Here is a 57671-nt window from a genome sequence, read left to right as displayed (position 1 = left end):
GGAACAGAAACAAATGGCGTCCCTAGGGATGCAGTTGCGTTTTGTTTCAAGCCTTGAGCAGCGCCAAGAGAAACCGTAAGAAGTAAAAAGTGGCATGCTAAACAAGCATCGCCAGTGAATAAAAGCATTTCATCCCTCAGAGACATTGAGTGCTCTAAGGGATGAGCTGATAAACGCCTTATGCTATTTATCCCCCTTCCCTTGGGGTATCTCGAGCTTATCAAGCTCACAACCACAGCGATTACAGTAGGTTGCATCTAAATCATGACCCATTTTATGGCATTGATTACAAGTACGCAGATCCCTATGCCGTCCCGCTTCTTGGGAAATTTCAGCGGTTAAAATACCCGTAGGGATCGCAATAATGGAGTAACCCAGCAACATGGTAAATGCGGCAATCGCTTGGCCTAGTTCGGTTTTCGGCGTGATATCTCCGTATCCTACCGTCGTGATGGTCACAATAGTCCAATATACTGACTTAGGAATAGAGCTAAAGCCATTCTCAGGCCCCTCAACGACATACATCACGGCACTTAATACCATGATGATTAAACTCACCGAAAAGAAAAATAGGAACACTTTACGGCTAGATTGCATCATCGCCTTAAGCAGCAAATTACCCTCGCTTAAGTAGCGTAGTAATTTAAGCACCCTAAAAATCCGAAAAAGTCGCAGCACACGAATCACTAAGGTGAAATTAGCTCCAGGAATAAAGAGCGCGAGATAACTAGGCAGTACCGATAATAAATCCACTAACCCATAAAAACTGCGGGCATAAAGTACAGGATGGGTCGCGCAATAAAGCCTCAAACCGTATTCAACGGTAAAAATCAGCGTAAACATCCACTCTAACACCCGAATAATGTGTCCATAATCCCGATGAAACGCTTCAACTGTGTCAAGAAACACCAACGCCACACTCAGTACAATACAAATGATCAGACCAAGATCAAAATAACGGCCTGCGGGTGTATCGGTACCAAAAATAATGATGCGTAATTTACGTTTAAATGGGCTTTCAGTGTCCAGTTTTTCAAGCGAATGGTTTGACATAGGGGAAAACATCCTTGCGGTAAATAGCGTTATCTGCTCCTAATTGCCAAAGTCTGCCATGCAATTGCTACTCGCTCAAAATTATCTACTCACATTGGCAAAAATTTGCGGTATGATGCGCAAAAAAAGCGTTAACAGCGTCATTTTAGAGGAAGACATGCGCGTACCACTACTTTCCAAATCCATTACTGTGGCAATAACTCTCGCCGCACTGATTTCTCCCCAAGTGCTCGCCTCATCGAGTATTGGCAAAGTCGATTTAGTGGTAATCACTAAGTCTGAATCCAATATGGCCTTATTAAGGGATGGCAAAGTCCTGAAACAATATCGCATTGCTATGGGTGACTTGCCGACAGGCCATAAGTTGACTGAAGGCGACCAACGTACACCACAGGGCCGTTATATTCTGGACTATAAAAAGTCCGATAGCGCCTATTATAAGTCCATCCATATTTCTTATCCGAATGAAGAAGATAAGCTAAGAGCCAAGGCGCTAGGGATCAGACCCGGTGGCATGATCATGATCCATGGCCAGAACCCACGCTCGCCTCTCCCTCCTGAGCAAGCACAGCAATACAACTGGACCGATGGTTGTATCGCCATTACTAACGCCGAGATGGACGAAGTGTGGAAAGCCGTTGATGAAGGTACACCCATCGAGATTTGGCCCTAAGCCATCACAGAATACGCCCAGTTAAATGGGCGTTTTTATTTGTGTTACCTGCTTTAAGGATTTTTGATGTCAACAGCAAACACAGAAGCTACTGTATTGAGCTTCGAAGCATTAGAACAGACATGGCCTGAATTTGAGGCGAAGATATTGGCGTTTCTAGACCAATTGGGCTTAGCAGATAAAGCATTGCATTGCGATCATGTCGCCCTGAGGGTGAACAGTATCGCCGCTGCCGATGCACTCAAGCAAGCCTTAAGTGCCCGCGGGCAGATCATCTCGGATAATCAAATTAATGGTCGCATAATCCTGATCATTGAACTGGATAAACCCTTAAGACTCGGCAACTTTAGCATCGACTGTGTCGAACTCCCCTATCCTGGCGATACCGTTTATCATCAAGAAGGCTGGGAGCATATCGAGCTGGTATTGCCATCCACTGCACAGGACTGCGACAGTCTAAGCCAAGAACTGACTCATTTGAGCCCCTCACTTGTGCCATTACTCCAAGGGCATTCGGCATCCTTAACCGAAGCGCCAATAAAAGTGAAATTTAGCTCGCCTAAGGGCGATAAAGAACGCTTAGCTAACCCCACCATCGCCTTTAAACAAGCCGATGTCTGTATCAAAATCCACCCGCACAGCATTAAAGCGGTTATCGCCAGCGAACAGGCGGAGATATAAGATCAATCGAGGCGCAAACCGTTGACATTAGGAATGTGACAGCAATTCCAATGACTTATAATGGATTGCATTAAACAGGCAGTTTGCGAAAAAATCAGCAGCAATAACGGTTGAAATAGCCTAGATTCAAACTATTAACACTTTGGTTAGTCATTAGGTTTTCTCGATTTTGTGTTATCGACCACGGGAGTCGCCGATGCGCATTGCCGTGATACCCATAAGGATGCAGCACATGAAGCCACATAAGCACGAGGCACAGCTACTCAAACTCGCCCTCGAAATTGGGATCGGCTACGCCAAAAAACGCGGTTTTGATGACTTTGACAAGGGTGTGTCGCCCAAGGATAAAGTGGAATGTATTTATCGACTTTTAGTGACCGATAATCTGATCCAACCTTTAGCAAAAGATAAAGAAGACGGCCCGAATATGAAACACAAACTGGTACTGTGGATCATCCGCCATCTGCCGACAGATCATCCTTTATTGCAATAAGCGCTCAAACACAAAAACAGGGCGCCAATGATTGGGTGCCCTGTGTGGAAATAAGAAATAGACGCGGGAGTTACTTCGCGACTTTTTGCACTTTCTGTGCTTTTTCCGCCGCCAACACAGTGGCCATCGGTGGCACTATGGTTGTCGGATCGAGGCGCATTTGGAACCAATTCAATCGCCAATCTAAATGCGGACCATTCGCTCGTCCTGTCGCCCCAACTTCAGCCACAGCTTGCCCTTGCTTAACGGTTTCGCCCGCATTCAAATAGAGTTTGCTTAAGTGTAAAAAACTTGAACTCACGCCATAACCATGGTCGATAACCATAGTCCCGCCTGAATAAAACATATCGGGAACCGACAGGCTAATCACCCCATCGGCGGGCGCGATCACCACAGTGCCGGTTTTAGCCGCCACATCCACACCAAAATGTGGGTTGCCGGGCACATCGTTATAGATGCGCTGACTGCCATAAACACCGGAGATCCTGCCGGTTAATGGCCAAATAAACGATTGTAAAAACGCGGTTTGTTCACTAAAAGTCCCGCGTGCCGCTTTGACCTGCGCCGTATCCTTTGCTGCCCGCTCCTGCGCCACGGGATCGGGCTTCATAATCTTATTGCTGATCCCTTTTACATTCTGAATATTGTACTCTCGCTTCTTGATATTTAACGGTTTAACTTCAGTTAAGCCATCGGGATACACTAAGGTAAGCTGTTGAATAAGCTCTGCGTCCCTATCAAAACCAAAGGCAAAATGACCATCAGGCGTCACTTTAACGGCCTCGCCATTAAGACTTACCTGCGTACCCGCTGGGGCTTTACCACGAATTAACGCACCCTGTTCAAATTTACCGTCAAAACTCACTTGTGCTTGAGTCGATAAGCTAAACAGGGTCAAAAGTGGCAATAACGCCACCTTACAAGTGCGCGATAGCATGTTCGGCAACGTTTTTAACAACTTAGGTAGAGCATTAGGTACAGCGTTTAGCATATTTTCAAAAATCCTTATTCAAACAATAACGCCCTAAAGATTAGGGCGTTAAAAAATCGACAGGGTTAATTCCCTTTGGTCACTATGGCGCCTTTACCCACACCTTCGTAGGCAATCACAGTAAACTGGCTTGAAGGCACTTTCGTGGCTAAAGTGGTTGCCATATAGTCTGCCAGCAATTCGACCGTGGTATCGTGCGGGATCAAATCACAACATTCCTTGGGCATCGCCAGTTGGAAATCCCCCTGAGGCGCTTGATAATGGAAACCATAATGGCTGTCATCGCTGATCCGCGTTTGTGGCGATAGGTTTAACGTCTTCACCGAGACTAAATCCTCTTCGCTACCGAGGTAGATATCATGCCAACGCTTGGCCCAATACTCATCCCATTTCGGCGCGGACACTCCATTCTCAAACACTTGAACTGGGCTTCGATGACCATGGGCAATCCGCTGGCAATTACCATCGTGTTTACGCAAACCATGGCTGTAGTGATAGTAAGGCGCGTTCAGGATCTCATGCCTTAAAGTGAGGCTAATCCCTTCAACATTATCGGGCAGAGTTTCCCGTAAGGCTTTTTGTAAAAAGGCGTTAACGCTTGGAATATCAATCTGTTCCGATGGAACGAGTGCAAAGGCTTGCGAAGGACAGGCTAAGTGGATCTCACCGAGCGCGCTATCGAAATCCATCCACACCCGATCGCCCTGCTGCTGCCAACGCACGCCACTATAGGCGGTCGGCACCAATAAACGATGATCGGCCACCGCATCAATCGTGTGCTTAATCGCACGTTTGACCTTGGCAAAATCGAGCACCATATTTTGCTCGTCTAGACCGCCTTCTAATACTACATCGACAATCCAGCTTTCCCCCACCATGCCACGCTTTGGGCACAGGTAAGAAAAATCGATCACGGTTAAATCTTTTACAAACAGTTGCATTGACTCTCCTCGGCAGAAAAACAGTCCGCCTTAATAGGGATTGCGCCACTTAGCGATGGCCGAGCACGCTCACTTGGACAGACACCAAGCTTACCCAAATAATAAGGATTCTAATCAATTCTGCTTCGCCCCGCGACAAATGAATCCTTTCTTAGATACTTTTTATCTTAAGACATTTGTAAACGAACTTGAGCCCACCATAGTTTGCTATCGCAATGAGTAACAAACACGAAATAACGCAAACCGTTTAATCGGCCATATCGTGACCGACAGATAGTTTCAGCCGCACACTAATAGACACTACAGATTAGCAAGCAAAACCCTAAACGAAACACCGCAAACCCTACAGAGTTAATCCAGTAAAAACAGCGAATTAGCTCACAAAAATCTAATCCACAACAGCGATAGACCCAATCGAAACAAGGCGTTATCCCTAAGCCATTTTAGTCGTTACTATCGCTCTATAAACCATACAGTTAACAAGGTTAATAAGGGAGAAAACCAGATGACAAAACTTACCGCTATCGCGATAACCCTCACAGCTATAGTAGCGAGTAGCTATGCCGTCGCCGCCGAACCGATTGAAGTCATTTCCCCAGCAAAAATCACTGAACCCGAAAAGGTGGAGCTGGGTAAAATGCTGTTTTTTGAACCAAGGCTGTCTAAATCAGGTTTTATTTCCTGTAACTCTTGCCACAACCTCTCCACCGGCGGCGTGGATGCCCTGCCCACATCGATTGGTCACCATTGGCAAGAAGGCCCAATAAACTCTCCGACCGTGCTAAATGCTGACTTTATGCTGGCGCAATTCTGGGATGGCCGCGCCAGCGACTTAAAAGAACAAGCCGCGGGCCCAATTGCCAACCCCAAAGAAATGGGCTTTACCCATGAACTCGCCACCGAAACCATTGCCTCAATGCCCGCTTACCGTGCCCGCTTTGCCAAGGTTTACGGCGATGAAAAAGTCGATATTGACCGCTTAACCGATGCCATTGCCGCCTTCGAAAAAACCTTAGTCACGCCAAATAGCCCATTCGATCAATATCTATTAGGTAAAAAGGATGCGATAAGCAGCGAAGCCAAAGCGGGTTACCAACTGTTTAAGGACAAAGGCTGTGTCAGCTGCCACAACGGCCCTGCGGTCGGTGGCACTATGTTTATGAAGATGGGCTTAATCAAACCGTTCCATACCAATAACCCCGCCGAAGGTCGTAAAGGCGTAACGGGTAAAGATGCAGATAAATATGTGTTTAAAGTACCAACGCTGCGTAATATCGAGCTCACCTACCCCTACTTCCACGATGGCAGTGTATGGACGCTCGAAGAAGCGGTAAATACCATGGCGGATATTCAGTTAGGGCAAAAGCTTACCGACAAGGAAACCAAGGAAATGGTGGCGTTCTTAAATTCACTGACAGGTGAACAGCCACAGATCACCCTGCCGATCCTACCGCCATCGAATAAAGAAACTCCGCGCCCAGTACCTTTTGCGACAGGAGCAAAATAAGGGTTAAATCTAAGAAGCATTTAGCATAAAACAAAGGCCGAGGATAAACTCCTCGGCCTTTCTTGTTTAATGCTTGGTGCTTAAAAAGCTGACGCTTAAAGCTTAAGCGATATTATCCCAAGCGGCTTATTCGCCCTTAAGACGTCTATCTAGCTGATCTTTTAAGTTTGCTGGCACGCCTTTAATCAAAATTGTGTCGGAAATCGGATCGTAAATCACCCGTTGACCTAAATGGCCACCATCGAAGCTAATGGTGACACCGCCCCCGGTACCCGAAAACTTCTTCAATTGTCTTAAGGTCGATTTATCGGCAGGGAATTCTTCATCCAGCTCATAACTGCCACCACGGGCAAAGTCATAGAAAGACTCCATACCTTGATCGGCAAGCTCATCCGCTAAATCTTTGATCTCAATATCGGCGCCTTCGTCGAACCGCTCGGAGCAATATTCAAACACTTTATTACGACATTGCTGACGTTCTTCTTTGGTCAGGTCACTACTGGCGACAAAGTCTTCCACCGCGTTCATCAAGGTTTTGTTTTGCGCCTTGGTATTCACCCCTTCGACACAGCCCATAAAGTCGAGGAAAAAGTCAGCGACTTTACGGCCCGCACGCCCACGGATAAAGGAGATGTACTTGCGAGAATCTTTATCGGCCTGCCATTCGGTGAGATCGATTCGAGCTGCCAATTGGATATTGTTTAAATCCAAATGGTTATTTTGTGACAGCTCCATATCATCGAGTACCGTCATTGACGATTTTGCACTGAGTAGCGCCACAAACAAATAATCACTCGCCATGTTGGTGTAGCAGGACATCAACAGGAATCCGCCTTGGCTAAAATCATATTTGGCCAACTCTTCCTGCAACAACTTACTGGCTTGACCGGTAAATTCGACGAAACCTAAATCCCCTGCACGGTATTCCTTTAGCGCATTGGCAAACGCCGGATTAGCCTCACCATCATCACCGTGAATACCAAAATAACCGAATCCTTTGCCGGATTTGCTGGTATAAGTCTGATGCAACTCTTCGAGCATCATCTCGACAGCCTGACCGTTCAGCAGAGGTTGAGGACGTAAACGGCAGCGTAATTGACCCTGACTGTCCTGGGAAATCTCGTGAATAATTGCTTGTTCGATGTTAATACTCATAAGCCCTGATAGTGATGCTGGAATAAATCCGCTATTATATGCCGCTAATCCATTCCAAAGTGAAACATTTTTTGATTATGGCAATCCAATCGAAATACTCAAACACACAAGTTGAATCATTAATCGCCGAAATTTTAGCGGTACTCGAAAAGCACAAAGCTCCTACTGACTTAAGCCTGATGGCGCTAGGCAACTGTGTCACTCACCTGCTCGAGCGCAAAGTGCCAAGCGAATCTCGCCAAGCGGTCGCCGAACAATTTGCGAAAGCGCTCGCACAATCGGTGAAATCCAATTAAGTTAGTCGAGTAACAATGATTAAAACAGCATAAGATACAACGCCTTTTAGGAATAAGCGGATCACTATGGTCGAGCGAAAAAAACAAATGAGCCGCGATCGCGTATCGCGACTTATCAACTGGGGACATTGGTTCGCCTTCTTTAATGGCCTATTGGCGATGATCGTCGGCACACGCTATTTAAGTAGTGTGGGTTATCCCGAAACCTGGTTTGGCTGGGGCTATCTCGCCGTCAGTACCATTGGCCAGTTCAGTTTTCTTGCTTTTATCGCCTACTTGATCTGCCTATTCCCACTGACGTTAATCTTACCTTACTCCAAGATACTCAGAGGCTTAGCGGCCGTTATTGCGACCTTAAGCCTGTGTATTTTATTGTATGACACGATTGTTTATGCCGATTACGGCATGCACTTAAGTCCCTTCGCCTTTGATTTAGCCTGGGCCGATTTGAGCGCCCTACTCCACGGTACGTCCTATATCGTCACGCCCATCGCCATTTTGGTGATTGAGCTAACGGCGGCGAACTTCCTGTGGAAGCGGATTGAAAAAATCCAAAAACTCAATCTTGGCAATAAAGTCATAGCCTTTGTTGGAGTATGCTTTGTTAGCAGCCATTTGATCCATATTTGGGCCGATGCCGCTGATATCACCGAAATCACCCGTTTCGATGACACGTATCCGCTGTCGTACCCCGCAACGGCTCGTAGTTTTATGGAAAGCCATGGCATTGACGGTTCATCCCAAATCGATGATGACGCGAATCATGCCACTAATGTGCTCAGCTATCCTATCCAACCACTGCAATGCCAAGCGGATAATAAACCAAACGTATTAATGCTAACCATCGACAGCTTACGTGCCGATATGGTGGACGCCAAGACCATGCCGTTTTTGCATCAATACACCGAGCAGAATCAGCATTTTACTCACCACTACAGTGGCGGCAATCAATTTAAGACGGGCATGTTCTCCCTACTTTATGGTTTACAAGGCAGCTATGGCGATGCACGCATCTTCAATACTACAAGTCCAATCATCACCCGCAGCTTTAAGCAAGCAGGTTATGAACTAGGCTTGTTTATCCCAGAAACCAATCTGAATTTGCGTGCAGCCCAGGCCATGTTTAATGACTTTACCCCCGTCATTACCAAAGAAACCAATGGCAGTGCCGAGGCGGATATTCTTAGTGTTGGCCACTTTACACAGTGGCAAAGCGTGCAACAACGTCCTTGGTTTGCTCTAGTAAACCTCAAAGCACCCGAGAATTTTGATACACCGGTAGGCTTCCTCGGTATCGAAACTGTCAAAGCCGATGCGAATTTACAACCCGCGCAAAAGGTATTATTTAACCAATATCGCCAATCATTGAATTTTATTGATAAGCAAATTCAATCGATTGTAAGTCAATTACCTAGCGATACCTTAGTGGTGATCGCCGGCGTCAACGGCAAAATGTTTACCAGCAATAGTGACGAAGCGCTGCGTAATTTGTCACCAGATAGCGTTAGAGTCCCACTGGTTATCCACTGGCCAAATGTAGGAGCTAGCACGGTTAACTATCGCACTAGCCACTATGGTATCGTTCCCACTTTAATGACCCATGTCTTAGGCTGTACCAATAACCCCACAGACTACAGTGCGGGCCGTAGCCTGTTGCAACCAAGCCAAGAAACCTGGATTTACATCGGTGACAGTCGCATTTTTGCCATTTACCAACAGTCGGAAATCACCGTCATCGACCGCCATGGCAAATACCGCATTTACGATGAAAACTTTGAGCACAGACTGCACAAAAAGATGAGCGCACCTGAGCTTATTCAAGTGATGCGCGAAGGCAGGCGCCTTTACAATCACTAAAAAGTATTTTACCTCAAAGCCCTAAATCACTTAGGGCTTTTTGTTTTAACAATTTCATTGCGAGTAGCGTGTTGCAAAGCCAACAACTTGATCACATTAATCACACCATTACTAAACTAATATCAGACAGTTAGTCCATTAAATGCTAAAATAACTATATGACTCATAAATGATATTTTTATTTGGCTGATTTCATTCCATGACTCTTATTAAAAACGATCAGAATCAAGCCTTTGACGCCATTCATACCATCCTTAACAGCCTAGATGCGCTGGTCTACGTTTCTGATTTACACAACTATGAGCTACTGTATTTAAACGATTATGGAACGGCCATTTGGGGCAAACCCGCGGGTAAAAAGTGCTATCAACTCCTCCAAGCAGGCCAAAATAGTCCCTGTGCTTTTTGCACCAACCACAAACTAATTGGTCCCGAGGGCGACGCCACTGGTGTACATGTATGGGAGTTTCAAAATACACAAAATAAGCGTTGGTACCAGTGTCGAGATCAAGCGATTCGTTGGACCGATGGCCGCCTAGTTCGGATAGAAATCGCCACTGATATCACTGAACGTAAACACATGGAACAGGCATTAATCGAAGCTAAGTTCAGCGCAGAACGCCTTGCCAATACCGACGAACTCACAAAACTCTACAATCGCCGCGCCTTTTTCCATTTTGGGCACCCTACAGCACATCAGTCAGGCCAAGCGCTAGCGTTTATTATGTTTGATATTGACCATTTTAAGCGCGTCAATGATCAATGGGGACATGCTACAGGCGATGCAGCCCTTATCCATATCGCACAGCTGACGCAAACTAAACTGAGAACAAATGATATTCTTGCTCGTTTAGGTGGCGAAGAATTTGGGCTGATTTTACCCAACACCCAACATGAACAAGCATGGCAAATTGCAGAGTCGATTCGCCATGGATTTGATACACAGCCACTTTACCTTGATGGACACACCATTCATTGCACCGCAAGCTTCGGCATATCATCCTTGATCTTGCCTCAAATCAATCATCCCGATGAAGCACAAGCACTCTTGGAGACTCTATTTAATAATGCTGATCAGGCCATGATGCGAGCGAAACGCACAGGCAGAAATCGAGTCTGTGATGCGGAATAAACCAGCTCAAAGAAAGTTTAGCCATTTAAATTCAGCTTAAGACTCAAGATCGGATAAGCATTTTTATTTTTATCGCCATTGAGCCTGCTTTATAGTCCAATAGAATGGTTTCGCGGCTTAACAGTTTATTCCTCAATTCAAGACAAATTTGTCGTCAGGTGTACTGGATAGCCCATATACCCATACATTGTTAGTCGATTTCTGGTAAGGCCAAACATAGGCAAATAGATAAGAATATGTATGGTAGCAGGTGTGGGAATTTTCGGTTGAGCTAACGACCCGAAACACATAATGGGTCAAAAGCTTTTAGCCAGATGAACAGTTCAATGGTCGTTAAGATTGGCATTGTTGCAACTGTGACCGTTGGCGGCATGGATGCCGCCGTCGAGCCCTCAGGGATGCTTCTTGTGAAATAAAATGGCGGCCTGTCACAGGGGAAACAATGACAATTCATCCTACACACCTGACGACAAACTTATCTTACTTGGGGCAAAAGCCTTTAACCGGATTAACCGTGTAATGGTTAGTTAAGATTGCCATCAATAACGCATTGTTCTTAAAGGCATAAATATCATCCTAACTAACCTTCACTATCCCACCTTCCCTATCGACTAAATAGGCTCAAACCAATCAACTCAACTATTCTCGGCAGATAGTTAAACGACGAATCGCAAATATACTCAGTAGCGAGAGGATTAATAGGGATAAACTGCCACCGCCGCTATAACCTTGTTTATGTTCAATGGTTGCAATATGTTCTTCTTTCACGCGGGTTTTAAAGCGGGCTAATTCAGCGTCTAAGTTAGTGATCATATCGTTTACCGCTAGTTCAAAGCCTTCGGTGGATTTTTCACGTAGCACGTTGATGACGCTCACCGCGGTTGACGTGTCGGTCAGTTGGTTGATGCCGGGCGCCCTAAACAACATTTTTTGGCTGCGCATATCAAATACTGCGGTATCGACAAAGGTTTGGATCGCGTTTTCATTGCCGGGCACCATATACATGCCGACTATAGTCCAATACAGCAGTGAAGCCTTATTCTCGCTGCTTTGTAACAGTTGATCGTAAGACACCAGTGCCATCACATCGACATCGTGTAAGCGGGCAACCTGCTGCAAGGTGCTAAAACCTTTGCCATTTTTAAGGTAAGTACTGGGGATTAATTCGATACGGTCAATAAAGTCGTATTTCACAAAAGACTGTTTTACTTTATCCAGCAAGGCGATTTGCGAGCTGCTATCGAGGGCTTCGGATTGCCAATGGGTGGAAGGTAAAAAGGCGATGCCGACCGTGATGGGAAGACGTAACACGGGAATACTGGGCTGCTGCGCCTCACGCTGTTTATCGTCGGGATAGAGATATTCAACCAGACTGCTGGAAACCACGTTTTTTTCGGTGGTGTTACCGTTAAAAAAAGCACTGCAACCACTAAGCAAAATGCTAATCGATGCCAGCGCGCCGACAAGCGCTATGAATTTTGTTTTCATTTGTTTCCCTACCGTATCCTTACTGCACACAGGCCCATGCAACCCGTGCATATTGCCGCTACCTTAGCGAGTCACTGCTGTAAAAACAAGCCGTTAACTTCACATATCGCGCTTTTGTTTGGCTTTTTAGAGGCTTAAAAACAACCAAGCCGCATCGAAATGCGGCTTTGGCTTTGATAACGACATAAATAACATCACAAACTAATCATAATGATTATGCTGCAACCACATGCCGCTGTGCGCGAAGTGGGTGTAAACGATTATGCATTACTTTAATAGTTTCGAACTGCACCATAGTTTTAGCACCGGATAACACACATTCAGGCGATAGCAACATCACTAACGCCGATTGTAAGGTGTTTTCGACGACTAACACTAATGCACGTTGTTTTTGGCATTTAAGCTCAAAGACTTTACCTACATCACTGTAAACGCATACATCGCTGGTATCAAAAAACCAAGATTTAGGCATTTGGGGAGTCAGCATAAAATGGGCCGCTGTCGCATTAAGGGCAATTTGCACTATTGCGGCATCGGTTAGGGATAAGTTTTTTGGCAACTTGTCGAGTAAGCTCATATAGAATTTGGCGTGCGCGATATTAAATTCCATGCTTGATAAGGCATCAGGAATTAATGATTTCGCTTTATAAGCCGTCAGAAATTCTATCTCGGAACCTAACGAAACGCCTAATACACCATACGAATCGTTATATTTCCAGTGCCAATCCTTTTGTGGCAATAATAACATAACGTTTACCTACTATTTGAACACTGCCACATCATAGTAGATATTTTATGCAATATCAAAATAAAAATAATAAAATACAAATTAATTAACAATTACTTAGAAGATCTATTTAGAGATCATAACCGCGATCTGATGATCGTTTTAGATCGCGGTTATGATAAAAGATCTTGTTTTAGATCCTTAGTGAGATTTAAAGATCATTATTTTAAGCGATAAGCTTCAACTATCTCTTTAATTAACTTTGGACCTTGATAAATAAAACCAGAGTAAATCTGAACCATTGTCGCACCGGCATCAAATTTTGCTAAGGCATCTTCAGCACTATTAATCCCGCCCACACCAATAATTGGGAGTTTTCCCTGTAAAGAAGTCGCCAATTGTTTAATCACTTTTGTTGACAGTTCTGTTAAAGGTTTACCGCTTAAACCACCGCTTTCATTAGCATTGGTAAGCCCGCTAACACCGTCACGAGTTAAGGTTGTATTGGTCGCAATTGCACCATCAAACTGATTTTTAATTAATGCTTGAGCAATATTTTCAATTTCTTCTGTGGTTAAATCGGGAGCAATTTTAAGGGCTATTGGTACATATTTTTTATGTTTCTCAGCTAGCTCAAGTTGCTTGGTTTTTAATGCGCTTAATAATTCATCTAATAGATCGCCATATTGCAACGATCGTAATCCCGGCGTATTGGGTGATGAAATATTCACCGCAATATAGGCGGCATAAGGATAAACTTTATCCATGCAGATCAAATAATCGTCTTTCCCCTGCTCTACTGGCGTGTCTTTATTTTTACCTATATTGACCCCAACCATGATATCGGTTTTCTTTGCGATCAAATTTTTGACCAGATTATCGACACCTTTGTTATTAAAGCCCATGCGATTGATAATCGCCTTGGCGGGTTTTAATCTAAATAAACGGGGTAGATCATTACCGGGCTGTGGTCTTGGAGTAACAGTTCCCACTTCCACATGACCAAATCCCATCGCATGAAAAGCATCGATCGACTCACCATCTTTATCCATACCTGCGGCTAAACCCACAGGATTTGGAAACGTCAGCCCCATAAAACTCACTGGCGCAGGAGCAATATGCTGAGCATAAAAAGCATTCAGAGGGCTATTACCTGTCATTCTCAGGCTACCAATGGCTAAATTATGCGCTCGCTCAGGATCCATCTGAAACATGACTTTCTGTGCGATTTTATAAAACATGTACTTTCCTCGACCTAAAAAAAGCCCCGGCGATCGCCAGGGCTTCTGATTGTTATAAAAGTTTACTTTTGCCCTTCGCAGTGAAGGATCAGAAGGTTAAGTTCACGTAGGGCGACAGAGAACTTAGCAAACTCATGGCTTTGCGACGTTTTAAAGTCAGCTAGCATATGGAACCATCTTTCCAGTAAGGCTTGATTAGTATCAATCCACTGGGAAATCACGCTCTGTGCGTTACAGGTTGCACTGCACGTTCTTAAAACCACTGACGTTAACGCACGTTGCTGCCAATCCAGCTCTTCCCTAAAGGCTGCACGGGCCAGTGCTTGCCAATGGTTAGTAACTGGTTGCGCACTGATCTGTTCTAGGAACCAGTGCAGCTCAACACGGGCACCGAGTTTGAAATAAGTCTCGGCAACAAGCGCAACTGTCTTCTCTTCTGTCTGCGCAATTTGCGCAATATCAAGTGTAGAGAACAGTGTGCTCATATTAGCAACGGTAGAGGCAACATCCTGAGGCACATTCTCTTTAATCAGAGCATTGATCTCAGCTTGGATACCTGCCGCTTCTTCTTCGACTAAGTATGAATGAACATTCGCTTTGAGTTGTTCAAATACCGGTTTGAAGAAGGCAACAGTTTGCTCAATGCTCCAACTACGGTTACGGTGACGCAGGAACCAGCGGCATGCACGACGCATATTACGACGTAACTGGTGCAACATTTCACCTTGAACCACAGCAGGTACAATACCGTTTAAGTCAGTGATTGATTTAGTTAGTTCAGCTAAACCAAAGACTTCGCGAGCCATAGTGTAACAAATCGCCGCATCGGCAACTGAGGCACCTGTCTCATCTTGCATACGTTGAACAAAGTTCAGCCCCATGTCGTTGACCAACTCGTTGGCCAGCGATGTAGCAATGATTTCACCGCGCAATGGGTGCGTAACCATTTTATGACTGTACAGTTCCTGAAGTTTTTTCGGGAAGTATGCAATCAACAATTGGCTCAACAATGTATCTTCAGTGATTTCAGGGGTGAGTAACTGCTCTTTCAGCACCATCTTAGCGTAAGCCACCAGCACTGATAGCTCTGGACGCGTTAATGCACGGCCATTAGCTAGACGTTCTGCGAGTTCTTCTTCCGAAGGTAAGAATTCTAACGCACGGTCTAACTTGCCTTCTTTCTCCAGATACTGGATAAAGCGAATTTGCTCTTTTAGTTGTTCTGCACCACGGACTTGAGTCACCGAAATCGTGCGAGTTTGGTCTTTACAGTCTTGTAGAACAATTTGACCCACTTCTTCGGTCATCTCTTCCAGTAAACGGTTACGTTGCTTGAGTGTCAATTCACCCTCAGCCACTAACGCGTTTAACAGAATCTTGATGTTTACTTCATTGTCAGAACAGTCTACACCACCTACGTTATCCACGAAGTCAGTGTTGATACGACCACCGTTGGCCGCGTACTCAATACGACCTAATTGGGTACAACCTAAGTTACCACCCTCGCCCACGATCTTGGCGCGCAGTTCACGACCATTGACACGCAGTGCATCGTTAGCGCGGTCGCCGACTTCGGCATTAGTTTCGCGGGAAGACTTAACGTAAGTACCGATACCACCGTTCCAAATCAGATCGACTGGCATTTTCAGCAGCTCTTTCATCAACTCGGTTGGTGTCATCGACGCCTTTTCAGTTTCCAGCATTTGCTTCATTTCAGCAGATAATGGAATCGACTTAGATGAACGCAGGAAGATGCCGCCACCTTTAGAGATCAGTTTGCTGTTGTAGTCTTCCCAGCTTGAACGTGGCAGTGCGAACAAACGGGCACGCTCTTCATAACTGGCGGCAGCATCTGGATTTGGATCGATAAAGATATGCATATGGTTGAATGCAGCCACAAGTTTTGTGTGCTTAGACAACAACATACCGTTACCAAATACGTCACCCGCCATATCGCCGATACCTAAACAGGTAAAGTCGGTAGTTTGGCAATCGATACCCACTTCGCGGAAATGGCGCTTAACAGATTCCCAGCCACCTTTAGCCGTGATACCCATTTTCTTATGGTCGTAACCGTTACTACCACCCGATGCGAACGCATCACCTAACCAGAAATTGTATTCTTGGGAAATGGCGTTAGCGATATCAGAGAAGGTCGCAGTGCCTTTATCCGCAGCCACAACGAGGTATGGATCATCCTCATCATGACGCACCACATCTACTGGATGTACGATTTCACCGTTAACGATGTTGTCAGTAATATCGAGCAGTGCACGAATAAAGATGCGGTAGCACTCTTGGCCTTCAGTGAAGAACGCCTCACGGCCCCCTTCAGTTGGCAGCTGCTTACAAACGAAACCACCTTTTGCCCCAACAGGGACAATAACGGTGTTTTTCACTTGCTGTGCTTTCACTAAGCCAAGCACTTCGGTACGGAAGTCTTCACGACGGTCAGACCAACGCAAACCACCACGAGCCACTTTACCACCACGTAAATGCACACCTTCAACCCGTGGCGAATAAACGAAAATTTCGAATTTCGGTAGCGGGCGTGGCATTTCAGGGATCATCGAAGGCATAAACTTGAAGGAGATATAGCTCTTCGGTTCACCCTTAGCATCTAATTGATAGAAGTTTGTCCGCAGCGTAGCGTTAATCAGATCGAGGTAACGACGGATAATACGGTCATCATCTAAGCTCGATACTTCGTCTAAACGTAGGTTGATCTGCTCCATAAACTTACCCAATGTACGGGTCTTCAGTTTTGGATTGAACTTACGGATAAACATTTTTACCAACAAATCAGCGATTTGTGGATAACGGCCGAAGGTTTCTTCAATATAGGCTTGGCTGAATGTCGCATCGATTTGACGCATGTATTTAGCGTAAGCACGCAGTACGGATACTTCACGGCCCGTTAAACCTGACGCCAGAATGATACGGTTAAAACCGTCATCTTCTAATTTCTTTTGCCACACTTGAGACAGTGCCGTTTGGAATCTGTCTTGGCTATCGGCGATGTTGTCAGTATTGGCGACTTTGACCGTCATTAAGAAGTCTAAGATCCAGAAGGTTGAACCGTCTGAGGTCGTCACTTCATAAGGGCGCTCGTTGATCACGCGCAGACCAAAGTTTTCCAGCATTGGCAGTACGTCAGAAAGATGGATTGGTTCATCTTTATGGAACAGTTTTAAACGCACTTTGTTGTCGTTCAGCGCAGCTTCCTGCGGTTGATAGAACAACATGCCTAACTTATGTTCGTCATCTAGCGCTTCAAGCTGTTGCATATCCACAACGGCCGAGCTTGGCAATACATCTTCTTTATAGCTTTGTTCGAAGGCGTTAGCGTAACGCTTCATCAGATGAGTACCGGCTTCTTCACCTAAGGCGTTATTTAGCGCAGTATTTAACTTATCTTCCCAAGAACGTGCCGCTTCAATTAAATTGTTCTCTATGGCAGCCACATCTACATCCATATTATTGTTATCAACTTTGACAATGTAGTGAGTACGGGCCAGGGTCGACTCGGAGAAATACGTCGTAAACTCTACATCTTCTTTGCTGTTGAAATGCTGGGCCAGAATACGCTGGGTATCTTGGCGAAGTTTAGTGTTGTAACGATCTTTAGAAACATACACTAAACAGGATAAGAAACGCCCGAAACCATCTTTACGAACAAAGAGTTTCAGTTTATCCCTGTCTTGCATCTCGAGCACACCGTGCGCTGTGTGTGCTAAATCTTCCACATTGGCTTGAATTAGCTCATCGCGCGGTAAGTTTTCGAGAATGTTCAGTAGGGCTTTATAATCGTGAGAACGTGGCGTTAAACCTGAGCGATCTAATACACGCTGAACTTTTTCGTTCAGCAGCGGGATCTCACGTGGGCTGCGGTTATACACGTTTGAAGCGTATAAACCGATGAATCTGTCTTCACCAACCACATTGCCTTTTTTGTCGAAGCGTTTGATACCGATATAGTCAACATAGGCTGGACGGTGCACACGGCTCTTGGCGCTGCTCTTAGTCAGGATCAACAAACTGTGATCTAAGGCTTCTTTACGCGCACTATCAGAGAAGCTTGATAGTAACAAACCTTGCTCTGGTTGAGCCTTATGGTGCTTGTTCATTAAGCCTAAACTCGAGGCCATATTCGGCACCAACTCAACATCCCCTTCAACACGTTTTAAATCGTATTGACGGTAGCCCAGTAAGGTAAAATGATGATTATTAAGATAAGTTAGGAAGTTAATCGCTTCTTCTAACTCTTGCTTCTCACCGGGGAATGGACGCTTAGGCAGGTCTTTAATAGTCTCACTCAGCTTAGCTGACATGGCTTCCCAGTCATTAACTGATGCGGCGACATCGCCAAGCACTGATTGGATTTCACGCTCAAGGGCTTTGATATCCGCGCTACTGTTTTGACGATCGATTTCAATCAGGAAAACCGCCACCTGCTCAGTGCTGTCAGGGCTTTGCTTCAAGTAGGTTACTTTAGTTACTTCTTGCGCTGAACGCTCAATCGCCAGCGGAGTGTGTAACATCATATGGGCCGTAATACCCATGCGATTCAATGCCATACCAACAGAATCAACCAAGAATGGCATATCAGGTTGGATGACTTCAATGATCGAATGGGTCGATTGCCAGCCGTGTTTAGACTGACTTGGGTTGAATACTCTGAGGTGAGTTTCCCCTTTCGGGGTTTTATTCAGTGCATTCCATAAACTGAGAACGGCACCGTACAGATCGCTGTCATTACGCGCATTGAGGTCGTCTTTCGACATGTGGGCATAAAGGCAGGTCGCGAACTGTTCAACTTGCTTGGCTTGTGAATTAGGGACTTTAGCGTGAATTAAACTGACTACATTTTCAAGTAGTACTGAAGGCATTGCATCTTTCAAGGCCATGTTGCTGTTTCCTTAAGCGTCTATGGCAGCGCTTTTTTTCATTATTTGGATGCTTCGGCTTAACAATCTGAGAAAAGCGAGTGTGATCTAGATCGTCGCGCGAAGTTTATTACTAAATCCTCTGTATTTCGAGGAAAATTTTAGTGGTACATCCTCTTGAAATCCAGTCGCCACGCGATTAAAGCACACAAAATGACCAAACAATCGTAAAAACAGACTATCTATGCAAAAGAAAATGGGGAGTTAAACTCCCCATTCATTGATACTACTTAGCTTGTCGCCAAAACACTGCCGACAACGCTGGCAAGATAATTATTGCCCCCAACATATTTACCACAAACATGAAAGTAAGCAGGATCCCCATATCCATTTGGAACTTTAGCGCCGAGAAAAACCAAGTGCTTACCCCAATCGCCAAGGTTAAGCCGGTGAATATCACTGCACTGCCCCGCTCAACTAAGGCTTCATAGTAGGCTTGTTGAACTGGCATCCCATTCGACAACTTGGACGACATGGTCGACAGGATATAGATACCATAGTCGACCCCGATGCCTACACCAAGGGCGATAACGGGTAAGGTACTAACAGCTAAGCCAATATTGAGCTGAGTCATCAACGCTTGCGCCAGTGTTGAGACCACATAAAGTGGAATAATCACCGCTACCGTTGCCTTAAATGACTTAAAGCTGATAAGGCAAAGTACAAATACTGCGCCATACACATAGATCATCATCGGTAATTGCGCTTCAGCAACGGCTTCATTGGTTGCAGCCATCACACCAACAGGACCCGATGCCAGCTTAAATTGCAGCTTATTGTTGTCCATTTTGGCAGCAACGGCTTTCACCTTGGCAACCACAGTCTCAATGGTTTCTGCTTTATGATCCTGCATAAATAAATACACTGGCATCACCGAGCAATCACCATTTAACAACCCTGACGTCGTAGGAATTTGACCAATCGCCTGCACTAAACTCGCCGTTGTACGCGGCAACACTTCCCATCTTGGATTGCCTTCGTTAAAACCTGCGTTTACCTTTTTCGCCACGGATGCCAAGCTAACGGTTGACTCAACGCCAGGAGTATTACGTATCAACCACTCAAACTCATCAATCTGGGTCAATACATCGTGATAGGTACAGGCTTCTGGAGTAGCTTCAACTATCACAGTCATTACATCCGTGGTGATAGAGAAGTGGTCGGTAATAAAGAAAGTATCCAGGTTATAACGTGAATCTTGGTGCAGAGCAGGCGCGCCGCCTTGTAGATCACCAATTTTCATCTGGTTTGCCTGTTGCAGCCCCAAAAAATACAAGGCAATCGTCGCCACTATCACTACCATCGCATATTTAGGCGTAGCAAATTTTGCTAGGTAGCGCCAAATCGCCTCGGCACGCACTTCATCCGATGACGGCGCAGCACCTTGTGGCGCAACTTTGAGCTCAGTAAAGGAAATCACCAGCGGTAACAGGATAAGGTTAGTGAAAATAATCACACCGACACCTAAGGATGCCGAAATCGCTAGCTCTCTAATAATACCAATATCAATAGAGAGTAACGTAATAAAACCCACTGTATCAGACAGTAATGCTACGCCACCGGGGACGAGTAAGCTACGAAACGCCGAAGCCGAGGCCGCCTTGGTCGTTTGTCCATCCATTACCCGACGTCTTACCGCGTTAATAATCTGCACACCGTGACTAACACCAATCGCAAACACCAGAAATGGCACCAGAATCGACATCGGATCGAGACCGAAACCAATTACCGTTAATAAACCGAGCTGCCAGATCACCGCAGTTAAGCTACAGACGAGAGGGAATATTGTCAGAATAATCGATTTAGAAAACAGATAAACCATTACAGCCGTAACTAAAATGGCTATCACAAAAAACAGCAATACGCCTTTAGCGCCATCGGCCACGTCACCCGCCATCTTGGCAAAACCAATGATATGGATTTTCACCTTGTCGGTTTCATACTTACCGCGAAGCTCCTTCTCCAGCTGAGCGGCAAAGGCGATGGTATCTAAGGGTTTACCCGTTTGTGGATCAAAGTCCATCAACTGGGCCGACACCATAGCCGCACTGTAATCATTGGCAATCAAACGTCCTACAATGCCTGCTTTTTCGATGTTATCGCGCACCGTATTCAAACCCGCTTCAGTGGTCGTAAAATCGGCGGGGATCACAGGGCCGCCAGCAAAACCATCTTCGACAACCTCAGTAAAACGAGTCGAAGGTGAAAACAAGGACTTCACCTGCGATCGGTCAACACCGGGAATAAAAAATAGCTGATCATGGACATTTTTAAGGGTATCAAAAAAGTTAGGGTTAAAAATATTGCCGCTGGTGTCTTCCACCGCCACCATAATACTATTGGCGCCACCAAAATCTTTTTGGTGTTTGAGGTAGGTTTGCATATAGCTATGATTGAGCGGAATATTTTTAATGAATGCCGCATCCATTTTTAATTGGCTTGCCTGGTAGCCCAAAAAAAACGTCAGCAAAATAAAAATGCTCACCACCCAAGCACGGTTGCGGAATAAAAATGACTCAAATCCGTTGACCAGTTTTTCTAACATCTTATCGGCCCTGTTATTGTTGTTTTATCATTTATGGCTTCAGAGTGAGTAGCCCTTGGCTACCCGATAACCACACATTCCCTTGGTTATCTTTGGCAATTGAAACTAAGTTTTCCCCTTGGCGACGAGTGACAATACTCGAACTATCATCCTTATTTAACTGGATAACCACGCCAGCATTTCCCACTAGATAAAGGCTAGTGTCCGAGCTAACCATGGCGCCGTTGATGGATGATTTAACTGGCATCTCAATCTCATCCCATTGGCCAAGACTCAAATCCGCCTTAAAAACATGCCCCCTAAGCCCCATTACGTAGACTGAATCCTGCAATTGGATAGCATTAAACATAGAGCCATCGTAATCAAACCCTGTGCGGGTAAAGGTTTGGCCTTTATCAGCCGACACCGCCACTAAACCAAGCTCTCCGACTAATAATAAGCGGCCATCATTAAGCGCAATCATCCGATTAAAATGTGGCAATAATGAGGCGCGCTCGGTCAGATAAGCGTCTTGGTCGCTATTTTTTAACTCAGCTAAATAGGACACATCTTCTTCGGCCAGTAACTCTTCATGGAATTCCTCAGCCCAATTTGCGCCACCATCACGGGTGCGATAGAAAAGCCCGTAGGCACCAATCGCTATGCCCTCTTGTTCATTTAAAAACAACACATCAAGGAAAGGCTTTTCAATTTCAGTCGACTGCATTTGTAACGACCAAGTTTGGCCGCCATCTTGAGTGTGCAAAATGGTGGCATCGTGACCGACAGCCCAACCGAGTTTTTCAGTTAAAAAGAAAACCTTTGTTAACTGAACCGAAGTTGGCGTCGGAACTTGTTGCCATTTGTCATTTAACACTAACACATGACCACGCTCACCCACGGCAACCAAATGCTGTCCAGCGTGTGCAATATCGAGCACTAAAGAAGATGCGGCCAACGGCTGGATTTGTGGAAAACGCTCTGGCACAGCAGAAAACAACGGGGAAGAAAATAAACAACCAACACTTATCGCAGCGACACATTGAAGGATGCGAAACGACATACAAACTTCCTTAAACTAATGAGGGGCGCTTAGCGCCCCTTTTACCGTGGCTGATTAACGAATACCTTCACGACGCAGCGCATCTGGGGTGAAGTTCGCTTCACTCAGTTTGGCATCGAAATTATACATACCGCTCTGGTTGTCTAAGCCCATAGCTAAGTAACGACGGGACTGCAAATCATGGAACACTTCTAAGGTATCCCACTGGGTAGGCACTTCGTAATAGTTCAAACCATGGGCAACCGCCACACGATAAAGTTCATTACGGTTGTCATACAGATCGGCAATCGATACCTGCCAAGAGTCTTCATCAAGATACATCACGCGGGTTTTATAGATATGGCGCATACCGTCTTTCAGTGTCGCCTTAACTTCCCACACGCGGTGTTTTTCCCAACGGACGAACTCAGGATTGATATGACCGGGTTTCAAAATCTGATCATATTTCAGCTTATCTGAATGCAATTTGTAGTCGTTGTAAGGAATATAGATTTCTTTCTTGCCCACAAGCTCCCAGTTGTAGCGCACGGGTGAGCCGTTAAACATGTCGAAATCGTCAGTGGTGCGCAGACCATCGGATACGGTACCCGGAGTATCAAACGCAACGTTGGGTGCCTTACGCACGCGGCGCTGACCTGTGTTATAGGTCCATGCCTGGCGCGGTAAAGCTTCTTGATCCATGGTTTCTTTAACTAGCAGCGCAGTACCCGCTAAACGTGCAGGTTGAGTCACTACTTGTTTAAAATAAAACAAGGTGTTGCTCGCTTTTAACTGATCTAAAGTAATCTCAGGACGAGAATATTCGAAACGGATTTCCTCGGCAGTTTCCACTAAGGTGAAACTACCATCAGCTGTCGGTGCCGCTTGGCTACGTGAGGTTTCAACATCCACACCACGGAAGCGTAGAATATGGTTCCAAATCGCTTCTAAACCGTTAGCCGGAATAGGGAATGGAATACCAATCGATGCACCCGAAATACCATTACCTTGCGCCACCAATTCGGCACGGGTCGCATTGGCTTTGGTCGCATCGTAGACAAATTGCGGTACGGAAGCACTACGACGAGTCTTGTACACATTCATCTTGTAAGTATCAGGATAAAGCTCAAATAATTTCATCTGACCTGGAGTCAAAAAATCTTTATATTGCGCTTTGTTTGCATTGGTAATGGTAAATTCAATCTTATCTTCAGGGAAAGGATCAGGATGATGCATCCCCTTAGTGTAACCCGCTACAGGCTTAGTAATACCACCATCCCATGCGGGGATAGAACCATCAGCATTTCCAGCCTTTTCAGCACCTAATGGGGTTAATTCGTTACCCAGTTTTGCGGCCTCGACTTCGGATACTTTAGCCATCGCTGCTGGTGCTACAAGTGCCATAATGACCGCACTTGCCAATATCGACAGTTTCTTCATTGTTATAGTCCTTTAGATCGAATACTTGATATTGAATGAAATATAATCACGATCTGCCATCGCGTTGGTTGTACCTACACCACCAAAGAAGTTGTTGTAGGACAGATCGGCCCCCCAACGGTTTTGGTATTCAAAGTTCAGACCCAAAGCGACTGACTTGCGTCCCTCTGTGAAGAGGAACATAGGATCTGGTGTAATACCATCAACATCGTGCGAGAAAATCATCCGTGGAGACATGTTCACACCCGCAAACAAGTTGTTGAACTCAGCTTTAGCTACAAGGCGATATCCCCATGCGAAATCGGTTGGGAATGGGTTAGTTTCAGGGCCGTTATGCAACGCTTGAATAATGCCTGGCATATCAGGATTACCGCCAGAACGCGCCGTTCCCGGACCATTTAAGCGCAATTCATCAAACCCTGGCATATCATGGATCCACACCCCGCCAACTTCAGCTAACATCGTCAGGTTATCTAGGCCCAATGTAGGACCAAATAGGTGAGTGAAAGTGACTTGCGCCTGAGTCGTATCTAAGCGGATAAAGCCGTCAACGGTATCACCAGGCTTTACTCCATCAATTTGTGAAATACCGTCGAAATCAGGGCGAATACCGGCATTAGCTAACTGTTGAGGCATGCCTGCAAACAGCAATTCTACGTCATCAATTTGCAGCGGTTCATCTTGACGGTGGGCAATTTCAGCACCAACTGAAGTATCGCCTAGTGAAGTGTTAAAACTGAAGCCATAAAGCTTGATGTCTTCAGGGTACACAATTTGCGCTTTAGAGAAACTCTTTAAGCTGAGCAGTAATTCGCGGTTGATATCACCCGCATTTTGCCCCAGAACCGCTAAGTCAGATAGCAGTGCACCGGTGCTAAAATCGGCGGCTGTACCGCTGATCAGCGGACGGCGGCTATGGTAGTTCATAAAATAGAAACCAAACTCGGTATCGCCCAATTCAGGCGCATAATACCCCAATTTGACACCATATTGGCCATCATTACTTGGCTCTTGTTCATCTTGCACTAAAGTGACTTTAGTTGGATAAGCTAATGCCATCGCGACGAGCTGTTGCGTTGGAATTGTCTGACCACTGGCAATCATCCCTGCTAGACGTTGATATTCCTGCATCACAAAGTCTAAGTTGATATCAGGGTTGGCGTTAAAACCTAACTGTGCGTTTTGATTGTAGCCACCAAAGCCAGCAAAATCGTTAGTAGCAAAAATTGAACCGGGTGTTGGCACCCAAATAGGTTCCCAATCATATTGATAGAAAGCTTCTACCGATAAGTTTTCTGTGATCCCAAGAGAAGCCCACACCATGCCCTGAGGTCTAAAGGCTTCTTTCAGTTCTGCACCGGGAGCATTAAGGATGTTCAAATCAACAGGGTTAATCTCACCAATACCATGGGCGATAAGAGTACTTTCCCCCCAAGAAACCACTTGGTTACCTAAACGAATAGAGAGTGGGTTTGCACCGTCATTTAAATCAAAATTCGCATAAACAAAGGCATCTAACAGACGGATGTCCTTACATTGCACTTCTGAAGCACGATTATCCTCACAAGGATCGAATTCTTTGCCTGTTATCGGATCATTGAAGTCATAGTTACCATCGTTTAATTTACGATCGTAAAAATACATGCCACGAGCAAACAGACCATAGTTCTCATACTTCAGGGACAGCTCATGTAATCCTTTAACGATCTCAGAAGTAGTATCACCCTGAGAATAAAGCAAATTACTTAAATCGTTATTGCTTGAATAGGAACCTGGCTGTGCCCAAATCTCAGCAGATGTGTATTTAGTATTGCCAAACGCAGTATAATTCGACCAATCAAATTGTGGCTGGTTAACTTTACCAATTTGTCCATCCCAATCGCGCTCACCGACACGCCAACTGGCACCCGCAGTCCACGTTGAGTCAAACGTGCCTTGTACCTCCCCCCAATCGAACGCAACCGCATTAACATTCGATATCATCAACAAACTCAATGCCGACGCCACCCCCAAAGCAAGCGCCGACTTGTTAAAACTTTTTTTAACAATTTTCATTTTAGCTCTCCGTACCCTGCTGGATTCTTTGTTTTAGGAATTACAACCAACATCTTGTTAGCTCACAGGTAACATCATTGTTACAGCAATTAATCCCTATGAGCAAGGCACAGTTAGAGAAAATTTTCTAAAGAATTAAGCACGTAGACACATTTATGTCATCGAGTACAAAGATGGGATTTAAATTAGTAAAGCAGAAGATTGGAATACTGAGGCAAAACAAGATAAAAAATCATAAATTTCATTAACATAATCACAAAGAAATTATCATGTTTTATTAATTGTAATTAGTCGACCGTTTAAAGTAATTACTCTAAGATAAAATCAACAATTTGTTTCTACAACCGCTCCAATGACACAAATTGACCTTTATCGTCGAGCACGAGTTTAAACTGCCCATGAATACCATTTTCAGTTAAAAAACGCCTAAAATGTCGCCCGCTAATCCAAAGGATCCGCCCTTGACGTTCACGCACTTCAACTTTATCGGCCAGCCCTTGATAGTAAGGTAAAAAATCTTGATAGCTAAGGGTTAACTTAAAATACAATTCCATATTGATCAGGGCAGCAAAATGCTACCCTCCTCCTCTAATTAACCTGAACTCGGGGTAACGAGTGTCGAAAAACCTAAATTTAATAAACTAAATCAATGCTATAAATGATTATTTTGAAACGAAAAATCTATTATCTAGCTGAATGCGCAGATTTGTGCGCATATCAAGGCGCTCTGTCGTATGCCATAGCGAGCGATGGTTAGACAGAGCAACGCAGAGAGGCTCGAAAAGAGCCTATTCAGCGGCTCTGCTTATCTCGAGCTCAGGTTAATGACGACTTCGCTAACGCTTTGGACACTTTTTCGAATAAATCCTTAGAGAGTCCAGGTAAGTCTAATAAACGCGTTAAACAGGCCTTAATCTTATGCTGACGTGTTTCATCGAATTTACTGAATTGGATCAGCGGTGTCACCATTCTGGCGGCAACTTGTGGGTTAAGCTGATTTAAGTTAATAAGGCACTCAGTTAAAAACTCATAACCTCTGCCATCGGCGCGGTGGAATTGATAAATATTCCCAGCGGCAAAACTACCAATAAGCGAACGTACCCGATTGGGATTACTCATGCTAAAACTCGCGTGTTGTTGTAATTGACGTAATGTATCAATCACATCATCGCTATCATGAGTCGCCTGTAACATAAACCATTTATCCATCACTAGCGGCGTATCACGCCAGCGCGTCTCAAACTGAGCCATTAACTGGTCACGGCAAGTTAAAGAGCCAACATTGGCTGCCGTTAATGCGCCGAGCGAATCCGTCATATTACAAGCCTTAGCAAACTGCTCTACCACAAAGGTTTCGGCATCATTGCTAACTCGGCTAAGCCAATTTAGACATTGGTTTTTAAGGGCGCGGGCTTTAGTGCAATCCAAATTAACTAATGAGCGATAAAGTGCCGTTAATTCATCTTCGCAGTAAGCAGCAAGCTCGGTGAGCACAAATTCACGCGCGAGCACTAACGCATCAAGGTCAACAGTATCAGTTTGCTCAATCAAAGCGGAAGCCGATGGAATCGCTAAAATCTCAGCCATTAATGCCTGATCGAGTTTCTCATCGAGTAAAGCCCCTTTAAAACTATCCTTCACTCTTTCATCTAAGGTCATCGTCTGATGTTGCTGTAAATGATCAACATTTTGCCAAATTGCTTGGCTAACGAGAGTAACAGATGCCTCCCAACGCGCCACTTCACTCGAAGCAAAACGCATCAAATGAACAAGTTGGTCAACTTCGAAGGGATAGTGCAATTTAACTGGCGCAGAGAAATCTTGCAGCAATGACGCCACAGGTTTATGGCGGAGTCCTTCAAAAGTAAATACTTGTTCGGCTTCAGTAAAACTGAGCACTTGGTTGACCAGTGATAGTCCCTTATCGTCCAACAGCTCCAGACTAAAAGGAATATGCAGCGGCGAGGTGCAGCCTGAAAGAGTCTGTTTAAGTGTTAACTGATAACGCCCTGATGCAGCATCGAAACTGTCGCTTGCGGTTACTACCGGCGTACCTGCTTGGCTATACCAGAGGCGGAATTGGGTTAAATCGATACCACTGGCATCTTCCATCGCCGCAACAAAATCATCGCAGGTCACAGCTTGGCCATCGTGGCGTTTAAAGTATAACTTCATCCCCGCTTGGAAACGGGCTTCACCAAGCAAAGTGTGCATCATGCGGATCACCTCCGCGCCCTTGTTATACACTGTCACCGTATAAAAGTTATTCATCTCAATCACGGACTCTGGACGAATTGGGTGTGCCATTGGCCCAGAATCTTCAGCAAATTGCTGGTTTTTGATGACTTTAATGGCGTGAATTCGATTTACCGCGCGCGAACCTAAATCCGAACTAAACTCTTGGTCGCGAAAAACCGTTAAGCCTTCTTTGAGACTTAATTGGAACCAATCACGGCAAGTGACACGGTTGCCCGTCCAGTTATGGAAATATTCATGGCCGACTACGGATTCAATACCATGGTAATCCTCATCAGTCGCAGTCAAAGTATCGGCGAGGACATATTTGGTATTAAAGATGTTCAATCCTTTATTTTCCATCGCCCCCATATTGAAAAAGTCGACAGCAACGATCATGTAGATATCTAAATCATATTCAAGGTCAAAACGGGACTCATCCCAAGCCATAGACTTTTTAAGGGATGCCATCGCATGGTGCGCCTTATGTAAATTCCCTTTATCAACAAAAACCTGTAGCACCACTTTGCGCTGACTGCGGGTAATAAACTCATCCTGTAACAGATCAAAATCACCTGCCACGAGGGCAAAAAGATAGGCCGGCTTGGGGAAAGGGTCCTGCCAACGTACATAATGGCGTCCGCCATCGAGATCACCTTTGTCAATCAAGTTGCCGTTACTGAGCAGGAACGGGAACGCCAGCTTGTCGGCTTCAATACGCACAGTATATTTAGCCAATACGTCAGGACGGTCGAGGAAGTAAGTGATACGTCTAAAGCCTTCAGCTTCACACTGGGTGCAATAGGCACCGTCAGACATATAAAGCCCTTCGAGGCTTGAGTTGGCTTCAGGATCCAGTTGGGTGATGATGGTCAGCTCAAACTCATTTAGGGTCGTTTCGATTGTCAACTGCCCTTCACCAACTTGATACGCTACCTGTTGACCATCAATCGCCACGCTGACTAAGGTTAATCCTTCACCATCAAGCACTAAAGGATTAGCGTGGGAAGAGCTACGTTTAACCTTGCTAATAGCCTTAACAACGGTATTTTTACCGTTAAGATTAACATCTAAGTCGATGGATTCAATCGTGAACTGGGGAGCTTGGTAGTCTTTAAGGTATTTTGCTTGAACTTGTGTCATTTCGTTCCCTTTAACACTGATTTAAATAAGAAAAACGCGCCATAAGCGCGTTTTAAGGTAAGGTAAACAGACGTAACTTCCGCCTATTTAGTGCCAGCGTTAGCTAGCTTTTTCGCATCCACCATATCTAGAGTGATATAAGCCGTTTCATCTAAAAATGCATCTGGCGCAGCAACATCATCTTTAATATCTTCCATAGATTTAACTGGCGCTAAACCATTGGCTACGCGACGCTCATTGGTTCTATCGAGCACTTTCTTCTCATCAGCTTCACGTGATGCAATACGCTCACTTTCCACTAAGGAGACCGTTTTCTCTTTGTGATGCTTTTTAAAGTCAGCAATATCTTGATTGATATAGTTAAACTCAACACTGTTTTGAATACGGGCAAGGTGCTTTTTCTCTAAACTCGCCACCAGTTCAGGGGTGATATCATTTAGCGTACCGTATTGCGCCATTGGTACTTTGTCCCAAGGCAAAGCATTCTTCTCTTCAGCTTCACCATACTCACCAGGCTCTAACGCACTTGGATACGCAATATTCGGTGTCACACCTTTGAGTTGTGTACTACCACCGTTAATGCGATAAAACTTCTGAATGGTGTATTGCACATGCCCAATAGGTTTCTCGTACATATCGTAGATGCGACCTAGGCTCTTATGCTGTTGCACTGTGCCTTTACCGAAACTGGATTCACCAACAATCAGTGCACGATCATAGTCCTGTAATGCTGCTGCAAAAATCTCAGAAGCTGATGCGCTGTAACGGTCAACCATCACGGTCAACGGACCTGCGTAGGCAGTCTTGCCATCGTTATCGCGGTGAGCTGACACACGGCCATCGGCGTCACGGATTTGCACCACAGGGCCCATATCAATAAAGAGTCCGGTCAGTAACACGGCTTCGGTTAATGCACCGCCGCCATTACCACGTAAATCGATAACGACACCTTCGACTTTTGCTTCGTTGAGTTTAACGAGTTCCTTTTCCACATCCTGGGATAAATTCATATAGAATCCAGGAATTTGGATAACTCCGACTTTACGATTGGCGTATTCACCGTCTTTAGGTTCGATGATTTTAGAAGTCGCAGCACGGTCTTCTAAGCGAATCTTGTCACGTACTAAAGTGACGTTAAACGGCTTAGCATTTGAGCCACCTTTCTTCGGTAAAATCTGCAAAACGACTTTACTGCCCTTAGGACCTTTGATGAGCTCAACGACATCGTCTAAACGCCAGCCGATAACATCAACGATCTCGCCGCCCTCTTGGCCAACACCAACAATCTTATCTTCTGGTGACAGTTTTTCACTGCCAGCGGCAGGACCACCTGCGATTAAACTCTTAATCACAGTGTAATCATCTTCGAGCTGTAACTGCGCGCCAATCCCCTCTAGGCTCAAGTTCATTTCCATTTGGAAACGCTCAGCATTACGGGGGGATAAATAGCTAGTGTGCGGCTCAATGCTGCGAGAAAATGCATTCATCACCGCTTGGAACACATCTTCACTATTGGTCTGAGTCAGACGTTTGATGGCGTTGTTATAACGTTTTTGCAGAATCTCAACAATTTCAGGCCATTTTTTGCCAGTAAGCTTGAGATTCAACGCATCGTATTTCACTCGCTGACGCCAAAGCTCATTGATTTCAGCTTGATCTTTTGGCCAAGCGACATCTTCCCTATCGTACTCGTAGGCATCACCAGGAAAGGTAAAATCCATTTCTTTATCGAGCAGAGAAAGCGCGTACACAAAGCCTTCGTAGCGACGTTTTTGAACCAAATCAAACATTTTGTAGGCGGGGTCGAGTTCACCTGAACTCAGCATATCGTCAAACTGATTGATATAAGGCTTAAAACTGTCGACATCGGCTTGGGTCAGCACATTGCGACGGTAATCAAGTTGCTGTAAATAGCGGTCAAAAATCTGCGCAGAAAACGCGTCATCGAGCGCAAATCGATGGTAATGCGAACGAGTGTATAAATCTGTCACTCGTTTACTGGCCACTTTATGCTGCGCTTCCTGCTTGAGAGTGGGTAACTCGCTGATTTGAATCGTAGGAGGCACAGCCCAAGCCGAGAATCCGACAAAAACAGTGGCGATGGATGTAGCCAAAATGAGTTTTCGCATCAACAAGTTACTCCGTTAGATTAAATGATTACAGCAGAATATGTTCTGCTTTCACTTTTATCGTTAAGCCGCTATCAAGCTGAACATGAATGTCTTCTTTGTTAATGTCAGTGATCACGCCGGCTACTGGCGTCATACCTAACTTAACATTGACACGCTGTTTCTTAGCTAAATCGGTCAATTGCGCTTGGACTAAGTTAACAGCAGGTTCAGCCTTAGGAGCCACTTTGGCAGGACGCTCAGTCTTGCGGGCAGGAACAGCTACTTTCTTAGGGGCCTTTTTCGCTGGAGCTTTGCCAGCCGGAGCCACTTTGGCAGCTTGAGCAGCACGCTTAGCTTTGGCTTTTTCTTGGCTTTCTTTCAACATGGCTTGAGCATGATCGATATGTTCTTGCTCTAGCTCGCCACAAGGTTGACCATCAAGATCCACACGCTGGGCACCAGCTTTTACCGATTTGAGGTAACGCCAACTGCTAGTGTAGCGTCTTAACGCCACGCGCAATTGAGTTTTACTGACTTTAGAATCATCAGCCAACCTTTCAGCCAAATCTTGAAACAATCCGATTTTTAATGGCTTAGTTTCACCTTCAGCAATAAAGCACAAAGGAAATGTTTCATACAAATACGCCAAAATTGCGTTGGTGTCGGTCAACTTATCTGTTGATTCCATCATTACTTCCACAGTTAAAAAGGGACATCGAATTCGAGGTGATATAAATCAGCTTCTTACGTGTCGTTTATCTTGGTTAAGCTCACAATTGAGCCAAAGTACAAATTAACATTCTCGCCGAGTTAACTAAAGTTAAAAAATATCAGTTAACCATTTTTTACGGCTAAACCTCTCAGGTTTATTCGGGCCATGCCCAAACAAGCCTTATCAGGGCATGCGCTATTATAAGGCGCACGCCACCGATTGCGACTATGAATTATGCGTTATTGTACGCAAATTAAGCAAATAGGCAGTTTTCGAAGCTTTTTACCAATAATTCCAAGCCCTTTTGGTCTTCTTCGTCAAAGCGGTCAAAAATAGGGCTATCAATATCCAGTACAGCAATCACCTGACCATTAGCGCGAACAGGGATAACAATTTCGGAATTACTGGCCGCATCGCAGGCGATATGTCCATCGAATTGATGCACATCGGCAACCCGTTGAGTTTGATTAGCCAGTGCTGCAGTGCCACACACGCCTTTCCCCATCGGAATGCGGGTACAAGCCACTTTACCTTGGAATGGGCCTAATACTAACTGTTCGCCGCGCATAACGTAAAAACCTACCCAGTTTAGTTCGGTTAGGTTGTCATTAAGCAGGGCTGAAAAGTTAGCCATGGCAGCCACTAAATCATCTTCGCCTTCGAGTAACGCTAACGCTTGACGGTTCAGTGATTCATAAAATTGCGGTTTCATATGCTTCCTAAAAATTATTCAGCAGCATCGTCCTTCTTAGACGCTTTTTTGGCTGTGTTTGGTTTTGTTGGCGTACTATTAACTTGAACCACGCCTTTAAGCAAGTTTGTTAGCTCATCTTTATTGTTAGCAAAATAGAATGCGAGCTGTTCGGTTAGACTTTCATCAATCCCAAGTTCCGCTTTCTGAATAAATGGAATGAGGTTATCAGCGATGTCGAGCATCTTATCGTAGGCATCAGCCTCCTTTTTCGATGTGAATGTCATCTTTTCTACCCCTTCTCTTACCACGACAAACTGTGTAATAACTGCCATGACCGCCCTCGCACTGTTTTTATATACAGTAACCAGAATGACATAAAGTGAACTAGTGATGCAAGTGTTCTGATTATTCTGATATTATGACTGCGCTTTATGTTGTGGAGATGGGTCAATCAATTTGATATCTCACCTTATAATTTGTTGTTTTCGGATTATTTGCTCAATCTCAGTGGCTTTGGGGCTAATATAATATTTTTATATGCATGACAATATAGCAGAAAACTCTGTAATCCTCTGTCGTTCCTGCGACTTGGCCATTCGGAAACGTGCCCTCCCAACTGGGGTCAGAGCGTTGTGTCCGCGTTGCAACACCGCACTTTATGACACCCCATACTGTTCAGTAAATGGCATGTTGGCACTGTGCATTACCGCGTTGGTGTTCTATTTTCCTGCTAACTTTTTTCCTGTGCTAGAAATCCATTTTCTGGGCAGTATTCGCACAACAACGGTATTTCAAGGCGCTTTTGCCGTCTTCGATCAAGGTTATTGGGTGGTCGGATTAGCCGTCCTTGCTGCCGCAGTGGTTGGCCCTGGTTTATTGATCCTATCGATTCTTGCGCAAATTTTGATTATAAAATGGGGGCTTGCGAGCCCATTTTGGCGCCATAGTCTCAAACAATTACTCACATTTCAGGGGTTCCTTTCGCAGCTGACAATGCTTGAGATTTATGTGATTAGCTTCCTCGTCTCATCATTTCAATTGTCTGATTTTTCGGATATTTATTTTGGAATGGGTACCTTTTGCTTCACCATGCTTTTTTTAGTCACCCTGTTTTTACAGCGTGAATACGATATTGAGCATATGTGGGGTCTTCTTATGCAGGAACATCTCTGATATGAAGCAGCAAGGAAAGGATTTAGGCCTGTGTTTGTGCCGCGTTTGTAGGCAACTCAATAGCAGTGAGGATAGCCACTGTAGTCGTTGTGAGTCAGAATTACAGGTCCGCGATTACAACAGCTTACAAAAAAGTTGGGCGCTGCTTATTACTGCCGCCATTTTATTGGTTCCAGCCAACCTCTATCCCATTACGGTGCTCACCAATCAGGGAAAGGTACGTCACGATACGATCTTTTCCGGAATTGTTCATTTAGTCCAATCGGATATGTTACCCATCGCCATTATTGTGTTTATTGCCAGTATTTTAGTGCCTTGGGTAAAGATTATCGGCTTAGCCACTTATCTGTGTGCTATCAGTTTCAACCTGCCAATTTCGAAGCAAAAACTTATGGTGGGATTTCATGTTATTGAGTGGATTGGCCGCTGGTCGATGCTCGATTTATTTGTGATCTCGCTGACCGTTGCCCTGGTGAATATGGGGCAATTACTCGATGCAAAGCCTGCACCCGCGGCCACGGCATTTGCATTGGTGATTTTACTGACGCAACTTGCCGCAAAAGTTTTAGACACTCGTTTACTCTGGGATCGACTGGAACCTCAAGATGACACAAATTGAATCGCCAAAAGTTGTGAAGAAAAAGCTCTTTTCGCCGATTTGGCTGCTCCCGATTGTGGCGCTCGCGCTTGGCGCATGGCTGGGTATTAAGAGCATCAAAGAATCGGGCATTGAAATTCAAATCCACTTCCCCAGTGCCACTGGGATCGACGTGGGCAAAACCTTAGTCAAATACCAAGGCTTAACCGTTGGTAAGGTAAAAGATATCGGTATTGATGATGATCTTAAAGGCGTTAACGTGAAGGTGATGATGGACTATCGCGCTAAGCCTTTCTTAAATAAAGAAACCCTCTTCTGGTTAGTTACCCCAAAGGCCAGCATCACAGGCGTTGAAGGTCTGGATGCGCTATTTTCAGGCAACTATATTGCAATCCAACCAGGCAAAGGCAATGCCGCCACCTTGTTTGAGGCAGAACGCCAACCGCCACCAATGCAAATTGGCTCCGAAGGGGTAATGATTGAACTGACGGCCGATAAACTCGGCTCGTTAGACGTGGGTTCGCCTGTGTTCTTTCGTCAGATCCCTGTCGGCAGCGTGGTCAGCTACCGTTTAGACGGCAATGCCAGAGTCATTATCAGCGCCTTTATCCAAGAGCAATATGCGCGTTTAGTGAAGAAAAACTCTCACTTTTGGAACGTATCCGGCGTGAAAGTCGATGCTAGTTTAGCGGGCATTAAAGTTAACACTGAAAGCCTTGCTTCTATCCTTGCGGGTGGTGTGAGTTTCAGTTCCGATGAAAAAGCGCCTGCGGCACAAAATGGCGACAGTTTTGCCCTCTATGATTCAGAAACCAGCGCTCTTGGCGGGATTGAAGTCAGTCTGACCATGAGTGATGGCAATGCGATTGATAAAGGCACTCGCATTGTATATCGCGGCATCACCATTGGTGCAGTTCAAAGCAAGCAACTCACCGCTGCAGGTGTGACTGCGGTAGCAAAATTTGAGCCTGAATACGCCAATCTATTAACTCGGGACGGCCAGTTTTGGCTTGAGGGCGCCGATATTTCGCTCTCTGGGATCAAAAACCCCGAGCGTTTACTCACAGGAAGCGTGATTAACTTTTTACCCGGCACCCATGCTAATTCGGCACTGCCAAGTAGTTTTGCCTTGCAATCCTCAGCTCCTGATGTGCTACAAGCGAAAAAACTTAAGGCAACAATAACCTCGCCCGAAAACATGGGCTTAACCGCTGGCGCCGAAGTGCGTTACAAGCAATTACCTATCGGTCAGGTGCTCGAGGTGAAATTAACCAAAGATCTCTCGGCCGTTGAATATCTACTCGAGCTGCAACCTGAATTTGCCAGCTTAATCCGCATTGATAGCTATTTTGTTCCCGAATCAGCGTTGAGCGTCAATGCGTCTCTTGATGGTGTATCGGTCAAAGCACGCGATCTAGCGACATTAACTAAAGGCGCGGTGAGTCTGATCCCTGGTACCAGTGATACCCCTCTGGCGGCAAATGCGCGTTTGCCACTCTTTAGCTCAATGGATGAAGCTAAGCAATTCTTTGTCCGTCAACAGCGTTTATACTTTACTCTCATCAGTGCTGATGGCGCCGATGTTAGTCAAGGATCTCCGATTTACTATAAAAAAATGCAAATTGGTAGCGTGGAGTCGGTCAACTGGCAGAGTAAAACCGAAGACTTTGCGATTAAGATCGCTATCGATAAGCAGTTCCAACCCTTAGTGCAAAAACCTAAAGTCTTTTGGCGTAACAGTGCCGTGGATGTCAGCGCCAGTCTTGCGGGTATTGATGTCGCCGTTGCTCCACTACAAGGCGTGTTAAAGGGCAGCATCAGCTTAGGTTTATTGGACAGTTCAACGACTGAGCCTAATGCGGCACTGAAACTATACGAAAGTAAACAGCTCGCCTTAGCGCAGGCTCAAGCAATCAAACTCACCTTACCCGCCTCGGCAAAATTGGCTGCAAAAGCCGCCATTCGTTACCAAGGTCATCAGGTGGGTGAAGTGACGCAAGTTAAGCTCAATACCAATTTAACCACCCTTACAGCCACCGCCTATCTCTATGGCGACTATGCCGAGCATTTCAGCCGCAGTGATACTGAGTACCATATGGTCGAAGCGCAAATATCTTTAGCAGGCATTAAAGCGCCAGAAACCTTAATTACCGGGCCATATATTGGTGTGTTACCGGGCAAGAGCAACCAAAAGGCGAGTCAATTCCAAGCGAAATTGGTTGAGAGCAGCTACGCCAACGTGGCCGAAGATGCGCTTAAATTTACCTTAGAAGATAGCAACCTTGGCTCGATGAAAGTAGGCACGCCTATCTTCTTCCGTGGCATTAAAGTCGGCCAAATCGATGGTTATAGCCTATCGTCTCAAGGTAACAGTGTACTCATGCAAGCGCACATTGAGCCTCAGTACAGTCACTTAGTGAATCAGAGCAGCCAGTTCTGGGACGCCTCAGGCATTAAAGTCGATGTAGGTATTTTCTCTGGTGCGCAAATTGAAGCCGGTTCGCTCGAAACCCTATTAGCGGGCGGCATTAATGTCGCTACTAAGGAAACGACTCAAGAGAGTAACCGCCTCAGCCAAAGCGCAGTGATTAAACTGCAGCATAAAGCCGAGCGTGAATGGCAAGAATGGGCTCCGGCGCAATAGCCTCCCATGCAATAAATAATCGCGCTATTGATGTAAGCGTATTTAAACCCGAGAGTTAACTCTTTAATATCAGGCGCATTTGGTCAGTTCCAATGCGCCTGATTTTTATCATATAACGCTGCTTATCCATAGAACCAATAACAGATAGCAATAGCCGCACAGATCCCTGCAAAATCCGCCGTTAGACCACAGGCGAGCGCATGGCGCCCGTGACGAATACCCACTGAACCAAAGTAAACCGCCAGCACATAGAAAGTCGTTTCAGTACTCCCTTGGAAAATCGCCGCCAAGCGACCAGCAAAGGAGTCCACTCCGTGGTGTGCCATGGTTTCGAGCATCATCGCTCGCGCGCCCGAACCACTAAAGGGTTTCATCAACGCCGTAGGCATAGCATCGACAAAGCGGGTATCAAACCCGAAAAGACTCACGCAACTCGCAATCAGGTGCAGCAGGTAATCCAACGCGCCCGATGCCCTAAGTAAGCCAATCGCCAGCAGCATGGCTAGAAGATACGGGATCAGTTGGATCGATTGGTTAAACCCCTCTTTGGCACCTTCGATAAATTCATCATAAATAGCTACTTTTCGCACGCCCGCCACCAGCACAAAACTGAAGACTAACAGTAGCAATACCCCGTTGCCCAAGGCGGTCGACACAGTGCCAATCGCGTCTGCCGTTAAGGTCATCAAATAAAAACCACTGGCAACTAATGCCGACAGCAGCACTGCGCCATATCCGAGTACCACGGCATTGAGTAGTGAAAGGCGCTGCACAAAGGCGACAATCAAAAGCCCTGCTAATGTCGAGGCAGAGGTTGCGAGGAGTATGGGTAAAAAAATGTCTGCCGGAGCCGCCGCGCCCTGCTGAGCACGGTATAAAAACACCGTGACAGGCACTAACGTCACCGAGGAGGTATTGAGGACTAAAAATAGAATTTGTGCGTTAGTGGCAACGGTTTTGACCGGATTAAGACTCTGCAAATCCTGCATTGCCTTTAAACCTAATGGAGTAGCGGCATTATCCAATCCAAAAATGTTGGCCGTTAAGTTCATCGTCATACTGCCAAATGCGGGATGCCCCTTGGGCACTTCGGGCATTAAGCGGCGCAGCAGTGGCTCAAATACAAAGGCAATCGCCCCAACAACACCGGCTTTTTCACCAATTCGCATTAATCCCATCCACAGGGACAACACACCCACTAAGCCTAAGGCGATTTCAGCGGCGAGTTTAGCGCTGGCAAACAAGGCCTCAACCGCGTTGGCGAGCACCTCGATATGCCCATTAAAAAGCTGTATTGCCATCGCCAACAGCGATGTGAGGAAAAACACTAACCACACCCGATTTAGCACTCTGCCCCTTCCTTATTGTTATTCAAACTGTTTATTCGTGTCGCTTTGTTTATTTAACGCAAATCTGAACCAACGATAGTAGAGGGATAAAATCCCAGCCCCACTAAGGGATTATGATATACTTGCCGCAGTTGATACACAGCCAAATTCCGTTATGGTTCAATTAAATCAAAATTTTATCAGTACAATTGCCCAAGAATTGCCCGCCCATCTGTCAATGGATGACTTTATTGCGGCCTGTTCAAGACCACTACGTCGCTCAATTCGCGTCAACACCTTAAAGATCAGCAGCGAAGATTTTAAGCGTTTGATGCAGCCCAAAGGATGGACCTTTGAGCCCATACCCTGGTGTAAGGATGGTTTTTGGATAAGCTACGATGAAGAAGAGCAGCTCGGCAATGCCCTAGAGCATATTCAGGGCTTATTCTATATCCAAGAAGCCAGCTCCATGCTGCCGCCAACCGCACTATTTACCCCCAATGCAGATTGGCAATGTGTGTTGGACTTAGCAGCTGCACCTGGCTCTAAAACCACCCAAATGGCCGCCTTGATGAATAATCAAGGCTTATTGGTTGCCAATGAATATTCTGCAAGTCGCGTCAAAGTACTCCATGCTAATGTGCTGCGCATGGGCGCGAGTCACTGCGCCCTAACCCACTTCGATGGCCGAGTATTTGGTGAGTATCTGTATGAAAGTTTTGATGCGGTATTAATTGATGCGCCTTGTGGCGGTGAAGGCACGGTCCGTAAAGATGCGGACGCGTTAAAATCTTGGTCGCTCGATGAGGTTCTTGCGATTAGCGAAACCCAAAAAGCCTTAATCGAATCCGCATTTTTGGCCTTAAAACCGGGTGGCAGTTTGGTTTATTCAACCTGCACCCTTAATCGGCACGAAAACCAAGGTGTATGTGAATATTTGCAGCAAACCTATGGCGATGCAGTGCAATTTGAGTCCTTAAGCCAATTGTTTGATGGCGCCGAAAAAGCCACTACGCCAGAAGGCTTTTTGCACGTCTGGCCGCAAATTTACGACAGCGAAGGCTTTTTTGTCGCGAAGTTGACTAAAACCCGTTCGGTACCACGCCTACAGCCTGAGCCGAAATTGCAAAAGAATTTCCCCTTTACGGAGGCGAGTGCCAAACAAGCCAAAGCCATTCAAGCCTATTTTACCGATGATCTCGGTATCGAACTGCCCGATGATCTTATCATGGTGCGCGACGATGAGTTTTGGCTCTTTCCCCATGAATTTAGAGATTTTATTGGCAAAATGCGCTTTCAGCGGATTGGGGTTAAGCTTGCCGACCACAGTAAACATGGCTTTAAAGTCCGCCATGAGGCGATTATCGCACTTGCGGGAAAAGCGCTTAAAGCGGGGGCAAAAAACGGCGCTAAAGTCGTCGAAGTGAGCGATGAGCAGGCAAAAGAGTATTTGATGGGACGAGATATTCCCCTCGATACAGCCAGCAAAGCTCAGGGTGAAGTGATTGTCTGTTATGGCAGCGCGCCTTTAGGCATGGCGAAACATTTAGGCAATAAATTAAAAAACAACCTGCCCAGAGACTTAGTGAAAGATAAAGTGTTATTGCTACCACCGCAGACATAATGGTTATAAATAGGTGATTTTTTAGCGAGAAATAACCTAAAAAACGGGGCAGAGAAAGTGTTACTCATACTAAACTCAACTACACTGAGTCTATTGTAAAGTGCTGTGTATGGCACTTTCGTCTGTAGCGCACGGCTCTTCAACGAGCCATTCCCCTAGGCCCAAACAGCTAGAATCGTTTTGGGCCTTTTTTTATGGGCTTGCGTTTTAACGAATATGAGCAAAATTGTGCTCACAAGAGAGGGGCAAACCTAAATCAACGCCCAATCAAGCGCGCCGCATCCTTAAACAAGTTAAAGAAGTTCTCACTGGTATACTCAGCAAGATCTTCGTAACGCTCTCCGCGCAGCTCTGCCACAAACTCGGCCACATCACGCACATAGGCGGGTTGATTTTCCTGTCCACGGTGTGGAATAGGCGCAAGATAAGGCGAATCGGTTTCGACCAATAAACGCTCTTTCGGCACTTTGCGGATCACCGTTCTTAACTCACCGGCATTTTTAAAGGTTACAATGCCTGAAACGGAAATATAAAAACCTAAGTCAATCGCCGCCTTGGCCATTTCCCAGTTTTCGGTAAAGCAATGCAACACGCCACCGACTTTATCCGCCTGCCCCGCTTTAAGCATATTGATGGTGTCTTCACGGGCATCACGGGTATGAACAATCAGCGGCTTATCAACTTCAACCGCCAAGGCAATTTGTTGCTCAAAACATTGCTGTTGCAGGGCTTTAGTTTCATCGGCATAAAAATAATCTAACCCAGTTTCACCAATGGCCACCACTTTGGGGTCCATTGCAAAACGGCGAATTTGCTCCACATCGAGGCCGTCTTTCACATCCAGCGGATGCACGCCCGAAGATAAAAACACCTGCTCGAAACCTGCAACCTTGTCGCGCATCGACTCAAATCCCTGCTGGCGCACATTGACACAGAGCATATAGTCGACACCGCGCGCCTTAGCGTTGGCGAGGATGAGTTCTAAGGTGGGTTGATCGGGAGCCGCTTTCAGGCGATCGAGATGGCAATGTGAATCAATAAGCACAGCAATGTCCAAGCAGATAAACAAAAAGGAGCACAAGGATACTCAGCGATGGGATCGAGGTCAAATTTCGCTAAGGCTTCACTCAGCACTTAATACTCAGTGTCGACCCTAGCTGACCACTCTATGCATTACATCGTGCAGGTTAAGTCACCAGAGGCGAGCTCACGGGATAACAATTTTTCAATATGGTGTTTATGGCTGTCGGGCTCTGAGACTATCTTGATACCAATCCCAGCAGGACGTCCACCCGATGCTCCCAAAGGATTGATCCACACAACGACGCCACGAAATTCGTTTGAGGTGGTCGCGCCGGGTAAACGATAGGCGATGGTTAAAGTCTCACCGAGGTAATGGGTTTCCCCGGTGGCGACAAACAGCCCTGCCGGTTTGATAAACGGCATATAGGCGCGGTAAAGCTGATGTAAGGTATCAAAATTGACGACAAGATCGACCATGGCATGTTACTTATTTGTTATTTCTTTATATTCTAAGACATAACTTTGACACAAGCCTAAATAATTGACACTCGGCATTGCACTTAAGCTATGACACATTCCCATGATTTTCGCCGCCAAGTTCCCTATTTGCGCTTGCACAAACGCATCTTGGTCGCCGTACTTCAATAAAACTTGTCTTAGGAGTAAGTATAAAACCTTAAGAGCATCAATGATTTGTTGTTCACTTATCGTTAACAAACTAGCACACAGATGGCCCGACGACAAACTTTGCGCCCAATCTTTGCGAAACCCTAACAAGGTTTGATAACGACTGGGTTGCGTACCGTCGGATAGCAAACTTTCGGCCAACTTTAATGGACCGCCGACCACACTCAAGCACCAAGTCACATCCTCTTGGATCTGACATTGCTGAATTAACCAGTTTTTGATCAACATTTTAGACGGCGCCACAAACGGAAGCCGTTGGCAGCGACTACTGATCGTAGCCATTAAACGTGCGGGCGTATCGGAATGTAATAGTAGTAAGGTGTCTTTACCCGGCTCTTCGAGCGTCTTGAGTAGCGCATTGGCAGAGGCTGAGTTTAAACGCTCGCTATGGTGGATAATGGCTACACGGCGGCCACTTTGCTGGGCAGTCGCACTTAAGCGGCTACAAAGCTCACGAATTTGATCGACTTTAATTTGATGGCCATCGGCCTCGATTTGATAAAAATCAGGATGATTACCCGCATCAAATAACTGGCAGGACTTACAAAAACCGCATCCACCCGCAGGAGTAGGTTGCGAACACATGGCGGCGCGCGCCATAAACACACTCAAAAGTTCACCGCCATAGGCAGAATCGATACCCACGAGTTGCGCGTGGGGGACTTTTTGGGTTTGTAACTGGGTTAAAAACGCCTGTCTTGGCGCATCGAGCCAAGGCAGGGTTAATACATCAAATCCGCTTTGCGTTACCATGCCATCGCCTGTAACACGGCCAGAATATCTTTATGCACTTCGGCCATGGTTTGGCTGGCATCGATGACGACAATCTGCTCATCTTCGCTGGCAAGCTTGAGGTAAGTCGCACGCGCCCGTTCAAAAAAGTCAATGGCTTGTTGCTCTATTCTATCTAGCTCGCCGCGCTTTGCTGCGCGCTGCAATCCAAGCTTAGGATCAAGATCAAGATAGAGGGTTAAATCTGGTTTAAAGCCTTTAAGCGTCGCGTTACTCACGGCTTCGACTAAGGGCATTAAGCCGCGTCCACCGCCTTGGTAAGCCAAGGACGACAAATTATGCCTATCCCCTAACACCCACTTGCCTTCTGCCAGCGCAGGTTTGATCACATTGGCGACGAGCTGAGCTCTGGCGGCGTAGATCAATAAACATTCGGACTCATCACACAGAGGATCGCTTGGGTCGGCAATTTTCACTAAGTCACGAATGCGCTCGGCCAGCGGCGTACCGCCTGGCTCGCGGGTGCACACGGGTGCGAGGCCGGTATGTTTTTCAATAAAATCGCGAATAAGGGCAATCGCACTCGATTTGCCTGCGCCTTCCAGTCCTTCAACAACAATGAATTTGGCGGATGCTTGGGTCATTTTTTCTTTCTCTGATAAATATCGACGGCGCGGTTATGCTCTTCCAATGTGGTCGAAAAAACATGGGTGCCATCGTTGCGCGACACAAAATACAAATAACTGACCTTGGCAGGTTTAGACACCGCCTGCAATGACGCCTTACTCGGCGCAGCAATCGGCGTTGGCGGTAAACCGAAAATCCGATAGGTGTTAAAGGGGGTATCTTCGACGAGATCTTTACGGGTGATATTGCCTTTAAATCTGTCTCCCATGCCATAAATGACCGTTGGATCGGTTTGCAGTTTCATCCCCTGATTGAGTCGATTGATAAAGACACCGGCGATTTGATCGCGCTCGAAGGCTTGGCCTGTTTCTTTCTCAACAATCGATGCCAAGATCAGCATCTGGTAGGGCGATTTAAGTGGTAAACCGGGCACACGCTCCGCCCATGCTTTGGCCAGCTCCTGCTCCATCATCTTATAACTTTGGGTCAGTAGCGTCTTAGCATCGCTATCGGCGGTGTAATGGTAAGTATCGGGGAAGAATTTACCTTCGGGCAGCGCCGAATCGTCGCCCTGCTCCATCAATACCGCACTAAAGACTTCGGGAGACAACTGTAAGTGCGGCGCACTCACAAGCTGTTGTTCCCACTCGGCAATGGTTTTGCCTTCGACTAAGGTCAGGCTAAAGGTTTTCACCTTGCCATTAACTAAATCGTTGAGTAAGTCGGCAATCGACTGCGAAGGAGACATCTCATAAAGACCGGTACGGATCTTCGCCAGTTCTGGGCGCAATCTCAGTAGCCATTTGAGTTTCCATTTGTCTTGGATAACACCATCGGTTTCTAACTGCTGCGCTAATTGGTGCACACTGGTGCCACGGGCAATGGTTAATTCTTTGGCTTCGGTTAACGCTAATGGCGTTTGGCTGTAATCAATAATCGTTCGATAGCCCCAATAACCAACCAAACAAGCTAAGGTCAGCAAGGTCAAGAACGTAGAACTTGCGATCAGAATGATTTTCTTCATAGTGAGAGTGAAAGTGTTTGTCTAAGATCTGCTGTCAAAGGAGAAGGAGTAAAAGTGTGCGAATCAATCGCCAACACATCCACTACACCTAAAACGCTGTTAGTGATAAATGCCGAGTCAAACTCCACTAAACGCTCGGCGCCAAACGGCAAACAATCGATATTCATCTTCTGTGCAAGTAAGGCTAACATAACTTGCTCGCGCATCACACCCGCAACGCCGCAGCGCGCCAAAGATGGGGTAATCACTCGATGGCCTTTAACAAAAAAGATATTCGCCATCGAAGATTCAATCACCTGCCCATTACAATCCAGCACTAACCAATCATCAAAACCCTGTGGTAAGGGTTGGGATTTGATTAACACTTGCTCGAGGCGATTAAGGTGTTTTATCCCCGCCAATAAGGGTTGATGACCTAATTGGACTGCGGAGGTTTTAAGACGAATACCCAGTTGTTGCCACGCAGCATAATGGGTAGGAATGGGATGAACAGAAACGATCTCCGTAACGTTTACCTGCTCAGGCGGGGCATAGCCTCTGCCTCCAACACCGCGTGTGATCATCAATTTAATACAGTGATGCGGGTACTGTGCAGCAAGTGTATTGAGCTGCTCGGCAAGGGCTGAACTCATTTGCCAGTCAAACCCAAGTCTTGCAGCGCCAGCCGTAAGACGGGCTTGATGCTGCTCAAAAAACAAAATACCACACTCGCTACTTCGCATAGTAGCAAAGAGGCCATCACCATAGGCAAGTCCCCTGTCCATAGGAGCAATGCTTGCCTGTGAAACCCCATTAACCCAAATCAAGGGTATTAGTCCTGACTGATACGGCTAGCAACCGCATCCTGTTGATCTTTATACTTGGCATTTTTGCGCTTGTTATACGGACGCGCCACTGGGCCACTTAAACGTTCAAAGTTTAACGCACCAATGGTCATCCGTGGGCGCAGCGCTAAAGGCAACTTACCGCTGTTGTAAAACTCAAGCACGATTTTACCCTGCCAACCCGGATCAATCCGGTGCGCAGTGACGTGCACCATCAGGCCTAAACGCGCCAGTGAAGAGCGGCCATCGAGCCAACCGACGATATCGGCAGGCAGTGTCACGCTTTCATAGGTCACGGCGAGCGCCAATTCACCGGGGTGTAGGAAGAAGGCTTCGCCATCGGGGATTTCGATGATTTCACTCATCACCCGATCGAGCGCCGCCTGCACTTCAATACTCGGACCACTGAGGTCGATAAAAGGCGCAGTATGATCCTTAAAGACGCGAAATTGCCCACCTAAGCGCACATCCACACTGACGCCAGAAATCGCATCTATGCTTGGGCGAGGTTCTATAACGATAGTGCCGTTATCAAGGGCCTGTTCAATTTCGATATCGGTTAAGCGCATCTTGCCTTTTACTCCCTGAGTTTTAGTCGTTATTTTGCCAGTAAATGTTGAATACGAGTCTTCAAAATATCGGTCGCGATACGGTTTTTACCGCCGCGAGGCACGATAATATCAGCGTATTGTTTAGAAGGTTCAATAAATTGCAGGAACATAGGACGCACTGTCTTCTTGTACTGTGAAATCACTGACTCCATCGTACGGCCACGCTCGGCCACATCGCGGGTTAAACGGCGCAGGAAGCAAATATCTAGCGGCGTATCCATAAACACGCTCGCATCCATCAATTCACGTAATTTAGGGTCTGTTAACAGCAGAATGCCCTCTAAAATGATCACTTTTTTAGGGGTCATTTTAACGGTTTCGGCCATACGCGTATGTTCGGTATAGCTATAGCAAGGGATATCAACAGCTTCGCCAGACTTTAGCAACTGCAAGTGTGTGCATAGCAGCTGATGGTCTAACGCCTTGGGATGGTCGTAGTTAGTTAACACACGCTCATCCATGGATAAATGACTCTGATCGCGGTAGTACGCGTCTTCGTTAATTACCCCAATCTGATCTGTGCCTAAATCGCGGCGAAGTTCGTCAAAAATCGTCTTGGCAATTAAACTCTTGCCCGATGCTGACGCGCCAGCAATTGCAATAATGACACACTGCTGAGAATTCATACCCTTAAACCTTACTCGTCATCTGATACGCTAATAGAAACTGTTTTCTGGCTCTGTTTGAGAGCCAATTCGGCGCCCACTTTACGGGCAATTTCCCGATAAAGTGCCGCCACTTCACTGTCAGGCTCGGCCACAACCGTCGGCGCACCCACATCCATGGCTTCACGGATATTGATGTGCAGCGGTAAGGCGCCTAACAGTGGAACTTGATAACGCTCAGCCATTTTACTGCCACCGTGCGTACCAAAGGGGTGTTCTTTATGGCCACACTCTGGACATAAATGGAAACTCATATTCTCAACAATGCCGAGAACGGGGATATTCACTTTCTGGAACATGGTGATGCCTTTCTTAGCATCGGCGAGAGCGATATCCTGCGGTGTTGTCACAATCACCGCGCCACTTACTGGCACTTTTTGCGACAGAGTTAATTGAATATCACCCGTGCCCGGTGGCATATCGACGACTAAATAGTCTAGCTCTGGCCACTGGGTTTCATTGAGCAGCTGCGCAAGCGCGCCCGCCGCCATAGGACCACGCCATACTGCGGCTTCATCACCACTTAACATAAACCCAATCGACTGAGCGGCAATACCATGGGCACTGGCGGCGCTCATGTGTTTACCATCGAGGGAAACGGGCCTGAAGTTGGGGATCCCAAGCATTAATGGGACGGAAGGACCATAAATATCGGCATCTAAAATACCAACCTGTGCGCCCTCAGCGGCCAGTGCTAAAGCAAGATTGACCGCCGTGGTTGATTTACCCACACCGCCTTTGCCGGACGCGACAGCAATCACTTGCTTCACATTGGCAATCGGTGCGATAGAAGCAATCGCCGAATACACCTTAGGTTGAAAATCGATTTCACACTCAACCTCATCGATGGCATCCAGCACAGCGAGTTTGTTGGTCAGCGCCATCACGGTATCGCGGTATTGAGTCATACAAGGGTATGGATAGACTAAGCCAAGCTGCAAACGCTTACCTTCAATCGCCAATTTATTAACGCATCCTGCGCTAACTAAACCCTTCGCTAAATACGGGTCGATATATGCATCGAGAATGGCCAGAACTGGCCCGAGAAGATCGTCACTTAAACGATAATCAGTTTGAGTTGAAGACAAAAGAATTACCCCCACCAATAAATTTGCCCAAGTGTACCAGATAATGACAAAAACATTAGCGCAGATTTAACCCAATCGACTCAGGTTTTGATGAAAATCATCCTGTAATCGGTTAGTATCTCTACCATTATTTTTGGCCCACCACGATATTTGAGACAAGATGGCAACTTCACAACGTAAAATTCTCGTGACCAGCGCACTTCCCTACGCGAACGGACCGATTCATTTAGGTCACATGCTGGAATACATCCAGACGGATATCTGGTCGCGTTATCAAAAACTTCGTGGACATGAGTGCCACTATATTTGTGCCGATGATGCCCACGGCACACCGATTATGCTCAAGGCGCAGCAATTAGGTATGGCGCCTGAAGAAATGATTGCTCAAGTCAACAAAGAGCATCAGCAGGATTTCGCCGATTTTAATATCGCCTTCGATAATTATCACAGCACCCACAGTGACGAAAACCGCGTGCTGGCGAGCGATATTTACTTAAAACTGCGCGCTAATGGCTATATCAAAAGCAAGAGCATTTCTCAGCTATTTGACCCTGAGAAGTCGATGTTCCTGCCCGATCGCTTCGTAAAAGGCACCTGCCCTAAGTGTAAATCGCCCGATCAATACGGCGACAACTGTGATGCCTGCGGCGCAACTTACAGCCCGACTGAGCTTATCAATCCAAAATCAGCGGTATCGGGTGCCACGCCAGTGATGAAGGACACTGAGCACTTCTTCTTCGACTTACCTGCCTTCGAAGACATGCTTAAAGAGTGGACGCGTTCGGGTGCACTGCAAACCGAAATGGCCAACAAACTCGACGAATGGTTCGAACAGGGTCTGCAGCAATGGGATATCACCCGCGATGCGCCTTACTTTGGCTTTGAGATCCCAGATGCACCGGGCAAATACTTCTACGTGTGGTTAGATGCGCCTATCGGCTACATGGGCTCATTCAAAAACCTCTGTGACAAACGCCCCGAGCTGAGCTTTGACGAATTTTGGGCCAAGGATTCTAAAGCCGAGGTTTACCATTTTATCGGTAAAGATATCGTTTATTTCCACAGTCTGTTCTGGCCTGCGATGCTCCATGGATCGGGCTACCGTCAACCTAACAGCGTTTACGCCCACGGTTATGTCACAGTGAACGGCGCTAAGATGTCTAAATCTAAGGGCACCTTTATTAAAGCCCGCACCTATTTAGATCACTTAGATCCTGAATATTTACGCTACTACTACGCGGCCAAACTCAGTAGCCGTATCGACGATTTAGATTTAAATCTGGAAGATTTCGCCCAGCGAGTGAATTCAGATCTAGTCGGTAAGCTAGTGAACTTAGCCTCGCGCACCGCAGGTTTTATCACTAAGCGCTTCGATGGCAAGCTCGCGAAAATTGCGGATACCACGCTAACTGAGGCGTTTTTAGCCAAACAAGAACAAATCGCTGAGTTTTATGAGACCCGTGAATACGGTAAAGCGATGCGTGAAATCATGGCACTCGCGGACATCGCCAACGGTTTTGTCGCCGATGCGGCGCCTTGGCAGTTAGTGAAGCAAGATGATCAACAGGAAGCGGCGCACCAAGTGTGTTCAAACGCGCTGAACCTGTTCCGCATTTTGGTGACTTACTTAAAGCCTGTGTTACCACGCTTAGCACAAGACGTTGAAGCCTTCTTCCAACAAACCTTAACGTGGGATGGCTTAGGCCAAGATATGGCTGGCCATGAAATTGCGCCATTTAAAGCCATGATGCAGCGTGTTGAGCTAGACAAAGTTGAAGCTATGGTGGCCGACTCTAAGGAAAATCTGCAGGCCACGGCCGAGCCAGAAGCGCCTAAAGGCCCATTAGCAACCGATCCAATTAGCGACACCATCAGTTATGACGATTTCGCTAAAATCGACCTGCGTATCGCCCGTATCGTCAAAGCCGAGCATGTAGCCGAAGCCGACAAACTGTTAAAACTGCAACTTGATATCGGCGGCGAAACCCGTCAGGTATTTGCAGGCATTAAATCAGCCTATTCGCCAGAGGATCTCGAAGGCAAGTTGACCGTAATGGTCGCCAACCTTGCGCCACGTAAGATGCGTTTTGGCATGTCAGAAGGCATGGTATTGGCAGCAGGTCCTGGTGGCAGCGATTTGTGGATTTTAGAACCCCATGAAGGTGCACAGCCTGGTATGCGGGTGAAGTAATCGACACTACACACCCGTCAAGTTACAGGTAAGTAGACATAAGGCCGCATTTAATGCGGCCTTATTTATTAAACACACATTCCTTTACGCTTTATCAGGGAGCGTAAGTTGATGTGGCCTCGACAAGTGACTGACAGTGCGACACTATCGCGGCTATGGCTAAGCTGCACTGATTCAGCGACAACGCACTATGGAATTTTCGAGGAGAAGTTATGGGTAATATCATTGAGCAGCTGTTGTTTTCTGCTTCAATAACCGGTCCCATCTGTTTAATGTTAGCCCTGGGCGTGATGCTTAAACGCACTCATGTGATTGACGAGCACTTTATTGATGTCGCCTCTAAGCTGGTTTTTAATGTCACCCTGCCAGCGTTGTTGTTTCTCAGCATCATCAGCTCGCACCACGAGCTTGCCGCCAGTGCGCCACTAATAGGTTATGGCTTACTCGCCAACTTGCTGTTTTTTATCCTCTCAACCTACACGACAAAACGATTTTTCCCCGAGCCGAAGGATCAAGGCGTCATCATTCAAGGGGGATTTAGGGCCAATACCGCCATTATCGGCTTAGCCTATGTCTCTAATGCCTATGGCGAATCAGGCGTTGCTTTAGCGGCCGTTTATGTCGCGTCCATGACGCTGCTCTACAATATTCAAGCCGTGATTTGCTTGAGTCCTAAGGGGGAGGAATCAAGCCGCCGCGCTTTTGCGGTGATCATTAAAACCATCACCAAAAATCCGCTGATCATTGCCATTATACTCGGCATGTTGTTTTATCTGCTGGCGATCCCCTTACCGAAAATGGTCCTCGATGCTGGGCAATACTTTGCCAATATGACACTCCCATTAGCACTGCTGTGTACAGGCGGTTCATTGGATATTGGCTCGCTCAGACATGAAAAGTATGCCACTTGGTTCTCGACCGCCTTAAAACTTATCTTTGCGCCACTGTTTATCACCCTAGGCGCCTTGATACTTGGCTATCGCGGAGTTGAACTTGCCTTAGTGTTTTTGATGAGCGCCGCGCCCACAGCAGCCGCAAGTTATGTGATGGCGCGGGCCATGGGAGGAAATGCCACGCTTGCGGCCAATATTATCGCCTTAACCACCGTTTGCTCGCTGCTCACCTGCACCTTAGGCATTTTTATCCTGTCGACCCTAGGGCTTATTTAAACTTAGGACTGATTTGAACTTAAGGTTGATTTACATAAGACAAAGGCGAGCATGGCTCGCCTTTCATTTACCAGATGTCGATAAAGCAAGATTGTTAAACAGGGTTAGCGATATCTACAAAATGGTGCACCAAATTAAATTCGCGAGCGAGATGACGCCCCAGCGCCTCAATACCAAAACGCTCGGTCGCATGGTGACCCGCCGCATAATAGTGAATTCCCTGCTCCACGGCGCTATGGAAGGTACGCTCTGACACTTCGCCACTGATAAACGCATCCACACCGAGACTCGCGGCAACATCGATATAATCCTGCGCACCGCCCGTACACCAAGCTAAATATTGGATTTCATCCGAACTCTCGCCTATATGCAGCGGCGCTCTGCCAAGCACTTCGTCTAAGGTCGCGGCAAATTCACTGGCACTGACGGGCAAATCGAGCTTTCCACGCCACACTAATCCCTGTGCCACATCTTCTACTGCTTCAGCATCGATGATCCCCAGTTTGCGGCCTAAGACCGCATTATTACCTAACATTGGATGGGCATCTAAGGGCAAGTGATAACCAAACAGATTGATATCGTGGGCGAGTAAGGCTTTGATTCGGCGCTGCTTCATGCCAGTGATCACCTCAGGCTCACTCTTCCAGAAAAAACCATGGTGAACCAAAATCGCATCGGCTTTGAGGCGAATCGCTTCATCGATTAACGCTTGGCAAGCAGTCACACCTGTCACTATGGTGCGGATATCTGCTTTACCTTCAACCTGCAAACCATTGGGGGCGTAATCTTTAAAGGCCGATATCCGCAAAAAATCGGCTAAATATTGGGTTAGTTCTGTCCTTGTCATTCCATCACCGTTTAACGTTCTTTATTAATGTTTGGCAGTTAGGCTTAATTTCCTCGCGTTAGTTGCATGGCTTAGTTACATGGCTAAATCAACGCGAACCCCACCTTGCAGGTACACCACACGTACCCTATCCCCCGCATTGAACACCATGCCAGGATCATAATCTTGGATCACCATGACTTGCGTGCCGTCTTCCTGAGAGATCATCAGCTCCACGAGCTTGAGCGATTGCACCGTGGTGCCACTGCCATAACGATTGCCAACCCCAGCGCCAATCAACGCCCCCAACACTGTCGCGATATCTTGGCCTGAGCCGCCACCAAATTGATGACCAATCACCCCACCCGCTAATGCGCCACCGAAAGTTTTCCAACCTTGGTTTCTGTCTTCAATCAATTGGGTTTCGGTGATATTGCGTACCGAGTTAATATCGCCATAGAGGACTTTTTCGACCGGCACCGCCTGATTACGATCGTAACCTGCTTGCACCGGAGAAATCACTAAAGCACAAATAAACATAAAGCTCGCTAGTGTAGGTTTCCACATATCCGAATTTCCGCTAACTTAGTATAAGGGTCTATTACTGAATCATACGCAATTGTGAACTCACTGTCTTTTCTGAATCACGAATTTGAAGCTTTTCCTTCACCCGAACTCGCCCTCACCGATCCAAACGGCTTATTGGCGATAGGTGGTGACCTACGCCCAGAGCGTTTGTTGACCGCCTATTATCACGGCATTTTCCCTTGGTTTAACGCCGAGGATCCTATTTTATGGTGGTCACCCGATCCCCGCGCCATTTTTATTCCAGGCCAAGTGAATATCAGCACAAGTTTACGTAAATATTTAAAAAAACAGCCTTGGCGCTATACCATCAATCATGCCTTTACCGATGTGATGGCGGGTTGTGCTCAACCTCGGCGTAAACAAGCTGGCACTTGGATAACCCATGAAATTCAAATGGCCTACCGTGAGCTACACCATAATGGCCATGCCCACTCAATCGAAGTTTGGCACGGTGAGCGATTAATCGGTGGGCTTTATGGTCTCGCCATCGGCCAAGTGTTTTGTGGCGAATCCATGTTCCACCGCGAAACCAATGCGTCAAAGGCAGCCATGGCGGTGTTGCAACAACATTTAATCAAAATGAATTTTAAACTTATCGATGCACAGGTAATGAATCCCCACCTTGAGAGCTTAGGGGCAAAACCCGTTAAACGTGCGAACTTTATACAACTCTTAACCCAGTTTAGGGATAACACGGTCAATCCTGCAGCTTGGATACCAAGTGAGGTCACACTTGAACTCTAACGCGAGTAACACCCCAATCGCCATTGGGATCAGCCAAATTTTCCCCTGCAGTTACCTCGATGGTCAGCAGGAGCAACTGTTAGTCATTCAGGAGGAAACCCTCGACCCAATACTATTTGAGCGGCTACTCGCCATAGGTTTTCGCCGCAGTGGCAGCGCCATCTATAAACCTCGCTGTCCTCGTTGCAGTGCCTGTCAGCCGATTCGGTTACCTATTAATGAGTTTATGCCTTCTAAACGGCAAAAACGCACCTTAGCCCATAACCGTGATTTAACTTGGCGTATTACCTCTGAACATACCGAGGCCCAATATGCCCTGTATGAAAAATATATCCGTGAGCGCCACTTCGATGGCCCCATGTTCCCCCCGAGTAAGTCGCAATATGAGCAGTTTTTATTTTGCCATTGGCTACCGCCAACCTTTATCGAAGTCTATGATGGTAATCGACTTTTAGCGGTTGCAGTGACAGATACACTCCCCAATAGTTTGTCGGCTATTTATAGTTATTTTGACCCCGACGAAGAACGCCGCTCCCTTGGCTCACTGCTGATTTTACTCCAGTGCCGCTTAGCAAAATTACAGGACAAAGAATTTCTGTATCTTGGATATCAAATTGATGCCAATCGAAAAATGTCCTACAAGCGTTTATACCGTCCTTACCAGATTTTAACCCCCCAAGGCTGGGAGTATTCCCAAGTTTGCTAGGCACTTCCCCTTTACAGCCAAGTGAATTTGCGGCATGATACGCCGGTTTTTTATATTCGAAGGCTAATGGGATAACTAATTAATGGCGAAAGAAGACAACATTGAAATGCAAGGCACTATCCTTGAAACCTTGCCAAACACAATGTTCCGCGTAGAGCTTGAAAATGGTCATGTGGTGATAGCCCACATTTCTGGCAAAATGCGCAAAAACTACATCCGCATCCTGACTGGTGACAAAGTAACAGTCCAGTTGACTCCTTATGATCTGACAAAAGGTCGTATTGTCTTCCGCGCACGCTAATATTCTCCTTTAGTTTAAGAACCCGGCGAGGCCGGGTTTTTTTGTTGGCGAAAGATAAGAAAAATGGCTGCAATTGCAGCCATTTTTATTTTTCGAGCTCTTACACTTTGCTGGTACTCTTCTCATGCCGTTCACAGAGGATGACGATTTCGCCATCCTTCGCATCGACATGGGCGATACCGCCATGCTCAAGCTCACCGAAGAGGATTTCATCCGCCAACGGACGTTTGATAAGCTCTGTCACCACACGGGCCATTGGCCGCGCGCCCATACTCTTATCATAGCCTTTCTCGGCGAGTAAGGTTCTAGCTTCATCGCTGACTTCAAGCACGACATGTTTCGCATCCAATTGCGCCTGCAATTCCACCAAGAATTTATCGACCACTCTGGCGATGATAGTCATGTCTAAATGGTTGAACCATATTATGGAATCTAAACGGTTACGGAACTCTGGTGAAAAGACTCGGTTGATTTCCGACAGGGCATCTTGAGTATGATCCTGCTGAGTAAAGCCGATAGACTTACGGATCGTTTCCTGAACCCCAGCGTTTGTTGTCATCACTAAGGTGACATGTCTAAAGTCAGCCTTGCGACCGTTGTTATCGGTCAAGGTGCCGTGATCCATGACTTGCAGCAATAGGTTATAGACATCGGGGTGAGCCTTTTCGATTTCATCGAGCAACACCACGCAATGGGGATTTTTAATTACAGCATCGGTGAGTAAACCACCTTGGTCGTATCCTACGTATCCAGGAGGAGCACCAATCAAACGAGAAACCGTATGGCTTTCCATGTACTCAGACATATCAAAGCGCACCAGTTTCATCCCTAAACAGCTAGCCAACTGATTGGTGACTTCGGTCTTACCCACACCTGTGGGTCCCGCGAATAAGAAGCTGCCAACAGGTTTTTTATCTGTGCCTAAACCACTACGAGATAAGCGAATAGCTGAACTGAGACTCTCAATGGCCTTATCTTGGCCAAAGACCACCATTTTAAGATTACGCTCCAGATTACGCAGTAAATCTTTGTCGCTGGCGGAGACTGATTTTTCTGGGATCCGAGCAATCTTCGCCACAATGGTTTCAATCTCGGCCTGACCGATGGTTTTCTTACGTTTGCTCTGTGGCAGCATAGCCATGCGCGCACCCGCCTCATCGATCACATCGATGGCTTTATCGGGTAAATGCCGGTCATTAATGTGTTTTGCCGACAGCTCTGCCGCGCTGTTAATCGCCGCTTGGGTGTAACGCACGCCGTGATATTCTTCGTATTTAGACTTTAAACCCATCAGAATTTTAGTGGTTTCAGCCACTGAAGGTTCATTAATATCGACCTTTTGGAAACGGCGCGCCAGTGCACGATCTTTCTCAAAAATACTCTGATATTCTTGGAACGTGGTTGAGCCCATGCAACGCAAATTACCGCTCGATAATAACGGCTTTAGCAGGTTAGAGGCATCCATCACCCCACCCGATGCGGCGCCTGCACCAATAATGGTATGAATTTCATCGATAAATAAAATGGCGTGTTTATCGGCGCTGAGTTCCTTAAGCAGACTCTTGAAACGTTTTTCAAAATCGCCACGGTATTTGGTGCCTGCAAGCAAGGAGCCTAAGTCGAGGGAGTACACAGTCGCCTGCGCCATCACCTCTGGCACTTGATTATTGACGATTCGATAAGCCAAACCTTCAGCAATCGCAGTTTTACCCACGCCCGCTTCACCCACCAACAATGGATTATTTTTACGGCGACGACATAAAGTTTGGATGGCGCGTTCGATTTCTTGATCACGACCAATCAGCGGATCTATCACCCCTTGTTTTGCAAGTTGGTTTAAATTGCTTGCAAACTGCGACAACATGCTACGTTCTTCGTTCGCTTCGCTTTGCTCTTCGATGCGTTCTTGATCTTGATGAGCGTCGCTGTCCTCATTTTTTGAAAAACCATGGGAAATATAATTCACCACATCTAAACGGCTGATGTCGCTGCGACGCAGCAGATAAACAGCTTGGGATTCCTGCTCACTAAAAATGGCCACCAGCACATTAGCACCAGTGACTTCATTGCGGCCCGAGGACTGCACATGGAAAACGGCGCGTTGCAGTACCCGCTGAAACCCGAGCGTTGGTTGGGTTTCTTTATCATCATCCATATCCGCAATGATTGGGGTGGTTTGTTGGATAAAGCTTGCTACTTCATCTCTAAGTTTATCTAAATTCGCTCCACAGGCGATTAGCGCTTCTTGAGCCGCAGGGTTGTCTATCAGAGCCAATAACAGATGTTCAACCGTCATATACTCGTGACGTGCCTCTCTGGCTTGCTGAAACGCCAGATTTAAGGTGACTTCCAGATCTTTGTTCAGCATAAGCACCCCCAAAATTAACAACTGACAACAGAGTAAGCGCGGTTAAGCCTTCTCTAACGAACACAGTAACGGATGTTGGTTTTGTCTTGCAAATTGATTTACTTGTATCACCTTAGTTTCTGCAATGCCGTAGGGGAAAATCCCGCAGATACCCTTTCCCTGGTGATGAATAGTCAACATGATATCTGTGGCTTCCTGCTCATTCTTGCGAAAGAAGATTTGCAGCACTTCAATCACAAAATCCATTGGCGTGTAATCGTCATTATTAAGGATCACCTTATACATAGAAGGTGGCATTAACTCAGATTCAACACGTTCTTCAACGTGCTCTATGTTTCCTGTCTTACCCATTTTTTAATACTAGCCTCTCGTGTTGTCCTCTTCCAATTGCTATCTTCAAATTAATCAGTTGTTACCTCTTTGTTAATTTTAGCTTGACTTCCGCTTTTACTCCTTACATTCTGTAGCTCAGACGGTGAAACAATCCCGTCTATACAGGTTTTACTATCTTACTGGTAAGTAGACAACAGAAGGAAGTGGAAGTATGGCAAGCGGAACTGTTAAATGGTTCAACAACGCCAAAGGATTCGGGTTTATTTGCCCTGATCAAGGTGGCGAGGACGTTTTTGCACACTATTCTACCATTGAAATGGAAGGCTATAGAACTCTAAAAGCAGGCCAACCGGTTCAATTTGAAGTAGAACAAGGTCCAAAAGGAATGCACGCTTCAGCCATTTCACCAACAAAATAATGTATGGTGAGGCCAATGATCTAAAAGGCAGGGATTAATCCCTGCCTTTTTATTTTGAGTTGTCCCGTCCTGAAATACGTTGACATAAAGAGGACTTCTTTATGACAACATCAATTAACTCAAGCCGTAAACGCACACAACGAGATTACACCTTAGCCTTTAAATTAGGCGTTGTAGAGCGTGTTGAAAAAGGCGAAATGACGTACAAACAAGCCCAAGCCCGTTTTGGTATTCAAGGCCGT

General features: G+C 46.2%; 50 protein-coding genes and 1 pseudogene (1 of these 51 running past the window's edge). 19 read left to right on the top strand and 32 right to left on the bottom strand.

Translation table 11 applies throughout. The features are described from left to right. On the top strand, positions 1-79 hold the 3' portion of the coding sequence (ppx, locus tag M0413_RS09725; RefSeq protein ID WP_240292043.1) for an exopolyphosphatase. The gene continues 1439 nt to the left of window position 1, outside the view; the window shows 79 of its 1518 coding nt (coding positions 1440-1518); its start codon lies beyond the left edge, outside the window; its stop codon occupies positions 77-79. Between the two features lie 104 nt (positions 80-183). Here ppx and M0413_RS09720 read toward each other — a convergent pair whose 3' ends face one another. After that, positions 184-1053 carry an ion transporter gene (locus M0413_RS09720; RefSeq protein ID WP_249553972.1) on the bottom strand — a complete coding sequence of 290 codons (870 nt, stop codon included), beginning with the start codon at positions 1051-1053 and terminating at the stop codon, positions 184-186. 157 nt (positions 1054-1210) lie between these two features. On the opposite strand from M0413_RS09720, the gene M0413_RS09715 reads away from it, so the two are divergent. From M0413_RS09715 to M0413_RS09705, 3 genes are all read left to right on the top strand, one after another. Then, entirely contained in the window at positions 1211-1726 is a 516-nt protein-coding gene (locus M0413_RS09715; RefSeq protein WP_080612373.1) for a L,D-transpeptidase family protein, read from the top strand. Positions 1727-1792: 66 nt separating this feature from the next. Then, entirely contained in the window at positions 1793-2407 is a 615-nt protein-coding gene (locus M0413_RS09710; RefSeq protein WP_249553970.1) for a VOC family protein, read from the top strand. Between the two features lie 232 nt (positions 2408-2639). Continuing rightward, entirely contained in the window at positions 2640-2900 is a 261-nt protein-coding gene (locus M0413_RS09705; protein ID WP_011626406.1) for a DUF5062 family protein, read from the top strand. Positions 2901-2970: 70 nt separating this feature from the next. On the opposite strand, the gene M0413_RS09700 is transcribed toward M0413_RS09705, so the two are convergent. Together M0413_RS09700 and M0413_RS09695 are read right to left on the bottom strand one after the other, a co-directional pair. Continuing rightward, positions 2971-3891 (bottom strand): M23 family metallopeptidase, encoded by a 921-nt coding sequence (locus M0413_RS09700; protein ID WP_249553969.1) that lies wholly within the window; start codon positions 3889-3891, stop codon positions 2971-2973. A gap of 65 nt (positions 3892-3956) precedes the next feature. Beyond that, positions 3957-4832, bottom strand: a complete 876-nt coding sequence (locus M0413_RS09695; RefSeq protein WP_249553967.1) for a 6-pyruvoyl trahydropterin synthase family protein — start codon at positions 4830-4832, stop codon at positions 3957-3959. Between the two features lie 505 nt (positions 4833-5337). Here M0413_RS09695 and ccpA point away from each other — a divergent pair. Then, a complete protein-coding gene (gene ccpA, locus M0413_RS09690; RefSeq protein WP_249553965.1) occupies positions 5338-6339 on the top strand; it encodes a diheme cytochrome c5 peroxidase CcpA in 1002 nt (333 codons plus the stop codon). A 126-nt stretch (positions 6340-6465) separates the two neighbouring features. Here the strand turns inward: ccpA and yejK are convergent, their stop codons facing one another. Further along, positions 6466-7494, bottom strand: a complete 1029-nt coding sequence (gene yejK / locus M0413_RS09685) for a nucleoid-associated protein YejK (RefSeq protein WP_037418093.1) — start codon at positions 7492-7494, stop codon at positions 6466-6468. A gap of 77 nt (positions 7495-7571) precedes the next feature. Here yejK and M0413_RS09680 point away from each other — a divergent pair, with 77 nt between their 5' ends. The 3 genes from M0413_RS09680 to M0413_RS09670 all read left to right on the top strand — a co-directional run bounded on the left by M0413_RS09680 (position 7572) and on the right by M0413_RS09670 (position 10779). Continuing rightward, positions 7572-7790 (top strand): YejL family protein, encoded by a 219-nt coding sequence (locus M0413_RS09680; RefSeq protein ID WP_109285825.1) that lies wholly within the window; start codon positions 7572-7574, stop codon positions 7788-7790. 66 nt (positions 7791-7856) lie between these two features. Next, the gene (locus M0413_RS09675) at positions 7857-9647 is read left to right on the top strand and encodes a DUF3413 domain-containing protein (RefSeq protein ID WP_249553963.1); all 1791 of its coding nucleotides are present in this window, start codon (positions 7857-7859) and stop codon (positions 9645-9647) included. Positions 9648-9846: 199 nt separating this feature from the next. After that, positions 9847-10779: a GGDEF domain-containing protein gene (locus M0413_RS09670; RefSeq protein ID WP_218738717.1), complete on the top strand. Its 933-nt coding sequence runs from the start codon at positions 9847-9849 to the stop codon at positions 10777-10779. 639 nt (positions 10780-11418) lie between these two features. Here M0413_RS09670 and rhlP read toward each other — a convergent pair. From rhlP to M0413_RS09600, 14 genes are all read right to left on the bottom strand, one after another. Beyond that, positions 11419-12267, bottom strand: a complete 849-nt coding sequence (rhlP, locus tag M0413_RS09665) for a rhombotarget lipoprotein (protein WP_249553961.1) — start codon at positions 12265-12267, stop codon at positions 11419-11421. A gap of 214 nt (positions 12268-12481) precedes the next feature. Beyond that, on the bottom strand, positions 12482-13015 hold the full coding sequence (locus tag M0413_RS09660; RefSeq protein WP_037419319.1) for a cell division protein ZapC: 534 nt from the start codon (positions 13013-13015) through the stop codon (positions 12482-12484). A 200-nt stretch (positions 13016-13215) separates the two neighbouring features. Further along, positions 13216-14235 carry a quinone-dependent dihydroorotate dehydrogenase gene (gene pyrD, locus M0413_RS09655; RefSeq protein WP_047533991.1) on the bottom strand — a complete coding sequence of 340 codons (1020 nt, stop codon included), beginning with the start codon at positions 14233-14235 and terminating at the stop codon, positions 13216-13218. Between the two features lie 62 nt (positions 14236-14297). Beyond that, positions 14298-19142: an NAD-glutamate dehydrogenase gene (locus tag M0413_RS09650; protein WP_037419313.1), complete on the bottom strand. Its 4845-nt coding sequence runs from the start codon at positions 19140-19142 to the stop codon at positions 14298-14300. 265 nt (positions 19143-19407) lie between these two features. Further along, entirely contained in the window at positions 19408-21726 is a 2319-nt protein-coding gene (locus tag M0413_RS09645) for an efflux RND transporter permease subunit (protein ID WP_249553959.1), read from the bottom strand. Between the two features lie 31 nt (positions 21727-21757). Next, positions 21758-22768: a WD40/YVTN/BNR-like repeat-containing protein gene (locus M0413_RS09640; RefSeq protein ID WP_249553957.1), complete on the bottom strand. Its 1011-nt coding sequence runs from the start codon at positions 22766-22768 to the stop codon at positions 21758-21760. 54 nt (positions 22769-22822) lie between these two features. After that, complete coding sequence (locus M0413_RS09635; RefSeq protein WP_037419306.1) at positions 22823-24187, bottom strand: DUF1329 domain-containing protein; 1365 nt, start codon at positions 24185-24187, stop codon at positions 22823-22825. A gap of 12 nt (positions 24188-24199) precedes the next feature. Further along, on the bottom strand, positions 24200-26242 hold the full coding sequence (locus M0413_RS09630) for a DUF1302 domain-containing protein (RefSeq protein WP_037426466.1): 2043 nt from the start codon (positions 26240-26242) through the stop codon (positions 24200-24202). 338 nt (positions 26243-26580) lie between these two features. Further along, positions 26581-26796 carry a DUF2835 domain-containing protein gene (locus M0413_RS09625; protein ID WP_037419300.1) on the bottom strand — a complete coding sequence of 72 codons (216 nt, stop codon included), beginning with the start codon at positions 26794-26796 and terminating at the stop codon, positions 26581-26583. 262 nt (positions 26797-27058) lie between these two features. Continuing rightward, a complete protein-coding gene (gene pepN, locus M0413_RS09620) occupies positions 27059-29620 on the bottom strand; it encodes an aminopeptidase N (protein ID WP_249553955.1) in 2562 nt (853 codons plus the stop codon). An 83-nt stretch (positions 29621-29703) separates the two neighbouring features. Then, positions 29704-31749, bottom strand: a complete 2046-nt coding sequence (prc, locus tag M0413_RS09615; RefSeq protein ID WP_249553953.1) for a carboxy terminal-processing peptidase — start codon at positions 31747-31749, stop codon at positions 29704-29706. 28 nt (positions 31750-31777) lie between these two features. Beyond that, positions 31778-32419 carry an RNA chaperone ProQ gene (gene proQ / locus M0413_RS09610; protein WP_086023985.1) on the bottom strand — a complete coding sequence of 214 codons (642 nt, stop codon included), beginning with the start codon at positions 32417-32419 and terminating at the stop codon, positions 31778-31780. 277 nt (positions 32420-32696) lie between these two features. Continuing rightward, a complete protein-coding gene (msrC, locus tag M0413_RS09605) occupies positions 32697-33155 on the bottom strand; it encodes a free L-methionine (R)-S-oxide reductase MsrC (RefSeq protein ID WP_037419288.1) in 459 nt (152 codons plus the stop codon). Between the two features lie 14 nt (positions 33156-33169). Continuing rightward, complete coding sequence (locus M0413_RS09600; protein WP_037419285.1) at positions 33170-33469, bottom strand: YebG family protein; 300 nt, start codon at positions 33467-33469, stop codon at positions 33170-33172. A 205-nt stretch (positions 33470-33674) separates the two neighbouring features. On the opposite strand from M0413_RS09600, the gene M0413_RS09595 reads away from it, so the two are divergent. Genes M0413_RS09595 through M0413_RS09585 form a run of 3 tightly spaced genes read left to right on the top strand, consistent with a single transcriptional unit; the run spans position 33675 to position 37552 of the window. Beyond that, on the top strand, positions 33675-34310 hold the full coding sequence (locus M0413_RS09595; protein WP_249553951.1) for a paraquat-inducible protein A: 636 nt from the start codon (positions 33675-33677) through the stop codon (positions 34308-34310). A gap of 1 nt (position 34311) precedes the next feature. After that, positions 34312-34929 carry a paraquat-inducible protein A gene (locus M0413_RS09590; protein ID WP_037419279.1) on the top strand — a complete coding sequence of 206 codons (618 nt, stop codon included), beginning with the start codon at positions 34312-34314 and terminating at the stop codon, positions 34927-34929. Beyond that, a complete protein-coding gene (locus M0413_RS09585; protein ID WP_249553949.1) occupies positions 34916-37552 on the top strand; it encodes a PqiB family protein in 2637 nt (878 codons plus the stop codon). The genes M0413_RS09590 and M0413_RS09585 overlap by 14 nt, the downstream gene beginning before the upstream one ends. A 122-nt stretch (positions 37553-37674) precedes the next feature. Here M0413_RS09585 and M0413_RS09580 read toward each other — a convergent pair whose 3' ends face one another. Next, on the bottom strand, positions 37675-38901 hold the full coding sequence (locus M0413_RS09580; protein WP_249553947.1) for a spore maturation protein: 1227 nt from the start codon (positions 38899-38901) through the stop codon (positions 37675-37677). A 154-nt stretch (positions 38902-39055) separates the two neighbouring features. Between M0413_RS09580 and rsmF the strand changes: the two genes are divergently transcribed. Next, the gene (rsmF, locus tag M0413_RS09575) at positions 39056-40504 is read left to right on the top strand and encodes a 16S rRNA (cytosine(1407)-C(5))-methyltransferase RsmF (RefSeq protein WP_249553945.1); all 1449 of its coding nucleotides are present in this window, start codon (positions 39056-39058) and stop codon (positions 40502-40504) included. A 256-nt stretch (positions 40505-40760) separates the two neighbouring features. On the opposite strand, the gene M0413_RS09570 is transcribed toward rsmF, so the two are convergent. The 9 genes from M0413_RS09570 to apbC form a co-directional block, all read right to left on the bottom strand. Then, positions 40761-41549 carry a TatD family hydrolase gene (locus M0413_RS09570; protein ID WP_172587308.1) on the bottom strand — a complete coding sequence of 263 codons (789 nt, stop codon included), beginning with the start codon at positions 41547-41549 and terminating at the stop codon, positions 40761-40763. Between the two features lie 128 nt (positions 41550-41677). Then, a complete protein-coding gene (locus tag M0413_RS09565; protein WP_037419265.1) occupies positions 41678-42004 on the bottom strand; it encodes a PilZ domain-containing protein in 327 nt (108 codons plus the stop codon). A gap of 6 nt (positions 42005-42010) precedes the next feature. After that, a complete protein-coding gene (holB, locus tag M0413_RS09560; RefSeq protein WP_249553943.1) occupies positions 42011-42967 on the bottom strand; it encodes a DNA polymerase III subunit delta' in 957 nt (318 codons plus the stop codon). Then, entirely contained in the window at positions 42961-43590 is a 630-nt protein-coding gene (tmk, locus tag M0413_RS09555) for a dTMP kinase (RefSeq protein ID WP_011622437.1), read from the bottom strand. The genes holB and tmk overlap by 7 nt, the downstream gene beginning before the upstream one ends. After that, entirely contained in the window at positions 43587-44597 is a 1011-nt protein-coding gene (gene mltG / locus M0413_RS09550) for an endolytic transglycosylase MltG (RefSeq protein ID WP_249553941.1), read from the bottom strand. Before mltG ends, tmk begins: the two co-directional genes overlap by 4 nt. Beyond that, a complete protein-coding gene (gene pabC / locus M0413_RS09545; RefSeq protein ID WP_249553939.1) occupies positions 44594-45403 on the bottom strand; it encodes an aminodeoxychorismate lyase in 810 nt (269 codons plus the stop codon). Before pabC ends, mltG begins: the two co-directional genes overlap by 4 nt. Positions 45404-45408: 5 nt before the next feature. Beyond that, positions 45409-45990 (bottom strand): dCTP deaminase, encoded by a 582-nt coding sequence (gene dcd / locus M0413_RS09540; protein WP_037419254.1) that lies wholly within the window; start codon positions 45988-45990, stop codon positions 45409-45411. Positions 45991-46019: 29 nt separating this feature from the next. Next, the gene (gene udk, locus M0413_RS09535; protein ID WP_011072566.1) at positions 46020-46658 is read right to left on the bottom strand and encodes a uridine kinase; all 639 of its coding nucleotides are present in this window, start codon (positions 46656-46658) and stop codon (positions 46020-46022) included. Positions 46659-46669: 11 nt separating this feature from the next. Continuing rightward, complete coding sequence (gene apbC, locus M0413_RS09530) at positions 46670-47785, bottom strand: iron-sulfur cluster carrier protein ApbC (protein ID WP_037419322.1); 1116 nt, start codon at positions 47783-47785, stop codon at positions 46670-46672. Between the two features lie 160 nt (positions 47786-47945). On the opposite strand from apbC, the gene metG reads away from it, so the two are divergent. Further along, positions 47946-49976: a methionine--tRNA ligase gene (gene metG / locus M0413_RS09525; protein ID WP_249553937.1), complete on the top strand. Its 2031-nt coding sequence runs from the start codon at positions 47946-47948 to the stop codon at positions 49974-49976. Positions 49977-50188: 212 nt separating this feature from the next. Continuing rightward, positions 50189-51145, top strand: coding sequence for an AEC family transporter (locus M0413_RS09520; protein ID WP_249553936.1), 957 nt, complete (start codon positions 50189-50191; stop codon positions 51143-51145). A 94-nt stretch (positions 51146-51239) separates the two neighbouring features. Here the strand turns inward: M0413_RS09520 and M0413_RS09515 are convergent, their stop codons facing one another. Continuing rightward, positions 51240-51992, bottom strand: a complete 753-nt coding sequence (locus M0413_RS09515) for a Nif3-like dinuclear metal center hexameric protein (protein WP_037426500.1) — start codon at positions 51990-51992, stop codon at positions 51240-51242. A gap of 75 nt (positions 51993-52067) precedes the next feature. Then, entirely contained in the window at positions 52068-52538 is a 471-nt protein-coding gene (locus M0413_RS09510; RefSeq protein ID WP_169548188.1) for an outer membrane lipoprotein, read from the bottom strand. A gap of 54 nt (positions 52539-52592) precedes the next feature. On the opposite strand from M0413_RS09510, the gene aat reads away from it, so the two are divergent. The 3 genes from aat to infA all read left to right on the top strand — a co-directional run bounded on the left by aat (position 52593) and on the right by infA (position 54310). Beyond that, positions 52593-53303, top strand: a complete 711-nt coding sequence (gene aat / locus M0413_RS09505; RefSeq protein ID WP_069455125.1) for a leucyl/phenylalanyl-tRNA--protein transferase — start codon at positions 52593-52595, stop codon at positions 53301-53303. Beyond that, positions 53293-54009, top strand: coding sequence for an arginyltransferase (locus M0413_RS09500; RefSeq protein WP_249553935.1), 717 nt, complete (start codon positions 53293-53295; stop codon positions 54007-54009). The genes aat and M0413_RS09500 overlap by 11 nt, the downstream gene beginning before the upstream one ends. An 82-nt stretch (positions 54010-54091) precedes the next feature. Then, positions 54092-54310 carry a translation initiation factor IF-1 gene (infA, locus tag M0413_RS09495; protein ID WP_006081934.1) on the top strand — a complete coding sequence of 73 codons (219 nt, stop codon included), beginning with the start codon at positions 54092-54094 and terminating at the stop codon, positions 54308-54310. A gap of 100 nt (positions 54311-54410) precedes the next feature. Here the strand turns inward: infA and clpA are convergent, their stop codons facing one another. Together clpA and clpS are read right to left on the bottom strand one after the other, a co-directional pair. Beyond that, positions 54411-56678 carry an ATP-dependent Clp protease ATP-binding subunit ClpA gene (clpA, locus tag M0413_RS09490; RefSeq protein ID WP_249553934.1) on the bottom strand — a complete coding sequence of 756 codons (2268 nt, stop codon included), beginning with the start codon at positions 56676-56678 and terminating at the stop codon, positions 54411-54413. A gap of 42 nt (positions 56679-56720) precedes the next feature. Continuing rightward, positions 56721-57029 (bottom strand): ATP-dependent Clp protease adapter ClpS, encoded by a 309-nt coding sequence (clpS, locus tag M0413_RS09485; protein WP_011622425.1) that lies wholly within the window; start codon positions 57027-57029, stop codon positions 56721-56723. A 193-nt stretch (positions 57030-57222) separates the two neighbouring features. Here clpS and cspD point away from each other — a divergent pair, with 193 nt between their 5' ends. After that, entirely contained in the window at positions 57223-57429 is a 207-nt protein-coding gene (gene cspD / locus M0413_RS09480; RefSeq protein ID WP_011072576.1) for a cold shock domain-containing protein CspD, read from the top strand. A 101-nt stretch (positions 57430-57530) separates the two neighbouring features. Further along, a pseudogene (locus M0413_RS09475) lies at positions 57531-57671 on the top strand (IS3 family transposase); the annotation flags it as partial.

Origin of the sequence: Shewanella sp. 8A (genome assembly GCF_023475945.1) — a bacterium.
Classification (GTDB): domain Bacteria; phylum Pseudomonadota; class Gammaproteobacteria; order Enterobacterales; family Shewanellaceae; genus Shewanella; species Shewanella xiamenensis.
Note: the sequence above shows the minus strand (reverse complement) of the source record. Positions and strands in the feature narration are given on the sequence as shown.

Coding starts and splice junctions, on each gene's coding strand:
- M0413_RS09720 (WP_249553972.1), bottom strand. CDS start 1,053: ATGTCAAACCATTCGCTTGAAAAACTGGACACTGAAAGCCCATTTAAA.
- M0413_RS09715 (WP_080612373.1), top strand. CDS start 1,211: ATGCGCGTACCACTACTTTCCAAATCCATTACTGTGGCAATAACTCTC.
- M0413_RS09710 (WP_249553970.1), top strand. CDS start 1,793: ATGTCAACAGCAAACACAGAAGCTACTGTATTGAGCTTCGAAGCATTA.
- M0413_RS09705 (WP_011626406.1), top strand. CDS start 2,640: ATGAAGCCACATAAGCACGAGGCACAGCTACTCAAACTCGCCCTCGAA.
- M0413_RS09700 (WP_249553969.1), bottom strand. CDS start 3,891: ATGCTAAACGCTGTACCTAATGCTCTACCTAAGTTGTTAAAAACGTTG.
- M0413_RS09695 (WP_249553967.1), bottom strand. CDS start 4,832: ATGCAACTGTTTGTAAAAGATTTAACCGTGATCGATTTTTCTTACCTG.
- ccpA (WP_249553965.1), top strand. CDS start 5,338: ATGACAAAACTTACCGCTATCGCGATAACCCTCACAGCTATAGTAGCG.
- yejK (WP_037418093.1), bottom strand. CDS start 7,494: ATGAGTATTAACATCGAACAAGCAATTATTCACGAGATTTCCCAGGAC.
- M0413_RS09680 (WP_109285825.1), top strand. CDS start 7,572: ATGGCAATCCAATCGAAATACTCAAACACACAAGTTGAATCATTAATC.
- M0413_RS09675 (WP_249553963.1), top strand. CDS start 7,857: ATGGTCGAGCGAAAAAAACAAATGAGCCGCGATCGCGTATCGCGACTT.
- M0413_RS09670 (WP_218738717.1), top strand. CDS start 9,847: ATGACTCTTATTAAAAACGATCAGAATCAAGCCTTTGACGCCATTCAT.
- rhlP (WP_249553961.1), bottom strand. CDS start 12,267: ATGAAAACAAAATTCATAGCGCTTGTCGGCGCGCTGGCATCGATTAGC.
- M0413_RS09660 (WP_037419319.1), bottom strand. CDS start 13,015: ATGTTATTATTGCCACAAAAGGATTGGCACTGGAAATATAACGATTCG.
- pyrD (WP_047533991.1), bottom strand. CDS start 14,235: ATGTTTTATAAAATCGCACAGAAAGTCATGTTTCAGATGGATCCTGAG.
- M0413_RS09650 (WP_037419313.1), bottom strand. CDS start 19,142: ATGGCCTTGAAAGATGCAATGCCTTCAGTACTACTTGAAAATGTAGTC.
- M0413_RS09645 (WP_249553959.1), bottom strand. CDS start 21,726: ATGTTAGAAAAACTGGTCAACGGATTTGAGTCATTTTTATTCCGCAAC.
- M0413_RS09640 (WP_249553957.1), bottom strand. CDS start 22,768: ATGTCGTTTCGCATCCTTCAATGTGTCGCTGCGATAAGTGTTGGTTGT.
- M0413_RS09635 (WP_037419306.1), bottom strand. CDS start 24,187: ATGAAGAAACTGTCGATATTGGCAAGTGCGGTCATTATGGCACTTGTA.
- M0413_RS09630 (WP_037426466.1), bottom strand. CDS start 26,242: ATGAAAATTGTTAAAAAAAGTTTTAACAAGTCGGCGCTTGCTTTGGGG.
- M0413_RS09625 (WP_037419300.1), bottom strand. CDS start 26,796: ATGGAATTGTATTTTAAGTTAACCCTTAGCTATCAAGATTTTTTACCT.
- pepN (WP_249553955.1), bottom strand. CDS start 29,620: ATGACACAAGTTCAAGCAAAATACCTTAAAGACTACCAAGCTCCCCAG.
- prc (WP_249553953.1), bottom strand. CDS start 31,749: ATGCGAAAACTCATTTTGGCTACATCCATCGCCACTGTTTTTGTCGGA.
- proQ (WP_086023985.1), bottom strand. CDS start 32,419: ATGGAATCAACAGATAAGTTGACCGACACCAACGCAATTTTGGCGTAT.
- msrC (WP_037419288.1), bottom strand. CDS start 33,155: ATGAAACCGCAATTTTATGAATCACTGAACCGTCAAGCGTTAGCGTTA.
- M0413_RS09600 (WP_037419285.1), bottom strand. CDS start 33,469: ATGGCAGTTATTACACAGTTTGTCGTGGTAAGAGAAGGGGTAGAAAAG.
- M0413_RS09595 (WP_249553951.1), top strand. CDS start 33,675: ATGCATGACAATATAGCAGAAAACTCTGTAATCCTCTGTCGTTCCTGC.
- M0413_RS09590 (WP_037419279.1), top strand. CDS start 34,312: ATGAAGCAGCAAGGAAAGGATTTAGGCCTGTGTTTGTGCCGCGTTTGT.
- M0413_RS09585 (WP_249553949.1), top strand. CDS start 34,916: ATGACACAAATTGAATCGCCAAAAGTTGTGAAGAAAAAGCTCTTTTCG.
- rsmF (WP_249553945.1), top strand. CDS start 39,056: ATGGTTCAATTAAATCAAAATTTTATCAGTACAATTGCCCAAGAATTG.
- M0413_RS09565 (WP_037419265.1), bottom strand. CDS start 42,004: ATGGTCGATCTTGTCGTCAATTTTGATACCTTACATCAGCTTTACCGC.
- holB (WP_249553943.1), bottom strand. CDS start 42,967: ATGGTAACGCAAAGCGGATTTGATGTATTAACCCTGCCTTGGCTCGAT.
- tmk (WP_011622437.1), bottom strand. CDS start 43,590: ATGACCCAAGCATCCGCCAAATTCATTGTTGTTGAAGGACTGGAAGGC.
- mltG (WP_249553941.1), bottom strand. CDS start 44,597: ATGAAGAAAATCATTCTGATCGCAAGTTCTACGTTCTTGACCTTGCTG.
- dcd (WP_037419254.1), bottom strand. CDS start 45,990: ATGCGCTTAACCGATATCGAAATTGAACAGGCCCTTGATAACGGCACT.
- udk (WP_011072566.1), bottom strand. CDS start 46,658: ATGAATTCTCAGCAGTGTGTCATTATTGCAATTGCTGGCGCGTCAGCA.
- metG (WP_249553937.1), top strand. CDS start 47,946: ATGGCAACTTCACAACGTAAAATTCTCGTGACCAGCGCACTTCCCTAC.
- M0413_RS09520 (WP_249553936.1), top strand. CDS start 50,189: ATGGGTAATATCATTGAGCAGCTGTTGTTTTCTGCTTCAATAACCGGT.
- M0413_RS09515 (WP_037426500.1), bottom strand. CDS start 51,992: ATGACAAGGACAGAACTAACCCAATATTTAGCCGATTTTTTGCGGATA.
- M0413_RS09510 (WP_169548188.1), bottom strand. CDS start 52,538: ATGTGGAAACCTACACTAGCGAGCTTTATGTTTATTTGTGCTTTAGTG.
- infA (WP_006081934.1), top strand. CDS start 54,092: ATGGCGAAAGAAGACAACATTGAAATGCAAGGCACTATCCTTGAAACC.
- clpA (WP_249553934.1), bottom strand. CDS start 56,678: ATGCTGAACAAAGATCTGGAAGTCACCTTAAATCTGGCGTTTCAGCAA.
- clpS (WP_011622425.1), bottom strand. CDS start 57,029: ATGGGTAAGACAGGAAACATAGAGCACGTTGAAGAACGTGTTGAATCT.
- cspD (WP_011072576.1), top strand. CDS start 57,223: ATGGCAAGCGGAACTGTTAAATGGTTCAACAACGCCAAAGGATTCGGG.